Below are 55,115 nucleotides of genomic sequence, written 5' to 3'. Positions count from 1 at the left end.
CGGACCAGAATCGCGCCGTCTTGCAGGCTGTTGACGAAGTCTTTCTCGTCCAGTTCTTCGCCTGCCACCAGTTCCGGGTAGCGCGGCTCGGTCATGAACTGGCCGAACCAGGTCAGCAGCATGCGCTCGTCGCTCATGTGCTCGGCCAGCAGGCCTTTCAGACGGTCGAGCGCGTCACCTTGAATCTGGTGCGGGTCGCTGACCGGCTGGGCGTCGGCGTCGGTGTAACGCTCTTCGTCCGTCAGGTACTGGCTCAGGAAGTCGGTGAAGTGAGTCAATACTTCGGCGGCGCTTGGTGCGCGGAAGCCCACCGAGTAGGTCATGCAGTCATCTTCGGCAATGCCGAAATGCGCCAGGCGTGGCGGCAGGTAGAGCATATCGCCCGGTTCCAGCACCCATTCGGCGCTTTCTTCGAATTCGGCGAGGATGCGCAAGTCTGCGTGTTGCAGCAACGGGCTTTCGGAGTTGCACATCTGGCCGATTTTCCAGTTGCGCTTGCCCTGGGCTTGCAGCAGGAACACATCATAGTTGTCGAAGTGTGGGCCTACGCTACCGCCTGGTGCAGCAAAGCTGATCATCACGTCGTCGATGCGCCAGCTTGGCAGGAAGCGGAACTGCTCCAGCAACTCGGCAACTTCCGGTACGAACTGGTCGACGGCCTGCACCAACAGGGTCCACTCGCGCTCGGGCAGGGTGCTGAATGCGTCTTCGGCGAATGGGCCGCGGCGCAGTTCCCAAGGGCGCTCGCCGTGCTCGATCACCAAGCGCGATTCGACTTCTTCTTCCAGGGCTAAGCCTGCCAGTTCGTCGGCGTCGATCGGGCTTTCGAAATCAGGGATGGCCTGGCGGATCAGCAGCGGTTTTTTCTGCCAGTAGTCGCGCAGGAATTCCCGTGCCGTGATGCCGCCCAGAAGTTGAAGAGGGATGTCAGGATTCATGTGTAACCTATTGAAAGAAAGCACTTTTAAGACTGGAATAAAAACGCCCGGCGCGGCCGGGCGTCTCAAAGGGTCTTGCGATGATCAGATGCGCTTGGCTTGCTCTACAGCGTTGCCGATGTAGTTGGCCGGGGTGAGCAGTTTCAGCTCGGCCTTGGCCGCGGCTGGCATATCCAGGCCGTCGATGAAAGTCTGCAGTGCGTCAGAGGTGATGCCTTTGCCGCGCGTCAATTCTTTCAGCTTCTCGTAAGGGTTTTCGATGTTGTAGCGGCGCATCACGGTCTGGATCGGCTCGGCCAACACTTCCCAGCAAGCATCCAGGTCAGCGGCGATCTTCTGCTCGTTAAGCTCAAGCTTGCTGATGCCTTTGAGGCTGGCTTCGTACGCGATCACGCTGTGAGCGAAGCCCACGCCGAGGTTGCGCAGCACGGTGGAGTCGGTCAGGTCGCGCTGCCAGCGGGAGATCGGCAACTTGCTGGCCAGGTGCTGGAACAGGGCGTTGGCGATGCCGAGGTTGCCTTCGGAGTTTTCGAAGTCGATCGGGTTGACCTTGTGCGGCATGGTCGACGAACCGATTTCACCGGCAATGGTGCGCTGCTTGAAGTAGCCCAGGGAGATGTAGCCCCAGATATCGCGATCGAAGTCGATCAGGATGGTGTTGAAGCGCGCAATGGCGTCGAACAGCTCGGCGATGTAGTCGTGCGGTTCGATCTGCGTGGTGTATGGGTTGAAGCCCAGGCCCAGCTCGTCTTCGATGAAGGCGCGGGCGTTTTCTTCCCAGTCGATCTCAGGGTAGGCGGAGAGGTGGGCGTTGTAGTTGCCCACGGCGCCGTTGATCTTGCCCAGCAGCGGTACGGCGGCGACTTGAGCGATCTGGCGCTCCAGGCGGTACACCACGTTGGCCAGTTCTTTACCCAGGGTGGTCGGCGACGCCGGCTGGCCGTGGGTGCGCGACAGCATCGGCACGTCGGCGAAGCGGATGGCCAGTTCGCGGATGGCGTTGGCGGTCTGGCGCATCAGTGGCAGCATCACGTCATCACGGCCTTCGCGCAGCATCAGGGCGTGGGACAGGTTGTTGATGTCCTCGCTGGTGCAGGCAAAGTGGATGAACTCGCTGACCTGGGCCAGTTCCGGCAGCTTGGCGGCTTGCTCTTTGAGCAGGTATTCGATGGCTTTTACGTCGTGGTTGGTGGTGCGCTCGATCTCTTTGACACGCTCGGCGTGCTCCAGAGAGAAGTTTTCCGCCAGGGTGTTCAATACAGCGTTGGCTTGCGCGGAGAACGCCGGCACTTCGCTGATGGCGGGGTGAGCGGCCAGGCGCTGGAGCCAGCGCACTTCAACCAGAACACGAGCACGGATCAAGCCGTATTCGCTGAAAATAGGGCGCAGGGCCTGGGTTTTGCCGGCGTAGCGGCCGTCAACAGGGGAAACCGCAGTGAGCGAAGAGAGCTGCATGGGGTGTTCTCGGACAGTCGGGCAACGAAATGGGGCGCGTATCATACATGAAAAAATCCGCCGGTCCGTCGCCAACTGACCGGCGTATTACGCGTAACGCTTGAAAAATTGCGGTTGCTGCGACTTATTCGTTGCGCATCAACGGGTAAAGCTCTTTGAGCAATTTGCGTCGGCTGATCACCAGTTGCCAGCGATGACCGCCCAACTGTCGCCACAACCGCGCCGAACGAATACCGGCCAGGAGCAGGGCGCGGATTTTCGAGGCGTTGTTCGGTTGTTGCAGGTTGCGCATGTCGCCGTGGACCTGGATCCGCTGGCGCAAGGTGCTCAGGGTGTCCTGGTACAACGCACCACAGGCCGCGATCACGTTTTCGTGGGCGGGGCCGAAGTGTTCCACCTGGGACTGAATCTGTGGCAGGCGCTTGCCGATGACTTCCAGCATGTCTTCGCGCTTGGCCAGTTGGCGCTCCAGACCGAGCATCGACAGGGCGTAGCGCAACGGCTCGCGCTGCAAGGTACTGGGGTCGCGTTCCAGGGCGCCGATCAGCGCACGGTAGCCTTCACGCAGCGCGATATCGTCGCCGCCGTAGACTTCGAGGGTGTCCTTGGGGTCGCGGATCAGCAGGCTGCCAAGCATGCAGGTCAGGCCCGCCTCGGTGACCTGGCCGGTCTTGGCGATCTTGTCCACCAGGACGGCGGCGAGGAAAACCCCGCCGAGTGCGGTCAATTGCTCCTGGGTCGGGCTCATGCCGTGTGGCTCCAGGCCTGCGCGACTTCAATCACGCCGCCGCCCAGGCAGATTTCGCCGTCGTAGAACACCACGGACTGGCCGGGGGTGACTGCGCGTTGCGGGTCATCAAAGGTGGCGCGATAGCCGGTAGCGGTCTTTTCCAGCGTGCACGGCTGGTCGCTCTGGCGGTAGCGCACCTTGGCCGTCAAGCGGCGTGGGGTGCTCAGGTCGATCGGATTGACCCAATAGATTTCCGAAGCCAGCAAGGCGCCGGAGAACAGCAGCGGGTGCTCGTTGCCCTGGCCGACGATCAGCTCGTTGTTTTCCAGGTCCTTGACCAGCACGTACCACGGTTCTTCACCGGCGTCTTTCAAACCGCCAATGCCCAGGCCCTGGCGCTGGCCGATGGTGTGGTACATCAGGCCATGGTGGCGGCCGATGACTTCGCCTTCGGTGGTCTTGATCTCGCCCGGTTGTGCCGGCAGGTATTGCTTGAGGAAGTCGCTGAAACGGCGCTCGCCGATAAAGCAGATCCCGGTGGAATCCTTCTTCTTGGCCGTGGCCAGGCCGTGTTTCTCGGCGATCTTGCGCACTTCGGGTTTTTCCAGCTCGCCCACCGGGAACAGGGTTTTGGCGATCTGTTCACCGCCGACGGCGTGCAGGAAGTAGCTCTGGTCCTTGTTCGGATCCAGACCTTTGAGCAGTTCGGTGCGACCATCGATGTCGCGACGGCGCACGTAGTGGCCAGTGGCAATCAGGTCGGCGCCGAGGATCATGGCGTAGTCGAGGAACGCCTTGAACTTGATTTCGCGGTTACACAGGATGTCTGGGTTAGGCGTGCGACCGGCCTTGTATTCAGCCAGGAAGTGCTCGAACACGTTGTCCCAGTACTCGGCGGCGAAGTTGGCGGTGTGCAACTTGATGCCGATTTTGTCACACACGGCCTGGGCGTCCGCCAGGTCGTCCATGGCGGTGCAATATTCCGTTCCGTCGTCTTCTTCCCAGTTCTTCATGAACAGGCCTTCCACCTCATAACCCTGCTCCATGAGCAGAACGGCGGAAACGGAAGAATCCACGCCGCCGGACATGCCGACGATGACGCGCTTCTTTTGTGTGTCAGAAGGGGCTGGATCACGCATAGGGTTTCAACGGGTGTCTTGAAAAAGGACGCGATTCTATCAGGCTCAAGCCTTCAAGGCTAAAGAGAAGGGCGGATCAATTCGAGACTGTGGCGAATGCCGGCCAGATAATCATCGATACAGCGGATGATCAGCTCGCTGCGCCAATCGTTGCGAAGGCTCATTAGCTCGTCGCGAGTCAGCCAGCGGGCGCGCACGATGCCTTCATCGAGTTGATAGTCCGGGTGGTGTTTCAGTGCCTTGGCGATAAAGCAGACCCGTTGGTAGGTCACGCCATTGCTGGGTGCGGTGTACAGGTAGATGCCGACGATGCCGGTGGCTTCGACGTCCCAGCCGGTTTCTTCGAGGGTTTCGCGTACAGCGGCTTCGGTCAGGGTTTCGTTCGGATCCAGATGGCCGGCGGGCTGGTTCAGAACGGCACGGCCGCCTTTGAGTTCTTCGACCATCAGGAAGCGGCCGTTGTCTTCGATGATGGTGGCGACGGTGATATGGGGTTGCCAGGTCATTCAATACCTCGGATCGACACGGTCATTGTAGGAGCCGGCAAGCCAGCTTCTACAGGTGATGGGGTGGTACAAACAGAAACCCCGGCACGGGGCCGGGGCTTCTTTGCATCCTTACAACCTTACACCAGCGCAGCAATCGCCGCGTTGAGGGTGTTGCTTGGGCGCATGGCCTTGCTGGTCAGCTCAGGGTTCGGCGAGTAGTAACCGCCGATGTCCACTGGCTTGCCTTGTACTGCGTTGAGCTCGGCAACGATGGTTGCTTCGTTCGCGGTCAAGGTCTCGGCCAGTTTGCTGAAGCTCGCCTGCAGGGCAGTGTCTTCAGTCTGGGCGGCCAGGGCTTGAGCCCAGTACAGCGCCAGGTAGAAGTGGCTGCCGCGGTTGTCGATGTTGCCGACTTTGCGCGATGGCGACTTGTTGTTGTCGAGGAACTGGCCGGTGGCTTGGTCCAGGGTCTTGGACAGTACCAAGGCTTTCGGGTTGTTGTAGTTCACACCCAAATGCTCAAGGGACGCGGCCAGGGCCAGGAACTCGCCCAGGGAATCCCAGCGCAGGAAGTTCTCTTCCACCAGTTGCTGCACGTGCTTCGGAGCCGAACCGCCGGCGCCGGTTTCGAACAGGCCGCCACCGTTCATCAGCGGCACGATCGACAGCATCTTGGCGCTGGTGCCCAGTTCCATGATCGGGAACAGGTCGGTCAGGTAGTCACGCAGCACGTTACCGGTCACCGAGATGGTGTCCAGGCCCTTGCGGGTGCGCTCCAGGGTGAACTTCATCGCGTCGACAGGCGACATGATGCGAATGTCCAGGCCTTCGGTGTTGTGGTCTTTCAGGTAAGCCTGAACTTTCTCGACCACGACGCCGTCGTGCGCACGCTTAGGGTCCAGCCAGAAAATGGCCGGGGTGTTGCTGGCGCGGGCACGGTTGACGGCCAGTTTGACCCAGTCCTGGATCGGCGCGTCTTTGGTCTGGCACATGCGGAAGATGTCGCCGGCTTCAACAGCCTGTTCCATCAGCACGGTGCCCTTGCTGTCGGTGACGCGAACTACGCCGTCAGCCTTGATCTGGAAGGTCTTGTCGTGGGAGCCGTACTCTTCGGCTTTCTTCGCCATCAGGCCAACGTTTGGCACGCTGCCCATGGTGGTTGGGTCGAAAGCGCCATTGGCCTTGCAGTCTTCGATGACCGCTTGGTAGATGGTGGCGTAGCAGCGATCCGGGATCACGGCCTTGGTGTCGTGCAGTTGGCCGTCGGTGCCCCACATTTTGCCGGAGTCACGAATCATGGCCGGCATCGAGGCGTCGACGATCACGTCGCTCGGCACGTGCAGGTTGGTGATGCCTTTGTCGGAGTTGACCATCGCAAGCGATGGGCGAGCGGCGTAGACCGCTTTAATGTCAGCTTCGATCTGCGCTTGTTGCTCGGCAGGCAAAGCCTTGATGCGAGCGTACAGGTCGCCGATGCCGTTGTTCAGGTTGAAGCCGATCTGTGCCAGCACGTCGGCGTGCTTGGTCAGGGCGTCTTTATAGAACTCGGCGACGATCTGGCCGAACATGATCGGGTCGGAGACCTTCATCATGGTGGCTTTCAGGTGAACCGACAGCAGCACGCCTTGTTTCTTGGCGTCTTCGATTTCAGCGGCGATGAACGCGCGCAGGGCTTTCTTGCTCAGCACGGCGGTATCGATGATTTCGCCAGCTTGTACCGAGGTCTTTTCTTTCAGGACGGTCGCGGTGCCGTCTTGAGCGATCAGTTCGATCTTCACAGCGTCGGCTGCTTCGATCTGTACGGCTTTTTCGCTGCCGTAGAAGTCGCCGTTGCTCATGTGAGCGATGTGCGACTTGGAGTCAGCAGCCCAGGCGCCCATTTTGTGCGGGTGCTTGCGTGCGTAGTTCTTGACCGACAGCGGTGCGCGGCGGTCGGAGTTGCCTTCGCGCAGTACCGGGTTCACGGCGCTGCCCTTGACCTTGTCGTAACGTGCACGGGTTTCTTTTTCCGCGTCGGTGGTTACGGTTTCCGGGTAGTCCGGCAGGGCGTAGCCCAGGGCCTGCAGTTCCTTGATCGCAGCTTGCAGCTGAGGTGTCGAGGCGCTGATGTTAGGCAGCTTGATGATGTTGGCTTCAGGCGTAACGGCCAGGGCGCCCAGTTCGGCGAGGTGGTCCGGTACGGCTTTGGCGCCCAATTGCTCGGGGAAGCTTGAGAGGATGCGCCCGGCAAGGGAGATGTCGCGGGTTTCCACAGCAATATCAGCTGAAGCGGTGAAGGCCTCTACGATAGGCAGCAGTGAATAGGTGGCGAGGGCTGGGGCTTCGTCAGTGAAGGTGTAGATGATCTTCGAGCGGGTGGGCATATTCGGATTAACTCTCTTCTTTGCTGAAAGCGTGCGCAGAAACTCGAGATGCGCCGGGTGGAGCGCGTTCGTTCAAAGTCATCCATGAGCGAAATGTCGAGGTTTCTTCGCGGTGATGTTGGGTTGCATCAGTCGAGCGTCAAGCGGGTGGACTATTGTAATAGTCCTGCTTTCTGGCGGAGGGCTTTGTTCTAGAGCGGTCCGCCGTCGTGACTCTTGGGTCAGCGGCGGCATTATACATAGGTCACTATGCTTACGCCGAGCCTTCATACAAAAGGTGTGTCGTCCATTGGTCTAAAGGTCGCAGGTGCCGGGTTGCGCCCAAAGGCGCACGATGTGCTCAAGATTGGCGAATTTGCCTTTGCTTTCAGGCTTGTAGGCGACTAAATATGCTGTTTTCGATGCAAATGAGCATGGCGTGAGGTTTCAGTCGCCATTTATCTGGAGTAGGCTCGAACGCAGCCAGATGTTCAATCCATAGATGGAGTTCAGCATGGGATACAAGAAGATTCAGGTTCCGGCAGTCGGCGACAAAATCACCGTCAATGCAGACCATTCTCTCAATGTTCCTGACAAACCGATCATCCCTTATATAGAAGGCGACGGTATTGGTGTCGACATCAGCCCGGTGATGATCAAGGTGGTCGATGCAGCTGTTGAAAAGGCCTACGGCGGCAAGCGCAAAATCTCGTGGATGGAGGTTTATGCCGGCGAGAAGGCTACTCAAGTCTACGACCAGGACACCTGGCTGCCCCAGGAAACCCTGGATGCGGTCAAGGATTACGTGGTGTCCATCAAGGGCCCGCTGACCACGCCTGTCGGTGGCGGTATCCGATCGTTGAACGTGGCGCTGCGTCAACAGCTCGACCTTTATGTATGCCTGCGTCCGGTGCGCTGGTTTGAAGGCGTGCCCAGCCCGGTCAAGAAGCCTGGCGATGTGGACATGACCATCTTCCGTGAGAACTCTGAAGATATTTACGCCGGGATCGAGTGGAAAGCCGGTTCGCCGGAAGCGATCAAGGTGATCAAATTCCTGAAAGAAGAGATGGGTGTTACCAAGATCCGCTTCGATCAGAACTGCGGGATTGGCGTGAAGCCGGTTTCCAAAGAGGGCACCGAGCGTCTGGTGCGTAAAGCCCTGCAATATGTAGTGGATAACGACCGCGATTCGCTGACTATCGTGCACAAAGGCAACATCATGAAGTTTACCGAGGGCGCCTTTAAAGAGTGGGCCTACGGTATTGCCGAGAAAGAGTTTGGTGCGACGCTGCTCGACGGTGGCCCGTGGATGCAGTTCAAGAACCCGAAGACTGGCAAGAATGTGGTGGTCAAGGACGCCATTGCTGACGCCATGCTCCAGCAAATTCTCCTGCGTCCGGCTGAATATGATGTGATCGCGACCCTTAACCTGAACGGTGACTATCTTTCCGATGCCCTGGCGGCGGAAGTCGGTGGTATCGGTATTGCGCCTGGGGCCAATTTGTCTGACACCGTGGCTATGTTCGAAGCTACCCATGGTACTGCACCGAAGTACGCGGGCAAGGACCAGGTAAACCCAGGGTCACTGATTCTTTCGGCAGAAATGATGCTGCGGCATATGGGGTGGACTGAGGCGGCCGATCTGATCATCAAAGGCACCAATGGCGCCATTTCGGCCAAGACCGTGACCTATGACTTCGAGCGTTTGATGGAGGGCGCGAAGTTGGTGTCGTCTTCGGGCTTTGGTGATGCACTGATTTCGCATATGTAAAAGATGGGCAAGAAAAAACCGGCCGTCTCGAGTTGATTGAGGCGGCCGGTTTTTTTGTGCGCTTGCTCAGTGGCTGATTAGGCCAGTTGCTCTTTTGATTTTTGAGCGAGGCCTTCTTTAGTTGTATCGATGGTGACTGGCGCACTGATATTCACCGCGTGCATGCCCTTGGGTCCTTGAACAATCTCAAAGGAGACCGGCTGGCCAGCTTTTAGTGTTTTGTAGCCTTCCATTTTGATCGCTGTGTAATGCGCAAAAAGGTCTTCTTCCTTGTCGTCTTCGTTGATGAAGCCGTAACCCTTGGCATTGTTGAACCATTTGACCTTACCGCTAGCCATGCCCATATCCCTCTGCACCAGACTCCATCACTGGAGTATCATCCAGTTTATCCGTCCTAACCCGAATAAATAAGGTTGACTGCGCGGACCTTTTTTACCCACTGTGGGCTCTATTGGTTGTAACACCGATTCGCCGATAGTCAAGGCGACCGATCGGTCAGAGTTGAAATTCTGACAGGTCGCCCCCACCACTGTATTTGAACCACTGACGAACCTTTCTTTCCATGCATGCAAACAGCCAGATTCGACTAACATTCAATCAGGATCGTCCGGATCAGGAACACGATGACGACGGTTCTGCAGGCGTTGCTGTTCAGGAGGCCAAGCCTGCCCTACAGGCGCCGCCGATGTACAAGGTGGTTTTGTTTAATGATGACTACACACCGATGGATTTCGTCGTCGAAGTGCTCGAGGTGTTTTTTAACCTGAACCGCGAGTTGGCGACCAAGGTAATGCTGGCCGTTCACACAGAAGGACGGGCAGTATGTGGAGTGTTTACCCGCGACATCGCCGAGACAAAGGCCATGCAGGTCAACCAGTACGCCAGGGAAAGCCAGCATCCGCTACTCTGTGAAATCGAGAAGGACGGTTAACGCCGACCACTTGGGTATGAGGTGAAGCTATGTTAAACCGCGAGCTCGAAGTCACCCTCAATCTTGCCTTCAAGGAGGCCCGTTCGAAACGTCATGAATTCATGACCGTCGAACACCTGCTGCTGGCACTTTTGGATAACGAAGCTGCCGCCACCGTTCTGCGTGCGTGCGGCGCCAACCTCGACAAGCTCAAGCATGATCTGCAGGAGTTTATCGACTCCACCACGCCACTGATCCCCGTGCATGACGAGGACCGTGAAACCCAGCCAACCCTGGGCTTTCAACGGGTATTGCAGCGTGCTGTTTTCCATGTACAGAGCTCCGGTAAGCGTGAAGTCACGGGCGCCAACGTGCTTGTGGCGATCTTCAGCGAACAGGAAAGCCAGGCGGTGTTCCTGCTGAAACAGCAGAGCGTTGCCCGTATTGATGTCGTCAACTACATCGCCCACGGTATCTCCAAAGTGCCTGGGCACGGCGATCATTCCGAAGGTGAGCAGGATATGCAGGACGACGAGGGCGGTGAGTCTTCTTCTTCAAGCAACCCGCTGGATGCGTATGCCAGCAACCTCAATGAGTTGGCGCGCCAGGGGCGGATCGATCCGCTGGTTGGGCGCGAGCTTGAGGTCGAGCGCGTAGCGCAGATTCTGGCGCGTCGTCGCAAGAACAACCCGTTGCTGGTGGGTGAGGCGGGCGTGGGTAAAACCGCGATTGCTGAAGGCCTGGCCAAGCGCATTGTTGATAACCAGGTGCCTGACCTGCTGGCCAACAGCGTCGTCTACTCCCTTGATCTGGGCGCGCTGCTCGCCGGGACCAAGTACCGTGGCGATTTCGAGAAACGCTTCAAGGCGCTGCTCGGTGAGCTGAAAAAACGCCCGCAGGCGATTCTGTTTATTGACGAGATCCACACCATCATTGGTGCTGGCGCGGCATCCGGTGGGGTGATGGACGCCTCCAACTTGCTCAAGCCGCTGCTGTCGTCGGGTGATATCCGATGCATCGGTTCGACCACGTTCCAGGAATTCCGCGGCATCTTCGAGAAAGACCGCGCCTTGGCGCGTCGTTTCCAGAAAGTCGACGTGTCGGAGCCTTCGGTTGAAGACACCATTGGCATTCTGCGTGGCCTCAAGGGGCGTTTCGAAGCGCACCATGGCATCGAATACACCGATGAGGCGCTACGTGCAGCTGCTGAGTTGGCGTCGCGCTATATCAATGACCGGCACATGCCGGACAAGGCTATTGACGTGATCGACGAGGCGGGTGCTTACCAGCGCCTGCAGCCGGTTGAGAAGCGCGTGAAGCGCATCGACGTGCCTCAGGTCGAGGATATCGTGGCGAAGATCGCGCGAATTCCACCTAAGCACGTCAACAGTTCCGATAAGGAGCTGCTGCGTAATCTGGAGCGCGACCTGAAACTGACCGTGTTTGGTCAGGATGCGGCCATCGATGCGCTGTCCACCGCAATCAAGCTGTCGCGTGCGGGCCTTAAGTCGCCGGACAAGCCCGTCGGTTCGTTCCTGTTCGCAGGCCCGACCGGTGTCGGCAAGACCGAAGCGGCACGCCAGTTGGCCAAGGCCATGGGCATTGAGCTGGTGCGTTTCGACATGTCCGAGTACATGGAGCGTCACACTGTGTCGCGCCTGATCGGTGCGCCTCCGGGCTATGTCGGTTTCGACCAGGGCGGCCTGTTGACCGAAGCGATCACCAAGCAGCCGCACTGTGTATTGCTGCTCGATGAAATCGAGAAGGCTCACCCGGAAGTCTTCAACCTGCTGCTGCAGGTCATGGATCACGGGACCCTGACCGACAACAACGGGCGCAAGGCGGACTTCCGCAACGTGATTGTAATCATGACCACTAACGCGGGTGCTGAAACAGCTGCGCGGGCTTCGATCGGCTTTACTCATCAGGATCACTCTTCCGATGCGATGGAAGTGATCAAGAAGAGCTTTACGCCGGAGTTCCGCAACCGTCTGGACACCATTATCCAGTTTGGTCGCCTCAGCCATGAGGTTATCAAAAGCGTGGTGGACAAGTTCCTTACCGAGCTTCAGGCGCAGCTGGAAGACAAGCGCGTGCAGTTGGAAGTGACAGATGCGGCGCGCAGTTGGCTGGCGGAAGGTGGCTACGACACGGCAATGGGCGCTCGCCCAATGGCGCGTCTGATCCAGGACAAGATCAAGCGGCCGCTGGCTGAGGAGATCCTGTTTGGCGAACTTTCCGATCATGGTGGCGTGGTGCATATCGATCTGAAGGATGGCGAGCTGACCTTCGAGTTCGAAACCACGGCTGAAATGGCCTGATAGCTGACCGCAACAATGCAAAAGGCGCCCAAAGGCGCCTTTTTGCTGTCTCTGGACTTTGGAATGCTGTTCTCGGAACAATAGAGATCCCACAGGAATCCAGGTGGGGTTATAAGCTGCGCGCACACAAAAACGCCCGGCATAACCGGGCGTTTTGTATTGACTTGATTAACGAGCGCGGTAAGTGATGCGCCCTTTGCTCAAGTCATAGGGCGTCAGCTCGACGCGCACTTTGTCACCGGTAAGAATACGAATGTAGTTCTTGCGCATCTTGCCGGAGATATGCGCGGTTACGACGTGCCCATTTTCCAACTCCACACGAAACATGGTGTTGGGCAGGGTGTCGACGACAGTGCCTTCCATTTCGAAGCTGTCTTCTTTCGACATGCAGTAAAGCCCTCGGTATCCAGTGAATGGCCCGGTGCAACTGCGCCAGGCAAAAGCGGCGTGCATTGTGCCCGAAAAAGGGTGTTTAAGCCAAGGGGTTCTAGTTAAGCGTGACCCATCTTTGATTAATCAGCAGTTCAATGGGCCGATATTGGGTCTTGTAGCTCATCTTTTTGCAGTTCTTGATCCAGTAGCCAAGGTACACCGCTTCCAGTTCCAGGCGCAGGGCTTCGCCAATTTGCCAGAGGATTGCAAAGCGACCGAGGCTGCGGCGTTCTTCGGCCGGCTCATAGAAGGTGTAGACCGCCGACAGGCCGTTGGGCAGGAGGTCGGTTACGGCGACGGCCAGCAGGCGTCCATCGAGGCGAAACTCATAGAAGCGCGAGAAGGGCAGGTCGCGCACCAGGAATGTCGAAAACTGGTCGCGGCTGGGTGGGAACATATCGCCGTCGGCATGACGTTGTTCTATGTAGCGTTGGTAAAGATCGAAATATTCTTCGCTGAAGTGCGGCTTGGTCGCGGTGATCGTCAGGTCGGCATTGCGCTTGAGGATGCGCTTTTGGTTGCGGTCCGGCAAAAATTGCGCGACCGGGATGCGCGCCGGGACGCAAGCATTGCAGTTCTGGCAATGGGGGCGATAAAGGTGATCGCCGCTGCGCCGAAAACCCATCTCCGAAAGATCGGCATACACATGCACGTCCATTGGCTGGCTGGGGTCGAGGAACAGCGTCGTGGCCTGCTCGTCGGGCAGATAGCTGCAAGAGTGGGCTTGAGTGGCATAAAACTTCAAGCGCGCCAGCTCGGTCATGATCAACCCTCGGGATAAGCTTTGAAATAAGTGTAAGCCAGGTGCGAGAAAGTCGCTTAGGAAACCCACGGTCCAGAGCTGGGTTGGTCCAAATGATTGCGCAGAAAATCAGCAAAGTCGCTGCGTGGTATGGCGCGGGCGCCAAGGCTATGTAAATGATCATTGGGCATCTGGCAGTCGATCAGTACAAAACCCCAGGCCTGCAGCTGCCTGGTCAGTGTGGCAAAGCCGAATTTCGAGGCGTTATCGGCACGGCTGAACATGGACTCGCCAAAGAACAGTTGGCCCATCGCCAGGCCGTACAGGCCTCCCACCAGCTCTCCTTTGTCCCATACCTCCACGGAGTGCGCGTAGCCGCGTTGGTGCAGCTCCAGGTAGGCGCTTTGTATGCCTTCGGTGATCCAGGTGCCGTCGGCGTAGCTGCGTGGTGCCGCGCAGGCTTGGATGACTGCCGCGAAATCCTGGTCAAAGGTCACGGTATAGCGCTGCTGGCGCAACAGTTTGCCCAGGCTGCGGGAGACGTGCAGTTCGTCGGGGAATATCACTGTGCGCGGGTCCGGTGACCACCAGAGGATTGGCTGGCCTTCTGAAAACCACGGGAAGCAGCCGTGGCGGTAGGCCTGGATCAATCGCTCAGCCGACAAGTCGCCACCGGCGGCAAGCAGGCCATTGGGTTCACGCATGGCTTTGGCCAGTGGCGGAAAAGTCAGGGAATCGCGTTGTAACCAGGTCAGCATGGCATCCAGGCTTACGGAAAGGGAGGGACGTGGCAGGTATGACGCCTGCCGCAAGAGTGGTGATTATTGTCGACACAGCGCTGTGGGGCCAGCCCGAATAGGGTGTCGGCCAGGATTAGCGTTAACGGGTGTTTCTGCAACTCTGTGCCGGAGTCGCGGTCGTAATCGGGTCTGGGTCGTGCAGGCCATTTGCCAAGCTTGCCTGGATTAGTAAAAACAGCTCATAAGCCTTTGTCAGCAAAGACAATGCATGCTCAAATTGAACATGTCATGACACATAAATTGTCTATGCTGCTGGGTGAAGGGCAAGTGCGTGGCATCGTGCGCGCAAACCCGTACAATGCGGCCATTGTGGCGTTATCGCCATTTCACCTATCCATCACCGGGTGTTAAAAGTAGATTCAGCAACATTCGTTCATTTTTCAGCTGCTCGGATTGGGCAGTTATTGCAGTCATTCAACAGATGGACGCGCTAAAGGCGCAGGAATAGACCCGTTTTGAAGAAATCCGCCGCAACACCTAAAGCAGCAGTCGTTCCGGCCTGGCGCCAGCACCTGCACTACCGACTCAAGGAAGGTGCGCTGATCGCTATCGGCGCCCTGTGCCTGTTCCTGATGATGGCCTTGCTCACCTATGGCAAGGACGACCCGGGCTGGAGCCACAACAGCAAGATCGAAGATGTGCAGAACTTCGGCGGGCCTGCCGGTTCCTACAGCGCCGATATCCTGTTTATGGTGCTGGGTTACTTCGCTTACATCTTCCCGTTGCTGCTGGCGATCAAGACCTGGCAGATCTTCCGCCAGCGTCACGAGCCGTGGCAGTGGAGTGGCTGGCTGTTCTCCTGGCGCCTGATTGGCCTGGTGTTCCTGGTGTTGTCCGGCGCGGCCCTGGCCCATATCCATTTCCACGCACCTACCGGCCTACCTGCGGGCGCAGGTGGGGCGTTGGGCGAAAGCCTCGGCGACCTGGCGCGCAGGACTCTGAATATCCAGGGCAGCACGCTGATGTTTATCGCGTTGTTCCTGTTCGGCCTCACGGTGTTCACCGACCTGTCGTGGTTCAAAGTGATGGACGTGACCGGCAAGATCACCCTCGACCTGCTTGAGTTGTTCCAAGGCGCCGCCAATCGCTGGTGGTCGGCCCGGGTTGATCGCAAGCGTATGGTTGCGCAGTTGCGCGAGGTGGACACCCGCGTCAATGAGGTGGTGGCCCCAAGCACGCCGGATCGACGTGAGCAGGCCAAGGTCAAGGAACGTCTGATCGAACGCGAGCAGGCCTTGAGCAAACACATGTCGGACCGCGAGAAGCAGGTGCCGCCGGTGATTGCCCCGGCGCCGACCAAGGCGCCCGAGCCGAGTGCCCGTGTGCAAAAAGAGAAACAGGCGCCTTTGTTTGTCGACAGCGCCGTCGAAGGCACCTTGCCGCCGATCTCGATTCTCGACCCGGCCGAAAAGAAACAACTCAACTATTCCCCGGAGTCACTGGCGGCCATCGGCCACTTGCTGGAAATCAAACTCAAGGAATTCGGCGTTGAAGTCACGGTGGATTCGATCCACCCCGGCCCGGTTATTACCCGATACGAAATTCAACCGGCCGCCGGCGTCAAGGTCAGCCGCATTTCCAACCTGGCCAAAGATTTGGCTCGCTCCCTGGCCGTGACCAGCGTGCGCGTGGTGGAAGTGATCCCGGGCAAGACCACCGTGGGTATCGAGATCCCCAACGAAGACCGCCAGATTGTGCGTTTCTCCGAGGTGCTGTCGACGCCGGAATATGACAACTTCAAATCGCCGGTCACCTTGGCCCTCGGCCATGACATCGGCGGCAAGCCGGTGATCACAGACCTTGCGAAAATGCCTCACCTGCTGGTTGCCGGTACCACCGGTTCCGGTAAGTCGGTGGGTGTGAACGCGATGATCCTGTCGATCCTGTTCAAGTCTGGCCCGGATGACGCCAAGCTGATCATGATTGACCCGAAGATGCTCGAGCTGTCGATCTACGAAGGTATTCCGCACCTGCTGTGCCCGGTCGTGACCGACATGAAAGACGCCGCCAACGCGCTGCGCTGGAGCGTTGCGGAGATGGAGCGCCGCTACAAGCTGATGGCGAAGATGGGGGTACGAAACCTCTCGGGCTTCAACGCCAAGGTCAAGGAAGCCCAGGACGCCGGCACACCGCTGGCCGACCCGCTGTACAAGCGCGAAAGTATTCACGACGAAGCACCGCTGCTGACCAAGTTGCCAACCATCGTGGTGGTGGTCGACGAATTTGCCGACATGATGATGATCGTCGGCAAGAAGGTTGAAGAACTGATCGCGCGTATCGCCCAGAAGGCCCGTGCTGCGGGTATTCACTTGATCCTCGCGACCCAGCGTCCGTCGGTGGACGTAATCACCGGTCTGATCAAGGCCAACATCCCGACGCGTATGGCGTTCCAGGTATCCAGCAAAATCGACTCGCGGACCATCATCGACCAGGGCGGCGCCGAACAACTGCTGGGCCACGGTGACATGCTCTACATGCCGCCAGGCACCAGCCTGCCGATTCGGGTGCATGGTGCGTTCGTTTCTGATGATGAAGTACACCGTGTGGTCGAGGCCTGGAAACTGCGCGGCGCACCGGAATACAACGACGACATCCTCGCCGGTGTTGAGGAGGCCGGCAGCGGCTTCGACGGCGGCAGCGGTGGCGACGATGATGCCGAAACCGACGCGCTGTACGACGAAGCCGTGGCATTCGTGCTTGAAAGCCGCCGCGCCTCGATTTCTGCGGTGCAACGCAAGCTGAAAATTGGCTACAACCGTGCCGCCCGCATGATCGAATCCATGGAAAACGCTGGCGTCGTGACTGCAATGAACACCAACGGCTCGCGTGAAGTCATTGCCCCTGGGCAAATGCGCGACTGATCACGTGCCGCGTGGCAGCACGCGGCACGCCCTAACGACTTATATGAGGACTCCCATGCGTCTTATCCGCATGCTGTTGTTGCCGGCACTGGCCCTGACCGCTGTTTCGGCTCACGCCGATCCTGCTTCGGTCGCGAGCCTGACCAACCTGCTGGACAAATCCAAGACGTTGACCGCGCGCTTTTCCCAACTGACCCTGGATGCCGGTGGCACTCAGTTGCAGCAAACCGAAGGTGAAATGGCCGTGCAGCGCCCAGGGCTGTTTTACTGGCATACGGAAGGGAAGGCCGAGCAGACCATTGTCTCCGACGGCCAGAAAGTCACGCTGTGGGATCCGGACCTGGAACAGGCGACCATCAAGAAGCTCGATCCGCGCCTGAACCAGACCCCAGCGTTGCTGTTGTCGGGTGATGTGTCGAAAATCAATGACAGTTTCGAGATCACCTCCAAGCAAACCAGCAACGTGATTGAGTTCACGCTCAAACCGAAGTCCAAGGATACGCTGTTTGACAGCTTGAACCTGTCGTTCGGCAACGGTGTGATCAACAACATGCGCCTGATCGACAGCGTCGGCCAGCGCACCGATATCCTTTTCTCCGGGGTCAAGGCCAACGAGCCGGTGCCGGCATCCAAGTTCAAGTTCGTCATCCCCAAGGGTGCCGACGTGATCCAGGAATAAACTGTTTAGAGGTTTCAAACGCTGCCCATGGATCTGTTTCGAAGTGACCCGATTGCTCAACCCCTGGCCGCGCGCTTGCGTTCGACCAATTTGGATGAGTACGTCGGTCAGGAACACCTGCTCGCTCGCGGCAAGCCCCTGCGCGAAGCCCTGGAGCAGGGCGCCCTGCACTCGATGATTTTCTGGGGACCGCCTGGGGTGGGTAAAACCACCCTGGCGCGACTGCTGGCGAAAGTCTCGGATGCGCACTTCGAAACGGTTTCGGCAGTACTGGCCGGGGTCAAAGAGATCCGTCAGGCGGTGGAGGTTGCCAAGCAGCAGGCCGGGCAATACGGCAAGCGCACCATCCTGTTTGTTGATGAAGTGCATCGCTTCAACAAGTCGCAGCAGGATGCGTTCCTGCCCTATGTCGAAGACGGTACGCTGATCTTTATCGGCGCCACCACCGAAAACCCTTCGTTTGAATTGAACAACGCATTGCTTTCGCGGGCGCGGGTCTATGTGCTCAAGAGCCTGGACGAGGCTGCGATGCGCAAACTGTTGCATCGCGCTTTGACCGAAGACAAGGGCTTGGGCAAGCGCCAGCTGAGTCTCAGCGACGAAGGCTTCAAGATTTTAATGAGCGCCGCCGATGGCGACGGACGCCGTTTTCTCAACCTGCTGGAGAATGCGTCCGACCTGGCTGAAGACAATAGCGAGATCGGTGTCGACCTGCTGCAAAGCTTGCTCGGCGACACTCGCCGCCGCTTCGATAAAGGCGGCGAAGCCTTCTACGATCAGATTTCCGCGTTGCATAAATCCGTGCGTGGCTCCAACCCCGACGGCGCGCTGTACTGGTTTGCGCGGATGATCGATGGCGGTTGTGATCCGTTGTACCTCGCGCGCCGTGTGGTGCGTATGGCCAGCGAAGACATCGGCAATGCCGACCCGCGCGCCCTGAGCTTGTGCCTCGCTGCGTGGGAAGTGCAGGAGCGCCTCGGTAGTCCGGAGGGCGAGCTGGCGGTGGCCCAAGCGATTACGTATTTAGCCTGCGCCCCCAAAAGCAACGCCGTGTATATGGGCTTCAAGTCCGCACTGCGCGCGGCTGCCGAGCATGGTTCGCTGGAAGTTCCGCTGCACCTGCGCAACGCGCCGACCAAGCTGATGAAACAACTGGGCTATGGCGACGAATACCGCTACGCCCATGACGAGCCGGACGCCTACGCCGCAGGCGAAGACTACTTCCCCGACGAGCTTGAGCCGCAGCCGTTCTACCAACCGGTGCCCCGTGGCCTGGAGCTGAAGATCGGTGAAAAGCTCAATCACCTCGCGCAACTTGATCGGCTCAGCCCAAAACAGCGGAGAAAGTAGTGCTCAAGACGATTCTTGCCGTGTCCGTAGCCGGCATCGCTGGTACATTATTGCGTTTCGCCACCGGTACTTGGGTCAACGCCAATTGGCCGAGGCATTTTTATGCGGCGACGTTAGCGGTCAACCTGGTGGGCTGCCTGATCATCGGCTTGTTGTACGGCTGGTTCCTGTTGCGCCCGGAAGTGCCGATTGAGATTCGTGCCGGCTTGATTGTCGGCTTTGTAGGCGGTCTGACGACCTTTTCATCCTTTTCACTGGATACGCTGCGCCTGCTGGAAAGCGGGCAGGCCCTGGTAGCCTTCGGGTACTTGGGTATCAGCGTGTTCGGCGGGCTGCTCGCCACTTGGGCTGGCCTGTCCTTGACCAAACTTTGATAAACGAGAGACCGACATGCTCGATTCCAAACTGTTACGTAGCAACCTTCAGGACGTAGCGGACCGCCTGGCATCCCGTGGCTTTGCCTTGGATGTCTCGCGCATCGAAGCGCTGGAAGAACAGCGCAAGACCGTCCAGACCCGCACCGAAGCACTGCAGGCTGAGCGTAATGCGCGTTCCAAATCCATCGGTCAGGCCAAGCAGCGCGGCGAAGACATCGCGCCGTTGATGGCGGACGTCGAGCGCATGGGCACCGAGCTGTCCGACGGCAAGGTCGAGCTGGAAGGTATCCAGTCCGAGTTGGATTCGATCCTGCTGGGTATCCCTAACGTGCCGCACGAATCGGTGCCGATTGGCGAAGACGAAGACGGCAACGTCGAAGTGCGTCGCTGGGGTACACCCAAAGCCTTTGATTTTGAGGTTAAGGACCATGTTGCCCTGGGTGAGTTGACCGGTGGCCTGGATTTCGAAACCGCTGCCAAAATGTCCGGTGCGCGCTTCTCCTTGCTGCGTGGCCCGGTCGCGCGTCTGCATCGCGCCCTGGCCCAGTTCATGATCAACTTGCACACCGCCGAACACGGCTACGAAGAAGCCTACACGCCATATCTGGTGCAAGCGCCGGCGCTGATGGGCACCAGCCAGTTGCCTAAATTCGAAGAAGATCTGTTCAAGATCAGCCGCGATGGCGAAGCCGATCTGTACCTGATCCCGACTGCCGAAGTGTCGCTGACCAACATCGTGGCCGGCGAGATCCTCGACGCCAAGCAACTGCCGTTGAAGTTTGTGGCTCACAGCCCATGCTTCCGCAGCGAAGCCGGCGCATCGGGTCGTGACACCCGTGGCATGATCCGCCAGCACCAGTTCGACAAAGTCGAGATGGTACAGATCGTCGAGCCTTCGACTTCGATGGAAGCCCTGGAAGGCCTGACTGCCAACGCCGAGCGCGTCCTGCAACTGCTTGAATTGCCGTACCGCGTTCTGGCGCTGTGCACTGGCGACATGGGTTTCAGCGCCGTGAAGACCTACGACCTCGAAGTGTGGGTGCCGAGCCAGGACAAGTACCGCGAGATTTCGTCGTGCTCCAACTGTGGTGATTTCCAGGCCCGTCGCATGCAGGCGCGTTTCCGTAACCCGGAAACCGGCAAGCCGGAGCTGGTACACACCCTCAACGGTTCCGGTCTGGCTGTAGGCCGTACCCTGGTGGCCGTGCTGGAAAACTACCAGCAGGCCGACGGTTCGATCCGTGTACCTGAGGTGCTCAAGCCGTACATGGCGGGCGTTGAGGTCATCGGCTAAATGGAATTTCTGCCGCTGTTTCATAACCTGCGCGGCAGTCGTGTGTTGGTCGTCGGTGGCGGGGAGATTGCCTTGCGCAAATCCCGGCTGCTGGCCGACGCCGGTGCGTTGCTGCGGGTGGTTGCTCCCCAGATTGAAGACCAGTTGCGTGAACTGGTACTGGGCAGTGGCGGGGAACTGATTTTGCGCGGTTATCAGGAGGCTGATCTTGACGGTTGCACCCTGATTATCGCAGCGACGGACGACGAGCCGCTGAACGCGCAAGTGTCCAGTGACGCGAAACACCGTTGCGTACCGGTCAATGTGGTGGATGCGCCGGCCTTGTGCAGCGTGATCTTCCCGGCGATTGTCGACCGCTCGCCGTTGGTGATTGCTGTCTCCAGCGGCGGCGATGCGCCGGTGCTGGCGCGTCTGATCCGAGCCAAGCTGGAAACCTGGATTCCCTCGACTTACGGTCAACTGGCCGGGCTGGCGGCGCGTTTTCGTGCCCAGGTCAAAGGTTTGTACCCGGATGTGCAACAGCGCCGCGCGTTCTGGGAAGACGTTTTTCAAGGTCCGATTGCTGATCGCCAATTGGCCGGGCAGGGTGCTGAAGCCGAGCGTCTGTTGATCGAAAAGGTCAACGGCGCGCCGCCTGATGCGCCCGGCGAAGTTTACCTGGTGGGCGCAGGGCCGGGTGATCCGGACCTGTTGACCTTCCGTGCCTTGCGCCTGATGCAACAAGCCGACGTGGTGCTGTATGACCGCCTGGTAGCGCCTGCGATTCTCGAACTGTGCCGCCGCGACGCCGAGCGCGTGTACGTCGGCAAGCGTCGCGCTGATCACGCTGTGCCGCAAGACCAGATCAATCAGCAACTGGTGGACTTGGCCAAGCAAGGCAAGCGGGTGCTGCGCCTCAAGGGTGGCGATCCGTTCATCTTTGGCCGTGGTGGCGAAGAGATCGAGGAGTTGGCGGCCCATGGCATTCCGTTCCAGGTGGTGCCGGGAATTACGGCCGCCAGTGGTTGCGCGGCGTATGCCGGGATTCCGCTGACTCACCGCGACTACGCGCAGTCAGTGCGTTTTATCACCGGGCATTTGAAGGACGGGACGTCGGACCTGCCTTGGCATGACCTGGTGGGACCCTCTCAGACCCTGGTGTTTTACATGGGGTTGATTGGTTTGCCGATTATCTGCGAACAGTTGATCAAGCATGGACGCTCGGCGGATACCCCGGCGGCGTTGATCCAGCAGGGCACCACGTCCAACCAGCGCGTGTTTACCGGCACCCTGGCGGACTTGCCACGCATGGTGGCGGAGCATGAAGTGCATGCGCCGACACTGGTGATCGTCGGTGAAGTGGTGGTGTTGCGTGAGAAGCTGAAGTGGTTCGAAGGCGCCCAGGCACAGGTCTAATGATCGTTCCCACGCAGAGCGTGGGAACGATCATCATCAGTTCCAGACATCCTTACCGCTTAACTTTTCTCGATCGTGCAGGCCATCAAATTTCTGCAACGGCCCTTTCGGCACTATCCCCGTCGGATTAATCGTCCGGTGACTCGCATAGTAATGCCCTTTGATGTGCTCAAAATCCACCGTCTCCGCCACACCCGGCCACTGATACATCTCCCTTAGCCAGTTCGACAAATTCGGATAATCCGCAATCCTGCGCAAATTGCATTTGAAGTGGCTGTAATACACCGCATCAAAGCGAATCAGCGTGGTGAACAGGCGTACATCCGCCTCGGTCAGGTATTCGCCGGCCAGGTAGCGATGGTCGCCCAAGTGCTGTTCCAAGTGATCCAGCTCGGCAAACACATCATCAAACGCACTTTCATATGCCTGTTGCGAAGTGGCGAAGCCTGCGCGGTACACGCCGTTGTTCACGGCGGGGTAGATGCGTTCGTTCAGCGCGTCGATGCTGGGGCGAAGGGCCTCGGGGTAGAAATCCAGGGTGTTACCCGTCAGCTCGTTAAACGCGCTGTTGAACATGCGGATGATCTCCGCCGATTCATTGCTCACAATACGGTTGAGTTTCTTGTCCCACAGCACCGGCACGGTGACGCGGCCCGTGTAGTCAGCGGTGTCGGCGGTATAGCGTTGGTGCATGTAGGCAAAGCCGTCGAGCTTATCGCCGGTTGAGCCGTGGGCCTTGTCGAAGGTCCAGCCGTTTTCCAGCATCAACCAACTGACCACGGACACGTCGATCAAGCTTTCCAGGCCCTTGAGCTTGCGCAGGATCAGGGTGCGATGCGCCCAGGGGCAGGCGAGGGACACATAGAGGTGGTAGCGACCGGCTTCGGCTTTAAAGCCACCGTCACCGCTGGGGCCAGGCTCGCCATCGGCGGTCACCCAGTTGCGGCGTTGCGCTTGTTCGCGCTGGAAAGCGCCGTCTGCGCTACTTGCGTACCACTGGTCTTTCCAGTGTCCTTCGATCAGCAAACCCATGACTGGCTCCTCAACTTATAAGCGTTGGAGCCCAGTCTAAAGGGATCAGTTCGAACTAAAAGCGCAAAGACTGCGGGTAACTAATCGATTAAATCGATTTGTTCCGCGCATCCCAGTATTGCTGGGCCAATTTGAAGGCCTGTTCCCGTGGATGGCCGAGGCCGCGCAGGGCCAGGGCCATGGTGGCGATCAGCGCCAGTTGCGGGTAACTGTCCTCGACCTCGCCACGCCACAGCGCTTTCAAATGCTCGGGCTCCAGGGTGGCGGGTTTGACGTGGCGCTGGGCGGAGAGGGCGGGCCACTCTTCGTCCCAGCTCTGGCCGCTGGTGGTGCCGTAGAGGTGGCTGAGGGTGTCGGGGTTGATCTCGACCTCGCCGCCGTCGCCCTTCACCACAATGACATTGTCACCCAGCAGGCCGCTGGCATCGCGGTGTACGCCTTGGTAACCCGGGTGGAAAATGCTTTGCAGGCCACAACGGGCATTCAGCGGGTTGAGCAGGCGCGCCAGGGAATGGATCGGCGAGCGCAGGCCCAGGGTATTGCGCAAATCGATCATGCGCTGCAGTTGCGGCGCCCAATCGCCCAGCGGAATAAACGCCAGGTTGCCTTGCTCAAAAGCAGTCTCGACCTGCTGCCAATTGCGGCACAGTGGGATCTGTAAACCTTCCAGCAATTGCTCGGTATACAGCCGGCCCGCCGTGTGGGCGCCACCGCCATGCATCAGGATGCGCACACCATTTTGCGCCAGGCACTTGGCCGCCAGCAGGTACCACGGCAGGTGGCGTTTCTTGCCGGCGTAGGTCGGCCAGTCGACGTCCACGTTCAGCGTCGGGGCGTTGAGGCGTTCGCGCACCGCTTCGGTGAAACCGGCGAGTTCTTCCGGGCTTTCTTCCTTGTGGCGCAACAGCATCAGGAAGGCGCCGAGTTGGGTGTCTTCGACTTTTTCGTCGAGCAGCATGCCCATGGCTTCACGGGCTTCCTCACGGGTGAGGTTGCGCGCGCCGCGCTTGCCTTTGCCCAGGATGCGCACGAACTGCGCAAACGGGTGCTCGGCAGGAGTTTCAAGGGTCAGCGGGGCAAAGTCGGTCATAAGCAATTCGTCGGCCTGGGCAGGCCCGCCAGCTTGGCGGCGAGTTTGGCGGGAGTGCCGTTGAACAGTTTGTTGAGGTGCAGGCTGTTGCCCTTTTCCGGGCCCAGCTTCAAGGCGGTGTATTTGATCAGCGGGCGCGTGGCGGGGGACAGCTGGAATTCGGCGTAGAACCCGCGCAGCAGCTCGAGGATTTCCCAGTGGTCCGGGGTCAACTCCAGGGCTTCGGCGGTGGCCAGGGCGTTAGCGACGTCGCTGGACCATTGGTTCAGGTCAACGAGGTAGCCGTCCTTGTCCAATTCGAGGGTGCGCTCGCCTACGGTCAGGGTGTTCATAGCCAGGTGTTGACCTTGTCGTAGTCGATCGACAATTGCACAAAGCCTGGATAGTCCACGCTGTCGGCCCAATCCGGCAGGGGCAGATTGCGCGCCTGCATATCTTCGGCTAGCACAAAGACCTTCACGCCCTTGGTTAGCAGGGCCGGGTTGTGCAGCCCATAGGCACCATCGCCGCACAGCAGGATGGCGTCATTGGCGCCGCAAACGCGCAGGCAGCTGGCGAAGCGGCTGTCGGTAAACGGGGAGTGGGACACCACATGTAAAGTTGACATCAGAGGGTTATCACCTGGTCGTAACGGTCAATCAGCGTGGAGATTTCTTCGCTGCCCAGTACCTCGGCGCTGGCGGGCGACGCAAGGCCGCGCACGGCCAGGCTGTGGCTGCAGGCGAACACCTCGTCGATGCCGAACAGGCTCAGCGCCTGCAAGTTGGCGCTGAGATCTTTTTGCTGCACGGCCTTGGCGTCCTGGTTCGGCGCCAGTTGGAACACGCCGTCATCCATGAACAACAAACCGATCGGCAGATCAAAGGCGCCACCGGCCAGCACGATATCCAGCGCTTCGCGCGCGCTCGGGCCAGACCACGGTGCCTGGCGGCTGATCACCAATAAGGATTTGGACATGTCACGGCCCTCCAAAACAGATCAGGCGGTCGGCGCTCTGGGCGGCGTCGTGTAGCTGCCCCAACCCCGACAACGCCCAAGGCGCATCCAGGTTTACCGCGCTGCGTCGATAGCGCGTGGCTTCTTCGCCATTCAGCACGCCACGGCGCAAGGCGGCGGCGATACACACCACGCCGTCGAGCTGATGGGCGCTGACAAACTCACGCCATTGGCGAGCGATGTCTTGCTCGTCCTGCGGCGCAACGATGTTATTGGAGGCGCTGTGCACGCCGTCCTGATAAAAAAACAACCGCACAATCTCATGCCCGCCAGCCAGCGCCGCCTGGGCGAACAGCAAGGCGCGGCGCGAGGAGGGCGCGTGGGCGGCGGAAAACAGCGCAATCGCGAACTTCATGGAACACTCTGCAAGCAAACGTGGGCCAATGATAAAGCCGCCGCCGCGAAAAAGCCCGCCGTGATCAAAACGGTCACTGTCGATGATCGTTCTGACGATTGCCGGTAGGCGTAAGGCTGCCTAGTCTGTGGGCATTCGAATCGGAAACGGAGTCCTTATGTCAGGTCCCTTGGCATCCCTCAAAGTGCTGGATTTTTCCACCTTGCTGCCTGGCCCGTTCGCCTCCTTGATGTTGGCAGACATGGGCGCCGAGGTGCTGCGTGTCGAATCACCCACGCGCATGGACCTGCTGCGGGTGTTGCCGCCCCATGACCGGGGGACATCGGCGAGCCATGCCTACCTCAATCGCAATAAGCGCAGTTTGGCGTTGGATCTGAAACAAGCCGAGGCATTGGAGATCGTGCGCGAACTGGTTAAGGACTACGACATCGTCCTTGAGCAATTCCGCCCCGGAGTGATGGATCGCCTGGGCCTGGGGTATGACGCTTTGAAGGCGATCAACCCCCAGTTGATTTATGTGTCGATCACCGGCTATGGCCAGACCGGCCCCTATAAGGATCGTGCCGGGCACGACATCAACTACCTGGCGCTGGCGGGTGTGGCCAGCCATACCGGGCGCCAGGACAGCGGGCCGCTGCCATTGGGCGTGCAGTTGGCGGACGTTGGTGGTGGCTCGTTGCATGCGGTGGTGGGTTTGCTCGCGGCGGTTATCGCGCGCCAGCAGAGCGGGGTGGGTCAATACCTGGATGTGAGCATGACCGATTGCTCATTCAGTCTGAACGCCATGGCGGGTGCTGGTTATCTGGCGTGTGGCGTGGAACCTGAGTGGGAAAACCACGTGCTCAATGGCGGCAGTTTCTACGACTACTATCGCACCCGTGATGGACGCTGGATGTCAGTCGGCAGTTTGGAGCCCGCATTTATGCAGCAATTGTGTGCGGCGTTGGGGCGGCCGGAACTGGCGGCACAGAGGCTGTCGCCGAAACCCGAACAGCAAAAAAACCTCAAGCTGGCGCTGCAGGTTGAGTTTGAGAAGCGCAGCTTTGACGAGCTCTGCGAGCTGTTTGCCGGGGTTGATGCGTGCGTTGAGCCTGTTTTGAGCCTCAGTGAAGCTGTTGAACATCCGCAGTTAAAGGCGCGTGAACTGGTCAGCCAGGTGCCGAGGGGCGATGGTTCGACACAGGCGCAACTTGCCTGCCCACTGAAGTTTTCCGAAGGCTTGCCGGCACCTCGGCATATTGGTGCCGCCATTGGTGCGCACAGTGATGAAGTGCTGGCCGAGTTGGGGATGAGTGCTCAGCGGATAGCAGAGTTGCGGCGGGCCAAGATAGTTGGATAGTGCCAGATAGGGCTCCATCGCAGGCAAGCCAGCTCCCACATTTGATAGGCGGCGCGGTCAACATGTGGGAGTCGGGCTTGCCCGTGGTGAGGCCCTCACTCCACCCGAGTTTCACCGGTAAACACCAGCGTATGCCGACAACGCCGACACAAATAACGCCGCCCCTGATTCACCAACCCATGGCGCTGCGACGAAAACGGGAAATCGCTGTCCGCGCACGGGCAACGGTAAATGTAGCGAGTGACCTGGCGACGCTTGATTTCATAGGTGTGACAACGATCCGGCGGCAGTTCGTAAACCCCGCGCATGATCAACTGCCATTCCTCACCATGGGGCTGGATGCGTTCGCCAAACAATTGGTGGGCGATCAGGTGCGCCACTTCATGGGCCACGGTCTGTTTCAGGAAATGTTGGCTGTTTTCACGGTACAACTGTGGGTTGAAACGCAGCAGGTTCTCGTGCAAATGCGCGACACCGGCTTTCTGGCCCCGCAGCTTGAGGCTGACCTGGGGGCGTTTGAAGCTTCGTTTGAAAAAGGATTCGGCTTGTAGGAAACAATCTTCGACGCGGGTATTGAGTTGCTCGGGCATGCTGTACATATCTCCAGAGACGCCCAGTATGCCGCAAAGCTGGGTGTTTCCGAATCTGTCAGGCGCCGAATGGTCATGCATAACGCACAAAGCCACCTTACGGTGGCCTTGCCCACGGTTTTAAGTGACTCAGTTGGTGTAGATCGGCCCTACGCCCAGGCCCCAGACGATCACGGTAAACGCCATGATTGCCACCAGCACGACAAGGCCCACGGCGAGCACCGAGCTGGAAAACAGGAAGCCTTCGTCCGGATCAATGCTCATGAAGGTTGGCAGCCCCACGTACAGCAAGTACACCGTGTAACAGATGGCGGCTGTGCCTACGACCATCCCCAGCCACATATGCGGATAGAGCGCCGCCAGCCCACCGAGGAACAGCGGTGTGGCGGTGTAGGTGGCAAATGCCACGCAGCGCGCCATGCTGGGGTTGGAGTCATAAGTGCGCGCCATCCAGTGAATGAATGCGCCCATCACCGCTACGCCGCCGAGCATGGCCGCATACGACATGATGGTCATCCACAATGCACTTTCCTGGGTCAACATGACCGGGGCGCGACTGCCGATGACCCAGCCGACCCGGGTGGTGCCGATAAAGGCGGATACGGCGGGGATCGCCGCGAGAATCAGGGTGTGAGTGAGGTACATGTGGCCGATGCTTTCTTCTTTATCGCCACGAATTTCCCGCCATTCCTGGTCGGGATGGGTAAAAAGCCCCACGACGTGATGGATCATGCCAGTCACTCCTGTCGTTATTACCATCGCCCCCCATCGGAGCGCCCACGGGCCATATGGCCTCAAAGGTCCTGGATAGTTGTGCGACCTCAAGTCGCAGTATAGGAACTGATGACCGGAAAAACTGTAGGGCTTTAGAGCGAATTGCGCTGTAAACACTGGGGCTAATCGCGCTGAGGTCTGTAGATGGCAATGCAGCCAGATTTGGAACTCGGCCGTCCTTACCGGTAAAATATCCGGCTTTTCGTCAAACACCTTTAGCGGATCCAAGCGCCATGGGCACTCTTACGGTCAACCAGAACAAACTGCAAAAACGCCTGCGTCGCCTGGCCGGTGAAGCGGTCGCCGATTTCAACATGATCGAGGACGGCGACAAGGTCATGGTCTGCCTCTCCGGCGGTAAAGACAGCTACACCCTGCTCGACGTGCTGCTGCACCTGCAAAAGGTCGCGCCGATCAAGTTCGAGATCGTTGCCGTCAACATGGACCAGAAACAACCGGGCTTCCCCGAAGACGTGCTGCCGGCCTACCTCAAGGCCTTGGGCGTGGAATACCACATCGTCGAGAAAGACACCTATTCGGTGGTCAAGGAGCTGATTCCGGAAGGCAAGACCACCTGCTCGCTGTGCTCGCGCCTGCGTCGCGGCACGCTCTACACCTTTGCCGATGAGATCGGTGCGACCAAGATGGCTTTGGGTCATCACCGCGACGATATCGTCGAGACCTTTTTCCTCAATATGTTCTTCAATGGCTCCCTCAAGGCGATGCCGCCCAAGCTGCGTGCCGATGATGGGCGCAACGTGGTGATCCGCCCGCTGGCGTATTGCAACGAGAAGGACATCCAGGCTTACTCCGACCTCAAGCAATTCCCGATCATCCCGTGCAACCTGTGTGGCTCCCAGGAAAACCTGCAGCGCCAGGTGGTCAAGGAGATGTTGCTGGAGTGGGAGCGCAAGACGCCTGGCCGTACCGAAAGCATCTTCCGCAGCTTGCAGAACGTGCAGCCTTCGCAATTGGCCGACCGCAACCTGTTCGACTTCACCAGCCTGCGTATCGACGAGAGCGCCGCCTCGCGCTTCGTCAATGTTGTGAACCTCTGAGCCCTTTCAACGCTCTGACACACGGCGCTTGCGGGCGCCGTTTTCAATTCAATCCTCAGGAGAGGGCATGCGCGATTACAAGTGGCTGCACGAATATTGTCTGAACCGTTTCGGTTCGGCGGCAGAGCTGGATGCCCACCTGCCTGTGCCCAAGACCCCGGCGCAATTACACAAGATTACGGATGATCGCTACCTGTCGACCCTGGCATTGCGGGTATTTCGCGCCGGGCTCAAACACAGCGTGGTCGACGCCAAGTGGCCGGCATTCGAGCAGGTATTCTTTGGCTTCGACCCGGAGAAGGTCGTACTGATGGGCGCCGAGCACCTGGAGCGCCTGATGCAGGACCCACGCATCATTCGTCATCTGGGTAAGCTCAAGAGCGTGCCGCGCAATGCGCAGATGATTCTGGATATCGAGCAGGAAAAGGGCAGCTTCGGCGCTTTCATCGCTGACTGGCCGGTGACTGATATCGTTGGGCTATGGAAGTACCTGAGCAAACATGGCCACCAGTTGGGCGGGCTGTCGGCGCCACGTTTCCTGCGCATGGTCGGCAAGGATACATTTGTGCCGAGTGATGACGTGGTGGCGGCATTGAACGCGCAGAAGATCATCGACAAGGTGCCGACCAGCCTGCGGGACCTGGCAACGGTGCAGGGCGTGTTCAACCAATGGCATGCCGAGAGTGGGCGGCCGATGTGTCAGCTGTCGATGATGTTGGCTTACACCGTCAATCACTGATCAGCGCTTACTGTGGCGAGCGAGCTTGTTGTGGCAAGCCCGCTCGCCACAAGGTTACTCAGCCAACCGTCGATTCAACTGATGCCGCCAGCGCACATACAGCAACGCCGTGCAAAACACCGCCAGGCTCACCAGCATCTCCAGCACCCCGAACCACTGCCGGTTCGGGTCATACGCCGCCAGCGCGCCCTTGATGAAATACAGATTCACCACAAAGCACATCCACGAATGCCCGCGGGCGCTGCCGAGGAGCATCCCCGGCGCCAGTACCAGCAACGGCACCAGTTCGATCAGCAGGATCACCCACGGACGAGCGCCGTGCAGATCAGCGACGAACAGGTAATACACGCACAGTAAGCTCACCAGGCCAAAAAACGCCAACAGACTCAGCGCGCGTGCAACCTTGACCCGTGGCTCCAGCCACGCCTGGGGCGGCAGGACTTTAGGCTTCCTGGCCACGGCCACCCTCCAGCAGGATGGCGGTGTTCGCCAGGCGCAGACCCAAGGCCCGGCACAGAGCGATTTCATGTTGGTCCAGCATGCGCTTGCCATCAGGGCCGGAATGGTGGCTGGCGCCATACGGTGTGCCACCGCCTTTAGTGTCGAGCAGCGCTTGCTCGCTGTAGGGCAGGCCGGTGATCAACATGCCGTGGTGCAGCAGCGGCAGCAGCATCGACATCAACGTGGTTTCCTGGCCGCCGTGCAGGCTGGCGGTGGAGGTGAACACCCCGGCCGGCTTGCCGACAAGGGCGCCAGTGAGCCACAGGTTGCTGGTGCCGTCGAGGAAGTACTTGAGCGGCGCGGCCATGTTGCCGAAACGGGTCGGGCTGCCCAGGGCCAGGCCTGAGCAGTTTTTCAAATCGTCCAGGCTGGCGTACAACGCGCCTTCGTCCGGAATGCTTGGCGCCACGGCCTCGCACTCGGTGGAGATTGCGGGCACGGTGCGCAGTCGCGCTTCCAATCCGGCCTGCTCGATGCCCCGGGCAATTTGCCGGGCCATTTCGCTCACCGAGCCATTGCGGCTGTAATACAGCACCAGCACATACGGCGCACTCACGGCAGGATCTCCAGCACGTTTTCCGGTGGGCGGCCGATAATGGCTTTGTTGGCGGTTTCCAGGATCGGGCGTTCCATCAACTTCGGATGCTCGGCGATGGCGGCGATCAATTGCGCTTCGCTGAGGCTTTCGTCGGCCAGGTTAAGGGTCTTGTATTCGTCTTCGCCAGTGCGCAGCAGTTGGCGGGCGCTGATGCCGAGCTTGGCCAGCAGGGCCTTTAATTGCGCGGCGTTCAGCGGTGTTTCCAAGTAGCGCACCACCGTGGGCGCAAGGCCGCGGGCTTCGAGCAATTCGAGCGCACCGCGGGATTTCGAGCAGCGCGGGTTGTGATAAAGCGTCAGATCGGTCATGTGCGGGTCGCATCTTGCGTAAGGTGGCGAGTATTCTACCTGCGCTGCGACCCGTCCTTAAACCGTAAGAGGCGATAGGTCGCAGCCAACGTTCATTTTTTTGCGAAGGATTACCCCATGACTAGGCGACTGATCGGTGCATTGGCGATCATCACAACCCTGCTGCTCAGCGGCTGCGGTAACGATTACGGCGTTGACCAATATGGCAAGAAAGTGGCGGCCGAACGCTTGGACAAGCAGTGGGTGGTGGTCAATTACTGGGCGGAATGGTGTGGTCCGTGCCGCACGGAAATCCCCGAGCTCAATGCCTTGGCCGAACAGTTGAAAGGGCAGAAAGTGGGGGTGTTCGGGGTCAATTTCGACAATGTGCAGGGTGAAGAGCTCAAGACCGCCAGCGAGAAACTGGGGATCAAGTTCACCGTCCTGGCGCAGAATCCGGAAGAGATCTTCGATATTCCACGCAGCGAGGCGCTGCCGGTGACTTACATCATCGATGACAAGGGCAAGGTGCGTGAGCAGTTGATGGGGGAGCAGACGGCGGAAGGGGTGTTGGCCAAGCTCAAGGCCCTGCGCGGATAACCATGTGGGAGCTGGCTTGCCTGCGATGCAGCCCACACGGTGTATCAGTTACACCGCAACGATGCGATCGCAGGCAAGCCAGCTCCCACAGAAAAGCCGGCCCGGCCTGAGGCTGTATCAGCCCTCTTCAAGCCACAGCCGAATTGGCTTGCCTTCAGCCGGCCAGAAACGCGTCTGCTCGATTGGCGAGATGTCCCAGCGCTCAACGCCTTGCAGGGCCTGGAAGAAGCGATGTTCCTGCTCCATCAAGGCCTCGGCGCAGAGTTTGCGGGTGCTGCCGATCTTGCCGAAGCTGAGCTTTTCGCCCTCGACGGTGTATGGCGCAAACCAGTGGTTGCAGCCGCCGTTGCCGTAAGCGCGGCCATCAGCGCCCAAGGTGACGGTCAGGTGCGCGTAATCCATCAGTGGCCGCTCACCAATCCATTCCACCACGTAGCTGTGATCCTGCTCAAGCTTCACCCCATCCCCGGCGCAGCCCGTCAGGCCAATCCCGACGGCTGCGAGCAGAAAAAGGCCTTTCATTGCGCGGTCTGCTGGCATTTCGGGCAGCGGTGCTTGTCACCCGTGCTGGCCCAGCCCAACTCCTTGATGCGCGCATTGGCGGCTGGCTGCAGCGGCTCTTTGCTGAGCTTGGTTTCCACCGCGAATTCAAACTCCAGCACGCTTTCGCAGCTGTCGCAGTTGACCTTCCAGGTGTGAATCTCCAACTCGCCGAACTTCGGCCCTTGGGCCATGGCGACCCATTGGCCCGCCGGGCGGATGGAGTAGCGCGCGTCACCTTCGACGGTCAGGCGCATCGACAGGGTTTTACTGCCGCGCAGCGTGACGATCAGGACGTCGCCATGCTTGATCGAACCACCGTTGCCGGTGATTTGGTAACGGCCCGGCACCAGGGCGCGGCATTCGATCAGGGTGTGTTGCGGGCTCAGCAAGCTGAAGCGGAAATCGTGTTCGGCCATGGATCCTCCAAATAGGCGCGGCATCCTATCACGGGTGCCTGCTCATCATGAGCCTGGTATGTGACCGCTGATCATCCATCGACCAGGTTTTGAGGCTGGCCCTCGGCCCACGCGGCAATGTTAGCCAAGGTGGTGCCGGCGATCGCCGCCAGGGCCTCACGGGTGAGGAATGCCTGGTGGGCGGTGACGATTACGTTGGGGAAGGTCAGCAGGCGCGCGAGTACGTCGTCTTGCAAGGGCAGGTCCGAGCGGTCCTCGAAGAACAGTTGGGCTTCTTCCTCGTATACATCCAGCCCCAGGTAGCCGAGTTGGCCGCCCTTGAGTGCTTCGATCAGTGCCGGTGTGTCCACTAAACCTCCGCGTCCGGTGTTGATCAGCATCGCGCCGGGCTGCATATGGGCCAGGGAACGGGCGTTGATCAAATGTTTGCTGTCGGCGGTCAAAGGGCAGTGCAGGCTGATGATCTGCGCTTGGGCCAGCAGCTCGGGCAGGCTTACATAGCGCGCGCCGAGAGCCTGGACTTGCGGGTTCGGGAAGGGGTCATAGGCCAGCAACTGGCAGCCGAACCCGGCCATGATCTTGGCGAACGTGGCGCCGATCTGCCCGGTGCCGACTACGCCGACGGTCTTGCCCACCAAGTCGAAGCCGGTCAGCCCGTGCAGGCTGAAATCACCGTCGCGGGTACGGTTGTAGGCGCGATGCAGGCGGCGGTTGAGGGCTAGAATCAAGGCCACCGCATGTTCGGCCACCGCGTGTGGCGAGTAGGCCGGAACGCGCACGATGGTCAGGCCCAGGCGCTTGGCAGCAGCCAGGTCGACATGGTTGTAGCCGGCCGAGCGCAAGGCAATCAGGCGGGTGCCGCCTTTGGCCAGGTGTTCCAGCACGGGGGCGCTGAGGTCGTCGTTGATGAAGGCGCAAACCACTTCGTGGTGTTCGGCAAGGGCCACGGTGTCAAGATTGAGCCGGGCAGGTTGAAATTGCAGCTCCACACCTGCCGGTAGCGGCTCGCCGAGAAAACTGTCGCGATCGTAGGTTTGGCTGCTGAAAAGAATAACGCGCATCAAAGGGTTCCTTTTTGATGAGTTCAGGCGCTGACCCGCGCTTCACTGGCCAGTCGTGCAATCGCCATGTCCAACTCGTCCAGCGCGGCCATGGCTTTGGCGTCGTCTTGCTTGAGCAGGGTTTCAGCGCGTTGGCAGGCGGCGCGTAATTGCGGCACGCCGCAGTAGCGGGTGGCGCCGTGCAGGCGATGAACGCGCTCGATCAGGGCGTTGTGGTCGTTGGCTTCGCGGGCGACGGTAATGGCCTGGCGGTCGGCTTCCAGGGAGGCCAGCAGCATGGCGAGCATATCGGCGGCCAGATCGGTTTTGTTGGCGGCCAGGCGCAGGCCTTCCTCGTGGTCCAGTACCAGCAGTTGCACACCCGGGCCCAAGCCGTCGTTCGTGCGTTCCGGCCCTTGATTACGCAGGGCCAGGCCGGTCCATTTCAATACCACCTGGGCCAGTTGCCGCTCGCTGATGGGTTTGGTCAGGTAATCATCCATGCCGCTTTGTAACAGGGCACGTTTTTCGTTGGCCATGGCGTGGGCGGTGAGGGCGACCACGGGCAATGGCGTGCCGTGGCGCTCGCTTTCCCATTGGCGAATCGCCTCGGTACTTTGGCACCCGTCCATGCCAGGCATTTGTACGTCCATCAGCACCAGGTCGAAGGTTTCCTGCTTCACGGCGTCGATGGCCGCATAACCGCTTTCCACTGCCTGCACCCTGGCGCCCATGTCTTCGAGCAGGGTTTGTACCAGCAACAGGTTCGCCGGGTTGTCGTCTACACACAGTACACGCGGTGCACGGCTGGACAGCGGCTCCCCCGGTTCACTGCGCGAGGGGCGCGGGCTGATCAGATCGGCCAGGGCGCGGCGCAGTTTTCGCGTACAGGCAGGCTTAGCCTGCAATTGGCTGTTGGGGTTGGGGACCGATTGGTTGAACAGCGTCTGTTCGGTGGTCGGGCACAGCACCAGCACCTTGCAATCCAAGTGTTCAAGGTCCCACAGGTACTGGTTGAGGCGTTCGGGCGGAATATCATTGGCGGTGATGCCGAGTACTGCCAGGTCAATTGCCTGTTCGGTCTGATGCGCGCTGGTGATGCCATTGGTCAGGCTTTCCAGGGTGTTGAACGGCGTGACCGCCAGGCCGCAGTCTTCCAACTGGTGTTGTAAGGCCTGGCGTGCCAGTTCGTGGTTTTCCAGCACAGCCACGCGCCGGCCGAGCAGTGGCGGGGAGGGCAGGTCGTCGACATCGTCGCGGGTCTTGGGCAGGTTCAGGCTGATCCAGAATTCCGAGCCCTCGCCCGGCGTGCTGTCGACGCCGATTTCACCGCCCATCTGCTCGATCAACCGCTTGGAAATCACCAGTCCCAAGCCTGTACCGCCAGGCTGGCGTGACAGTGAATTGTCGGCCTGGCTGAAGGCTTGGAAGAGTGCACGCACATCCTGGTTGGACAGGCCGATGCCGGTGTCCTGCACGCTGATGCGCAGTTGTACGCTGTCTTCCTGTTCGTCCTCGACCATCGCCCGGGCTACGATGGTGCCTTCGCGGGTGAACTTGATCGCATTGCTGATCAGGTTGGTGAGGATCTGCTTGAGGCGCAGCGGGTCGCCCACCAGCGCCAGCGGGGTATCGCGGTACACCAGGCTGACCAGTTCGAGCTGCTTGGCATGGGCCGCGGGGGCGAGGATGGTCAGGGTGTCTTGCAACAGATCCCGCAGGTTGAAGGGCACGCTGTCGAGTACCAGCTTGCCGGCTTCGATTTTCGAGAAGTCGAGGATCTCGTTGATGATGCCCAGCAGGTTATCGGCGGATTTTTCGATGGTGCCCAGGTAGTCCAATTGACGTGGCGACAACTCGCTTTTTTGCAGCAGATGGGTAAAGCCGAGAATACCGTTGAGCGGGGTGCGGATTTCATGACTCATATTGGCCAGGAACTCCGACTTGATACGGCTGGCCTCCAAGGCCTCTTTACGCGCCAGGTCCAGTTCGATGTTCTGGATTTCGATGGTTTCCAGGTTCTGACGCACGTCTTCAGTGGCCTGGTCGATGCTGTGTTGCAGCTCTTCCTGGGCATTTTGCAGGGTTTCGGCCATGCGGTTGATGCCCGAGGCCAACTGGTCCAACTCCTGGCTGCCCAGCGGTGGCAAGCGAGTCTCCAGGTTGCCGTCCTTCAACTGCGCCACGGCTTGCTTGATCTGGCCAATCGGCGAATTAATCGTACGGCTGATACGCAGTGCCAGGGCGGCGGTGCAGATCAGGCCGATGGCAATCAGCAGCAGGCTGGCGAATAGGCTGCGATAGCCGCGCAGCAGCATGCCGTTGTGGGACAGTTCCACTTCGACCCAGCCCAGCAGGCGGTCAGCTTCATCGGGGATGAAGTCGCCCGCAAGGTTGCGATGGCGGCCAAATACCGGCAGCAGGTAGCGCGTGGCGTCGTTGCCGGTGCGCTGCAACAGGTGAGAACTGTTACCGACGGGCGGCTGGTTGAGCATGGTGGGCCCAGCGTGGGCCAGGGGCGTGCGGTCTGGCGCAAGGAACGACACGGCGCGTACGTCTGTCTGCTCCAGGGATTGGGTGGCGATGCGTTCCAGCAGGTCAGTGTTTTTGGTGCTGAGGGCAGGTGCCACCAACGGCGCCAATTGCTCGGCAATCATTTCGCCGCGCTGCAGCAACTGGGTCTGCAGTTCCGAAAGCTGCATCCAGGTGAAGTAGCCCCCCAACAACAGGGCCATCAGGCTGGTCGGTAATAAGGTCAGCAACAGTACGCGGCCTTTTATCCCCATTCTTCTAAGCACGCCACTCTCCTGCTACCACATTGTTGTCAATTATCCGCGCGGGCATCCGGCCCGCGCCACCTGCGCAGTGTAGCCATTTGCGCGGTCTGGAATCTCGCAAATTAATGACATACAGCAATCTTCGGCCCGTTGGGTTCCGGGTGGCGATTGCCTGTGGCGGCTTAATCTTGAATAATCAGTCATTGAGAATGACTTGCAGACGCTAATGAATCCCGCAGTAGTTGGCCTACCCAGTATCCTGACCATCGAAGATGACCCCGTGCTGGGTGCTTATGTCCACGAGCATCTGGGCCGCTGTGGCTTCCAGGTCACCTGGTGCCAGAACGGTCAACAGGGCTTGCAGATGGCTCGCGAACAGGCGTTCGATGTGGTGTTGATGGATATCCTGCTGCCAGGGCTGGATGGGTTGTCGATCCTGACGCATCTGCGCCAGAGCCATTCGATTCCGGTAATTCTGATGTCGGCCCTGGGTGCCGAAGCTGATCGCATCAGCGGTTTTCGCCTTGGTGCGGATGACTACCTGCCCAAACCGTTCAGCATGATCGAGCTGCGGGTACGCATCGAAGCCATCCTGCGTCGGGTGGCCCTGGATCGTCGCCCATTGGCAACCCTTTTACCGGCCCGCGACGATGCCCGCCCTCTGCGCTTTGACGATGAATTGTGTGATGTCTTCTACCAGGAGCACTGGGCCGGGCTGACCCGCAGTGAATACCGACTGCTGGAAACCTTGCACCGCAATGCGGACGAAGTCCTCAGCAAAGCGTTCCTTTATCAGCATGTGTTGCAACGCGGTTATGCCCCTCATGACCGTAGCCTCGATATGCATATCAGCCAGATTCGCCGCAAGCTCAAGGCCGTTGGCTACAGCGAGCGTGAAGTACGCACGGTGTGGGGCAAGGGCTATGTACTGAGTGGTCACGATGAAGGGCTTTGAGCGGTTGCCTGGCAAGCACTCGTTGTTCTGGAAGCTGGCCTGCCTGTTGATTGCCTTCTGTTTACTGATGATCTGGCTCAGTTGGTACTGGGGCCGGTACATGGAAGAACAGAACGCCTATGTGGCCGAAGAGTCCCGTGAGATTCTGCGCGGGTATGCGGCGGGCGCCGAACTCGCGTGGAAAACACAAGGCAACGCGGGCGTGGATGCATGGTTGCAACTGATGGCCAAGCGCGAAACCACCTGGATCGGTGTGATCGGCAATGACCTGCAATCCCTCAGCAGCGCACCTTTGAGCGACAAGGAAAGCCAGCGCCTGACTTTCCTGCGTGGCCTGGAGTGGCCGGTCAGTCGGCATGTCAAAGGCCTGCCGTGGCTGAAGATTCCGTTTCCTGTCGACCCTGACGCAGGTTCGTTGGTGATTGAGTTGCCGCAACGTTTTATGCCGGGACGTTACCAACTCTTCTGGCGAGTGGTGACCAATGGCGTCATTCCTGGTTTGTTTACCTTGTTGCTGTGTGTTGGCCTCTATCGGCTGCTGATCATGCCCCTTAATCAACTGCGTGAGCAGGCCAATGCCTGGCGTGCCGATCAGTTGAATACTCGAATGTCCCGCGAAGCTACCAGTCGCCAGGATGAGTTGGGTGAGTTGGGCCGGGCCTTTGACCATATGTCCGAGCGATTGCAGGGCACGGTGGTGTTGCAGCAACAGTTGCTGCGGGACATGTCCCATGAACTGCGCACACCCTTGAGTCGCTTGCGGGTGGCCTGTGACAGTGAGCAGGATTTGGCACAGTTGCGTGAGCGGCTAGGTCGTGAAGTCGACGCCATGCAGCGCCTGGTTGAAGACAGCCTGCAACTGGCCTGGCTGGATAGCGAGAGGGCGCCCTTGCCCAATGAGGATATTCAGCTCCAGGCCTTATGGGACATGCTGAGGGAAAATGCCTGTTTTGAAAGTGATTGGCCGGCGTCGCGCTTGCCCTGCCTGTTGGCGGCTGACTGCTGGGTGCGGGGCAACCTGAATGCACTGGCCCAGGCCCTGGAAAATATCCTGCGCAATGCCATAAGGCACTCTCCCGTTCACGGGACGGTGACGTTGGACGGGGGGCGTGAAGGTGATCATTGGCATATTTGGTTGGAAGACCAGGGCGGGGGCATTGCTGAGCAGGATCTGGAGCGTATCTTTGCGCCATTTACCCGTTTGGAGGGCTCACGGCCCGGCGATGGTGGTTTCGGCCTCGGTTTAAGCATCGCCCGCAATGCTGTGCAGCGCCAGGGCGGTCGTTTGTGGGCGGAAAATACCGAGCAGGGCTTGCGGGTTCACCTGCGACTGCTGGCCCGCTAATCTTCAAGCGCGACGCAGTTTGCGTTTCTTCCACTGGTGCGCGACCCACCAGCGCCAATACCCCATGGTCAGGCAGTAGGCCAGCGCGCCCAATACCAACCCCAACACCACAGAACCCAGCAGGAATGGCTGCCACAGCGTGCTCAATTGGCCGCTGATCCACTCCCAGGTCAAGTTGTCGGGCAGGCTGCGCGGCGGCACATTCATCAACCAGGCGCCGGTCATATAGGTGCAGATGAAAACCACCGGCATCGTGATCGGGTTGGTCAGCCACACCAGGCTGACGGCGATGGGCATATTGGCGCGCACGGTGATCGACAGGATTGCCGCCAATAACATCTGTAATGGAATCGGGATAAACGCTGCGAACAAACCTACCGCCATGGCCCGCGCGACGGAGTGCCGGTTCAGGTGCCAGAGGTTGGGGTCGTGCAGCAACGTGCCGAGAAATCGTAAAGACTTGTGTTCCCTGATACTCGTGGGATCGGGCATGTACCGTTTGAATAAGCGCCGGGGCATAAGGGGTCCAGGTCAGTTCGAGGGGCAAGTATGCCCGCATTCTATAAACAGAAAATTCAGACTTTGTGACAAAACATCATAGGCCGCGCTGGGTGCCCGACTAAGACTGAGTGGATCACTTGAAAAGGATGATTCATGAGAACTGGGATGTTCGCACTCGGACTTGGATTACTTTCGCTGCGATTTTTACCCGCACTACCGCCTATCGGTTGGCTGCTGACCATGCCGGTACTGGCATTGATGCTGTTGCCGTTTCGCACTTACCCGCTGGCGTTCTTCCTGCTGGGCTTGAGCTGGGCGTGCATCAGCGCACAGTGGGCGCTGGATGATCGCCTCAAGCCTGCGTTGGATGGGCAGACGCGCTGGCTGGAGGGACGGGTGATTGGCTTGCCGCAGCAGACGGCTACCGGTGTGCGTTTCGAACTGGCCGACAGCCGGTCGCGTCATGCTCAATTACCTAAGCGCATCCGGGTGTCCTGGCATGCTGGCCCGCCGGTGCTCAGCGGTGAACGTTGGCGCCTCGCGGTCAAGCTGAAGCGGCCGACGGGGTTGCTCAATTTTCACGGCTTTGACCATGAGGCCTGGCTGCTGGCCCAGCGCATAGGGGCTACTGGCTCGGTCAAAGATGGCGAGCGCCTGGCACCGCCCCGTAATGCCTGGCGCGATACTGTTCGGCAACGGCTGATGGCAGTGGATGCCCAAGGCCGTGAGGCTGGATTGGCCGCTCTGGTGCTGGGAGACGGCTCGGGGCTGACCGCTGAGGATTGGCGGGTATTGCAAGACACTGGCACCGTGCACCTGCTGGTCATTTCCGGCCAGCACATTGGCTTGCTGGCGGGCCTGATTTACGGATTGGTGGCTGGGTTGGCGCGTTACGGTTGTTGGCCCCGAACCTTACCGTGGCTGCCTTGGGCGTGTGGGCTCGCATTTGCTGTGGCGTTGGGCTACGGCCTGCTGGCCGGGTTCGGTGTGCCGGTGCAGCGCGCTTGCGTGATGGTCGGCCTGGTCCTGTTATGGCGTCTGCGCTTTCGACACCTGGGCGTCTGGTGGCCGTTGTTGCTGGCGCTCAATGGCGTGCTGGTGCTGGAGCCGTTGGCCAGTTTGCAGCCGGGGTTCTGGTTGTCGTTCGCGGCTGTTGCGGTGCTGGTCCTGGCGTTCAGCGGGCGTTTGGGGCCGTGGAGCATCTGGCAGGCATGGACCCGACCTCAGTGGTTGATTGCCATTGGCTTGTTTCCTGTCCTGCTGGTGCTCGGCTTGCCGATCAGTCTCAGTGCGCCAGTCGCCAATCTGTTTGCCGTGCCGTGGATCAGTCTGGTGGTGTTGCCTTTGGCACTGTTGGGGGCTGTGTTCTTGGCTGTGCCGTGGGTGGGCGAGGGCTTGTTGTGGTTGGCCGGTGGGGCGCTGGACGGGCTGTTCAAGGGGCTGGCGCTGCTGGCAGGCCAGCAGTCAGCCTGGATACCGACCGAGGTGCCCATGGTTTATTGGTGGGTGAGCCTGGTGGGCGCGGTCTTATTGCTGCTGCCCAAAGGTGTCCCGTTTCGGTTGCTGGGCTGGCCGATGCTGTTGTTGGCGATCTTTCCACCCAGGGCGCTGGTGCCTCATGGACAGGTGGAGGTGGTGCAATTGGACGTCGGCCAGGGGCAAGCGTTGATTCTGCGAACACGCCATCACACATTGCTCTACGACGCTGGGCCGCGCTCGGGGGAGTTTGATCTCGGCGCGCGCGTGGTACTGCCGTCGTTGAGGAAGCTTGGGGTAGGGGCGTTGGACATGATGGTGCTCAGCCACGCCCACGCGGACCATGCAGGCGGTGCGGCGGCTATTGCCCACGCGCTTGCGATCAGTCGAGTCATCGGCGGAGAAACCGAAGGTTTGCCGGCATTTCTCGACACTCAACCTTGCATCAGTGGTGAGCAATGGGAGTGGGATGGCGTGTTATTCAGTCTGTGGCAGTGGCCTGGCGCCACTAGCAGCAATCCGAAATCCTGTGTGTTGCAGGTGCAGGCCAATGGCGAGCGCCTGCTGCTAACCGGCGATATCGATCGTGCGGCCGAACAGGCTTTCCTCGCTTCGCCATTGGCGGTCCAGACCGATTGGCTGCAAGCGCCACACCATGGCAGTCGCAGCTCTTCTTCCGGGCCCTTTCTGCAGCGACTGGCACCCAAGTCGGTGCTGATTTCCCGTGGCCGTGGCAACGCATTCGGCCATCCTCATCCGCAGGTCATGGCGCGCTATCAGGCAGTGGGCAGTCAGGTGTATGACAGCGCCGAACAGGGGGCCATACGTCTGCAATTGGGCGCTTTCCAATCACCGGTTGTTGCTCGCAGTCAACGCCGTTTCTGGCGCGAAGCGTTACCGTAATTCAGCGTTACCAAAGACCAGGGCCCGCGAGGGGCGGGTCTGTGGCAGACGAGCCCCGCTACCGAACCTATATGGTAAAGTGGCGCACTTTTTCGAGGGGATATTCACTGTGTGGGAATTGGTCAAATCCGGCGGCTGGATGATGTTGCCGATCATCTTGAGCTCCATCGCCGCACTCGGCATCGTTGCCGAACGCCTGTGGACCCTGCGCGCCAGTCGTATCACGCCCGAGCATCTGTTGGGGCAAGTCTGGGGCTGGATCAAGAACAAACAGTTGGACAAGGAAAAACTCAAGGAACTGCGCGCCAATTCACCCCTGGGTGAAATCCTTGCGGCGGGCCTGGCCAACTCCAAGCATGGCCGCGAGATCATGAAAGAGTGCATTGAAGAGGCGGCCGCCCGGGTCATCCATGAAATGGAGCGCTATATCAATGCGCTCGGTACCATCGCGGCCATGGCGCCGTTGCTCGGTTTGCTGGGGACAGTGCTGGGCATGATCGACATCTTCAGCTCGTTCATGGGCTCGGGCATGACCACTAACGCCGCCGTGCTGGCGGGCGGTATCTCCAAGGCGTTGATCACCACGGCTGCTGGCTTGATGGTTGGTATTCCCTCGGTATTTTTCCACCGTTTCCTGCAACGCCGCATCGATGAGTTGGTGGTCGGTATGGAGCAGGAAGCCATCAAATTGGTGGAAGTGGTGCAGGGCGATCGTGATGTGGACTTCGTCGAGGGCCGAGCGTGAAATTTCGCCGCAAGCAACGGGAAAATGTTGATATCAACCTCGCGTCGCTGATCGACGTGGTGTTTATCCTGCTGCTGTTTTTTGTCGTCACCACCACCTTCACTCGGCAAACCCAACTGCGTGTCGACTTGCCGGAGGCGGTGAGCGGTTCGCCGTCCGAGGATCAGGAGGTCAAGCAACTGGATATCGCCATCAGCGCCGATGGGGTGTTTTCGGTCAATAACCAACTGCTGGAGAAAAACGATCTCAGCAGCCTGATGGCCGCTCTGCAGAAAGAGTCCGGCGGCGATACCAAAATGCCGCTATCCATCAGTGCCGACGGCAAGACCCAGCATCAAGCTGTGATCACCGCGATGGACGCGGCCGGCAAGCTTGGCTTTAGCCATTTGCGCATGACCACCGTCGAGGCGGCGACCCAACCCTGATGACCATGTCCGATCGTTTGCTCAAGGCCTGGTATGAGGGGCATCCCGCCCTCAAACTCTTGCAGCCTCTGGAGTCTTTGTATCGCCGAGTGGTGCAGCGCAAGCGCGCGCGCTTCCTGGCGGGCGAGGGCGAGATCTATCAATCACCGGTGCCGGTGGTGGTGGTCGGCAACATCACCGTAGGCGGCACGGGCAAGACGCCATTGATCCTGTGGCTGATCGAGCACTGTCGTCGCAGTGGCTTGCGTGTAGGCGTGGTCAGTCGCGGGTACGGTGCCAAGCCGCCGCAATTGCCGTGGCGGGTCGAGGCCAGCGATAGCGCTGAGGTGGCCGGCGATGAGCCGTTGCTGATCGTGCAGCGTTGTGGCGTACCGCTGATGATTGATCCTGACCGCAGTCGCGCGGTCAAAGCGCTGCTGGCCAGCGAGACCCTCGACCTGATCCTTTCCGACGACGGGTTGCAACATTACCGCCTGGCCCGTGACCTTGAACTGGTGCTGATCGACGCCGCTCGCGGCCTGGGCAACCGCCGTTGCCTGCCTGCCGGGCCTCTACGCGAGCCGGTGGAGCGTCTGCTGAGCGTCGATGCGTTGCTCTACAACGGAGCCGGGGCTGATCGCGAAGATGGTTTTGGCTTTCGCCTGCTACCCACGGCGTTGATCAACTTGAAAACCGGCGAGCGCCAGCCGGTCGATCATTTTCCGGCTGGCCAGCAGGTGCATGCGGTCGCCGGTATTGGTAACCCGCAACGTTTCTTCAATACCCTTGAAACGCTACACTGGCAGCCGATACCCCATGCTTTTGCCGACCACGCGCCCTACAGCGCTGAGGTCTTGAATTTTATGCCGTCATTACCGCTGGTCATGACCGAAAAGGACGCGGTGAAGTGCCGCGCCTTTGCCAGTCCCGACTGGTGGTACCTTGCGGTGGATGCGGTGCCGTCGCCGGCGTTTGTCGCCTGGTTCGACACGCAACTGATGCGTCTGTTGCCTGCCCGACTTTTGCCTTAAATCGCTTCTTTCCAGGAAACACTCATGGACACCAAACTGCTCGACATCCTCGCTTGCCCGATCTGCAAAGGCCCGCTCAAGCTCAGCGCCGACAAAACCGAGTTGATCAGCAAAGGCGCCGGTCTGGCCTACCCGATCCGTGATGGCATCCCGGTGATGTTGGAAAGCGAAGCCCGTACCCTGACCACCGATGAGCGTCTGGATAAATGACCACCGCCTTTACCGTTGTCATTCCCTCCCGCTACGCATCCACCCGCCTGCCGGGCAAGCCCCTGCAGTTGATCGGCAGCAAGCCGATGATCCAGTTGGTGTGGGAACAGGCCTGTAAAAGCAGCGCTGACCGGGTGGTGGTAGCTACCGACGATCCGCGCATTATTGAAGCCTGCAAAGGTTTTGGCGCCGAGGCGGTACTGACCCGCGAAGACCATAACTCCGGCACCGACCGCCTGGCTGAAGTCGCCACGCAGTTGGGTTTGGCGCCTGATGCGATCGTGGTCAATGTGCAAGGCGACGAGCCGTTGATCCCGCCGAGCGTGATCGACCAGGTCGCCGCTAACCTGGCTGCCCATGGCGAAGCGCGCATGGCGACGCTGGCCGAGCCCATTGAAGACATCGACACCTTGCTCAACCCGAATGTGGTGAAAGTGGTCAGTGACATCAATGGCCTGGCGCTGACGTTCAGCCGCTCGACCCTACCTTGGGCACGAGACGCCTTCGCCAAGAGCCCCGACGTACTGCCGGAGGGCGTGCCATACCGCCGTCACATCGGCATCTACGCCTATCGCGCCGGTTTCCTGCATGACTTCGTCAGTTGGGGCCCGTGCTGGTTGGAAAACACCGAATCGTTGGAACAACTGCGTGCCTTGTGGCACGGCGTGCGCATTCATGTGGGCGATGCCCTGGAAGCACCGCCAGCCGGCGTTGACACCCCGGAAGACCTTGAACGCGTCCGTCGCCTGCTGGGGGCCTGATGGAGGTTCTGTTCGTCTGTCTGGGCAATATCTGCCGCTCTCCAACCGCCGAGGGCGTACTGCGCCATAAATTGCGCGAAGAGGGGCTGGCAGGCCTGGTCGAGGTGGCATCTGCAGGTACTGGCGAATGGCATGTCGGGAACCCGCCGGATCAGCGTAGCCAGCGTGCAGCGTTGGTGCGTGGTTATGACTTGTCGGCACAACGTGCCCAGCAGGTTTCTCGCGCCGACTTTGCGCGCTATGACCTTATCCTGGCCATGGACCACAGCAACCTGCGTAACCTCAAGGCCATGCAGCCGGGTCAGAGCAAGGCGGACCTGGACTTGTTCCTGCGCCGCTATGACTCGGAAGTGGACGAAGTGCCAGACCCTTACTACGAAGGCGAGCAGGGCTTTGAGCGGGTCCTTGATCTGATCGAGCGAGCCTGTGATTTATTAGTGATCGAATTGAAGGGGCGGTTATGACCTTGCAAGTGCTTGCGCAGGTATCGCTCAAGCCGTTCAACAGCTTTGGTATTGACGTGCGCGCCCAGTTGTTTGCTGAAGCGCACAGCGACGCCGATGTCCGTGAAGCCCTGGCCTACGCTGTCGCGCAAGCGCTGCCGCTGCTGGTGATCGGCGGTGGCAGCAATTTACTGCTGACCCAGGATATTCCGGCTTTGGTGTTGCGTATGGCGACCCAGGGCATTCGGGTATTGCAAGATGACGGCCTGAACGTGGTGGTCGAGGCTGAAGCGGGCGAGGCTTGGCATCCGTTTGTCCTGTGGACCCTGGAAAATGGTTTCTGTGGCCTGGAAAATCTTAGCCTGATCCCCGGTACTGTTGGCGCTGCGCCGATGCAGAACATCGGTGCCTACGGTGTGGAAGTCAAGGATGTGTTTGCGGGCCTGACCGCCTTGGATCGCCAGACCGGTGAGCTTCGGGATTTCAGCCTGGAAGAGTGCAAGTTCGCCTACCGTGACAGTCTGTTCAAACACGAAGTAGGGCGCTGGTTGATTCTGCGGGTGCGCTTTGTCTTAAGCCGGGCCAGCCACCTGAAACTCGACTACGGGCCGGTGCAACAGCGCCTGGCCGGGCAGGGAATCACCGAGGCGACGCCCAGCGATGTCAGCCGTGCTATCTGTAGCATCCGCCGTGAAAAACTGCCGGACCCCGCAGAGCTTGGTAATGCTGGGAGCTTCTTCAAGAACCCGCTGGTGTCCCAGGTGTTGGCAGCCGAGCTACAAGCGCTGTATCCGGACTTGGTGGCTTACCCGCAGTCTGACGGGCAGATGAAGCTCGCCGCCGGTTGGCTGATCGATAAGGCTGGCTGGAAGGGCTTTCGTGACGGCGATGCGGGCGTGCACAAAATGCAGGCGCTGGTGCTGGTCAACTATGGCGCTGCCACAGGGCACGACATTGCGAACCTGGCGCTACGTATCCAGCAGGATATCGCTGCACGCTTCAAGGTCGATCTGGAAATGGAGCCCAACCAGTACTGAGCCTTGCAACAACAGCGTGAAAACAAAAATGCCCCGTATCTTTCGATACGGGGCATTTTTTATGGCGCTAACACTCAGTCATCACGGCTCATGATGCCGAAGATCTGCAACAGGCTGATAAACAGGTTGTAGATCGATACATACAGGCTAATGGTCGCCATGATGTAGTTACGCTCACCGCCATGGATGATGGCGCTGGTCTGGAACAGGATGCACACGGAGGAGAACAGCACAAAACCTGCGCTGATCGCCAACTGCAGGCCGCTGATCTGGAAGAACATGCCCGCTACCACTGCCGCCAGCAACACGAAGAAGCCTGCGGTAATGAAACCACCCAGGAAGCTCATGTCCTTGCGGCTGATCAGCACATAGGCCGACAGACCACCAAACACCAAGGCAGTCATGGCAAATGCCGAGCTGACCACTTCCGCACCGCCAGCCATACCGAGGTAACGGTTAAGGATCGGGCCGAGGATAAAACCCATGAAACCGGTCAAGGCAAACGCCGACACCAGGCCCCAGGCCGAGTCACGCAGCTTGTTGGTCAGGAAGAACAGACCGTAGAAGCCAATCAACACGACAAAGATATTCGGGTAGCCAACGCGCATCTGCTGCGCCACATACGCCATCACGCCGCTGAATGCGAGGGTAAGGGCGAGCAAGCCGTACGTATTGCGCAACACGCGGCTGACTTCAAGCTGCTCAGCCTGCGCGTTACCATTCACTGCGTAATTCTGTTCGCGCATGGCGACACTCCTTCAGTTTTGAAACGTTCAGTCGCAAAGATCATAACAGACGCTCTGTAACAAGCGATGGCGAGAGTTTGACAGTGTGTTTCATTCGGGTATTATGGCGCCCGCTGAGACAGGATGGGCTACTATAATCCTGTGATGCAAAAGGGAAATTGGCAGAGTGGTTGAATGCACCGGTCTTGAAAACCGGCGGACGTTAATAGCGTCTCCAGGGTTCGAATCCCTGGTTTCCCGCCAAGATTCAAACGAAAGCCCCGCAATAGCGGGGCTTTTGTGTTTTTGGGGTTTGGGCAGGAAAAGGCGGTTTTTGGCAGGCGTTCCATAATTGTTGTGGAAGTGTCCCATAACTTTTCTATTTTGACGGCTTCGCAGTGGCGCCAATCCTCCTGTAAACACGCTTGGTGATTTCCTGTTTGCTGTGCCCTGGCAGCAGGCTTGCGTCGCCAATGCCCCGCGCCGTGCTTTTTGCATCTGCCTCTCGGTGCTGAAGTCTCTTGCGCCGGAAGGCGCTGCCAGATGGCCAAGTAGTTTTCTTTAACTGTTCTAGTAGGTGCTCCAATGCAGAATTCTCCTCCTGAAGGATTACCAATCTATCGGATTCTGACAGGCAAAGATGATGCCTCCTTCTGTCACCGAGTATCCGAAGCCCTTGCGCTGGGCTATCAGCTTTATGGTTCGCCGGCTGCAACATTCAACGGCGAGTACGTCGTGGTGGCACAGGCTGTCGTTTGGAGCCCTGGCAAGTAGGCCTGCTGATATTCAAAAAAACCGCCTTGCGGTGGGCTTTTTGCATCTGGAAATGCTGGAAATCAATAAACCAATGGAGTGGTTACGCATGAAAATTAGCAATACTCAATGGTCAGTCCGCTTGAGGTGAAGATCATTGTAGGGACCGCCATTCAAGCGCTGATGTCGCTCAGTATTGACAGGTGAGCGACATCTTCGCATTGCTTGTCTATTGCACTACATCCCAAGCAACTTTACGGAAATCAAGTTTCTTGTAGTCCTCTCGGACTGGAGAATAGACTTCAAGTATCTCGCATGTCTCGAGGGCGATGGCCTCATGGGCGACGTTGGATTGAACGATGGCACACTGACCATCGGTCAATACATAGGGGACATTGTCGACCAGTAGCTTCAATTTACCTTTGATAATGATCGGACAGGCTTCTTGTTCATGTTGGTGGCGCGGAATTATCGCGCCTTTTTCCAGGAACCAGAATGCGATAGTACAGTGTTCGGTGTGAATGAAACGCGCGCGCGCGGTGCCTTCAGAGTTGATGTTGTGTTCTGTCAACTCTTGAATAGTTATCTTGCCCATGATGGTCACTTACTCCATTAAGTTCCAGAGACGGATGGTTCGATAAAAAACGGTGTTGCGTGAGTGCATTGCCGATCAGATTTTCAGGTGAATGCTGAACCCCATGGGTACCGGGCCGAAGTTCTTGGCGATATGCAGATTGTTGGCGCGTGCTGCCACTATTGTAGTAATGCAAGCGTCGATACTTCCTTGAGCACACTGAAGGGCTGCCTCACTATTTGATGTGCATAGAACGAGTTCAGCAGAAATGCCGAAATCGTCAACCTGGGACAGCAAACTGGTGGGGGCGGGATGGGATCCGATGCGGTTAATGGTTTGACTTTGGTTATTGGCGAAAACCATGTCGTGAGTATTCATCAAATGGTGGTCGACTAGCTGTAAGCGGTCGAGATGGCGAAACACTATCTCGTGCAGTTGTGGGTATACGATGCACCCCATCAAGACGCCAGGTTTTGATGAGCTCAGCAGATCATCCAGGGCATCTTCCAAGGTTTTACGAAGCTCTATTTGACCGCCCCAGTGCTGCTTCTCCATATACTGCGTGGCGGCTTTTTCACAATTTGTCCCGCTAGGGCCTAGCGTATATATATTCATACCCAACTCTTCCTTGTGTGGATGACGAATGATTTAAATCCGATTGCGTTCTTCTACAAGCTTGATCAAGCTTCGTGTGTCATGCCTGTCCTTGATGACGTCTAGAATCTCTCTTTCTACCTGTTCGATCTCTAATGCTAAGTGAAAAATATCTTTCAAATTTTCGGAAGGCAGGATGACTGTCCCATTAGCATCGGAAATGACAATATCTCTTGTTTTTACTGAACAGTCGTCGATCATGCAGCTTTCACCAACGGATTTGACCCGGTAGCTGCCTTGAGTGTCCACAGGGGTAAAATTAGTGGCGAGCACTGGCATCGTCAGGGCCTTGACTTCCGATACGTCGCGTACGGCACCACCCAGCACGACGCCTTCGAACCCAAGCTTGGCGAAATAACTACAACTTAACCCACCCGCGAGCGCCTCTTCTTTAATCATTCGACCACCGCCGGCAACATAAACCAGGCCCTCAGCATTTTTTATTTCTGGCACCAGGAAGTTTTTCACCTGGCTCCAAGTAGAGGGTTGAGGTGCGGAGATGTTACTGGTCTTTCTGACACGCTCCCACTCTACAGTGTAGGCCTCTCCCACACAGTAATGATCTTCAATGTTCATTGATTTTATGCTTCGACAAATAACACTTCCAATGCATTGGGCGTCCATAATGTCGGCAAACGTTGAGGTACTGATCTTGTGAGATTTTATGAGTTCAATGAAATTGGTTTCCACGTCAAAACTCCCTTTTTGATTAAAACATCCTTGTGTCGCTTATTTTGTCGTGAGCTAACGAAAGACAAGCGATTCGATATATTTCTATTGGGTTGTCTTTTGGAAGTCAAGCGCGTGCTGGCTGTTTTTTGATATGAAAAATTGGAATGGCTAATTTGATAGCTCTGAGAATAAGGTAAACGGGATTTATTTTTCGGCTTAAATAAAAATAAATGTTGTACATTTTAAATGTGTTTGTTCAGGTTTTATGAGGGTGCGGTTGTCTGGCGAGTGATTGTTTTTGGAGAAATTTAAATCGTAAGGTGTCGGAATACTTCAAATTAATTCTAGGCGGTAATGGTGTTTGTAATTTTGGCGCCGCCTCGGATTGCGCTTAGTTGCAGTCTGTCGAGATGATCTGCAATCAATTAACTATGATAAGGATCGCCAGGATTAACTTGATGAATCGTTCGTTCCTGTCTAGGGTGTACAAGGCGCTGTGCATGTTTTTAACCATTTATTTCAGGCGGTTTTCGCAACACAGTCAGGTTTAGAGCCCGACAGATCAGACGTCTGCCGGGCTTTAAAAGACGATTAAGGCATCAACACCGTGTCAATAACATGGATTACGCCGTTGGACTGCATGACATCCGCAATGCTGATACTTGCTTTGCCGCCTTTGGCGTCGACTACCCACAGTTTTCCGTCATGCAGCTTGATGGTCAGTGATTCGCCTTGGACGGTTTTCAACACAACAGTACCGCCGTTTTTCTTGGCGTCGGCCATCAGTTGCGCAGAGGTGTGAGTGCCGGCCACAACATGGTAAGTCAGAATTTTCGTCAGATCGGCTTTGTGCTCAGGCTTTACAAGGGTATCGACAGTACCGGCCGGCAGCTTGGCAAACGCCTCGTTTGTAGGCGCAAAGACGGTGAATGGACCTTTGCTGTTGAGGGTATCCACCAGGCCGGCTGCTTTAACTGCTGCAACCAGTGTCGTGTGGTCCTTGGAGTTGACTGCGTTTTCTACGATGGTCTTGCTGGGGTACATCGCAGCGCCACCCACCATCACAGTATCGGCGGCGAAGCTTAGTGTGGCAGTGGCGCAGAGAATCACGAAGCATGCGGCAGCGGCAATTTTTTTGTAAAGGGCGTGCATGATGTATCTCCTTGGCTCTTATGCCCTCCGAGTGAGGGTATTGAATCTACGAGCCAGGGAGCAAAGTGGATGCACCTCACCAATAAGTATTTTTCCTTCTGGGGCCACTTTTGCGGTTACCGGCATTCCATCCAGGCTGCCTGGTCACGTACTGTGTTCGTCCCTTATCCAGCCTACGCAACGGTGTTTTCATGTCAGATGAAGTGCGGCTTGTCGTCATTATCAATACCCAGCCAGGCAAAGGTTCGGAGCAGATAGCAGCGTTTGAGACGCTGGCCCCTCAGGTCCGGGCCGAACACGGGTGTCTGCAATATGATTTACATCCGGTTGCCGGCAACCCTGACAGTTTTGTCTTGATCGAAAAATGGGTATCAAAAAACGCGTTGGATGCCCACCACGTGGCAGCGCATATGGTGGAGGCTGCCAAGTACAATCCTTCTTTTCGCGCCGGGCCCGCTACCGTTTTGCTTCTAGAGGGTGCGGTATGTTCTTCATAAAGAGGGCGTACCGCCTGCTTTCAGAGCGGCACCCGTCTCAGTGAAGCGAAACCCGCCTGATAGCTTTTGCTTTAGGAAACCCACCAACGCACTCACCGACTTCGGCACATGCGGCGAGTACGGCCGAATCAAGTAAATTTCATCGGCAAACGCCCCTTTGAGCGTCCAGTCTTTGAGTACTTGTACCAGCTTGCCGTTGGCCAGCGCGGCATGAGCGCTGAAATCCGGGAGCAGGGCGATGCCCAGGTGGTTGAGCGCGGAATCGCGCAGGGCTTCGCTGTTGTTGGTGGCGAAGCTGCCGGCGATAGGCACTGTCAGGCGCTCTACCTTCTTGGTGCCACGCTCAAAGGTCCACGCGGGCTGGTCGGTGCCGCGCGGGTAGAAGAGGCAATTATGGGTGGTGAGGTCTGCGGGTTCGCGCGGCTCACCATGGCGTTGCAGGTAGTCCTGAGTGGCGACCAGCACCGAGGTGGTGTCGCACAGTTTCCACGCTACATGGGTTTCCGGCACTTGGAAGCCGTGCCTCACTGCCAGGTCGTAACCCTCGGCCGCCAGCGAACTCAAGGCATCCGACACATCCAGCTGGATGCGCACCTGCGGGTATTGCTGCAGGAATTCCGACAGGTGCGGCACCAACTGTTGTCGGGCAAACGCCACCGGCGCGGTCAGACGCACCAGGCCGCGAATTTCCCCGGCAGAGTCGCGCACCGACGAGAAACTACGGGCGATGTGTGCGTAGGCGCTGCGCACTTCCCGGGTCAATGACAGCCCTGCGTCGGTCAGCCGAACGCTGCGTGTGGTGCGGGTGACCAGTCGCGTGCCGGTAGCTTTCTCCAAGTCGGAAATTCGCTGGCTGACGGCGGACTTGCTCACACCCAGGCGCGCAGCCGCTGCGGTGTAGGTACCTTGTTCCTCCAGCACCGACAGCCAATGAATGTGGGTCCAAAGCCCCTCGATCTCAGCCTTTTCCATGGGTTTATTGTTCGCATATGAGGACAATCAGTTCTTGATTCTGCTCTGGTTTGGAACAAACCGAAAGCCTATCGTGTGTTCCAACGCTACCCACCTGGGATCTACTGCCATGACAACAACAATCGAGCACTACATCAACGACCAACGCGTGTCGCGCGATGATCGCTATCAGGACGTTTACAACCCGGCCACCGGCGAAATCACCGGGCGCGTTGCGCTGGCTAGCCGCCAGACCGTGTTCGAAGCCGTTGCCGCCGCGCAAGCCGCCTTCGCCGGGTGGGCCGATACTCCGCCGATTCGCCGTGCTCGCGTGCTGTTCGAATACCTGCACCTGTTGCGTGAACGCAAGGACGACCTGGCGCGCATCATCGTCGCCGAACACGGCAAGGTCTTCACCGATGCCCAGGGCGAAGTTGATCGTGGTATCGACATTCTCGAATTTGCCTGCGGCATCCCCAACTTGCTCAAAGGCGAACATTCCGACCAGGTCTCACGTGGGATGGACAACTGGACCATGCGCCAACCCTTGGGCGTGGTTGCGGGCGTCACACCGTTCAACTTTCCGGTGATGGTACCGATGTGGATGTACCCGATCGCCATCGCAGCGGGCAACACCTTTATCCTTAAGCCAAGCCCGACCGACCCGAGCGCCTCGCTGTTCATGGCCGAGTTGCTGCGTGAAGCCGGCTTGCCCAAAGGCGTGTTCAACGTGGTACAGGGCGACAAAGAGTCGGTGGACGCGTTGATCGAACACCCGGACGTCAAAGCCGTAAGCTTCGTCGGTTCCACGCCAATTGCCCAATACATCTACGAAACCGGTGCTCGTAACGGCAAGCGCGTACAAGGCCTGGGTGGTGCGAAAAACCACATGGTGGTGATGCCCGACGCGGACATCGATCGCACTGTCGACGCGTTGATGGGCGCGGCCTACGGCAGTGCCGGCGAGCGCTGCATGGCGATTTCGGTGGCGGTGCTGGTGGGCGACGTGGGTGACAAAGTTATCGCGGCCTTGAGTCAGCGCGCCCGTGAATTACGCATCACCGATGGTCGCGATTTGAAGGCCGAAATGGGCCCTATCGTGTCGCGAGCGGCGCTTGAGCGCATCAGCGGCTACATCGAGCAAGGCGTGCAAGCCGGCGCGCAGCTGCTACTCGATGGGCGTGACTACGTGCCAACCGAGGCAGGCCTGGAAAATGGCTTCTGGTTGGGCGCTACCTTGTTCGACCACGTGACCAAAGAGATGAGCATCTACCGCGAAGAGATCTTCGGCCCGGTGCTGGCCTGTGTGCGGGTGAATGATTTCGCCGAGGCGGTGAAGCTGGTCAACGATCACGAGTTCGGCAACGGTGTCAGTTGCTTTACCCGCGACGGCAACATCGCCCGTGAGTTCGCGCGGCGCATCGAAGTGGGCATGGTTGGCATCAACGTACCGATTCCGGTGCCGATGGCCTGGCATGGTTTTGGTGGCTGGAAGAAGAGTTTGTTTGGCGACATGCATGCCTATGGCACTGAAGGTGTGCGCTTCTACACCAAGCAGAAGTCGATCATGCAGCGCTGGTCGGAAAGCATCGAGCAGGGGGCGGAGTTTGCGATGCCTGTGTCGAAGTAGGGCCTTAGATACGCTGTAGGACCCAATGTGGGAGCTGGCTTGCCCGCGATGAGGGAGTATCAGTCAACCTGTTTGGCACTGATACACCGCAATCGCAGGCAAGCCTGCTCCCACATTTTTTTGCCCGCGATTAAGCAGTGGTCTTTATGGGTTTCAGGCACTCGATAGTAAAGGCGCGCAGACTAGCCACCGATCCCGAATCGGGTTACTTGCCGCCGGCAATCTGTTTCACCAACTCTGCATGCCCCTTCACATCATCTCCCCGTGAAATCGCCTGGATTACCAGCAAGTGATTACCGGAACCGCCCAGGAACGTGGAGTTCAAGGTTTTGCCGCCGCCCTGGGTGGCGGTGCTGTCGACTTGGCGCAGGCCGAGGCCCTTGAAGGTCAGTTTCTTCTCACCTTGCTTCTTGAAATCGGGCAGTGCGGCGCTCTGGTCCTTGACGAAGTCAGCCACGGCGCCATCGAGGAATTGCGGGTCATTGTCCTTGATAGTCGCCCCATCGTTGCGCACGGTTTCAGCGACGATCACCACACTTTTTGTGGTCGAGTTGGCGTACAGGGTGCCTTGAGTATCGGCGGTGCCGTCCTCGACTTTGCCGGATGGCAGGGCGTCGGCGGTATAGGCCTTGGGCAAGCTGAAGGTGAACTTGCCGCCCAGGGTCGAGATGGTCTGTGTGGTTGGCTGGGTTGCTGCGAACACGCTGCCGGCGGTGAGCGCAAAGGCCAGCAGGGCTGCGGTCTTGGTGAATGTGGCCATGAAGCGCTCCAGGGATGAACGAAATTGCGCCGTATTCTGTCAGAAAAATCGCAAGATCGTTCGCCCGCAGCCTTACACCTTGTCGGACTCCTCCTCGAGCCGGTCCATCTCAAACAACCTCGCCAGTTCCGTCCGTGCTTCCTGGGCGGTTTGCATCACTTTGCCGGCGTCGTCGTA

General features: G+C 58.7%; 60 protein-coding genes and 1 tRNA gene (2 of these 61 cut by a window edge). 27 read left to right on the top strand and 34 right to left on the bottom strand.

The annotated features are described in order from the left end of the window. From BFL40_RS28490 to BFL40_RS28465, 6 genes are all read right to left on the bottom strand, one after another. Nucleotides 1–938, bottom strand: the 5' portion of a protein-coding gene (locus tag BFL40_RS28490) for a ribosomal protein uL16 3-hydroxylase (protein WP_071487062.1). 229 nt of this gene lie to the left of the window's left edge; only the first 938 of its 1,167 coding nucleotides appear in the window; its start codon is at nt 936–938; its stop codon lies beyond the left edge, outside the window. A gap of 84 nt (nt 939–1,022) precedes the next feature. Next, nucleotides 1,023–2,393 carry an adenylosuccinate lyase gene (gene purB / locus BFL40_RS28485; protein WP_071487061.1) on the bottom strand — a complete coding sequence of 457 codons (1,371 nt, stop codon included), beginning with the start codon at nt 2,391–2,393 and terminating at the stop codon, nt 1,023–1,025. A 124-nt stretch (nt 2,394–2,517) separates the two neighbouring features. Further along, a complete protein-coding gene (hflD, locus tag BFL40_RS28480) occupies nt 2,518–3,141 on the bottom strand; it encodes a high frequency lysogenization protein HflD (protein ID WP_017737157.1) in 624 nt (207 codons plus the stop codon). Continuing rightward, on the bottom strand, nt 3,138–4,262 hold the full coding sequence (gene mnmA, locus BFL40_RS28475) for a tRNA 2-thiouridine(34) synthase MnmA (RefSeq protein ID WP_071487060.1): 1,125 nt from the start codon (nt 4,260–4,262) through the stop codon (nt 3,138–3,140). The genes hflD and mnmA overlap by 4 nt, the downstream gene beginning before the upstream one ends. 59 nt (nt 4,263–4,321) lie before the next feature. Beyond that, nucleotides 4,322–4,768, bottom strand: coding sequence for an NUDIX hydrolase (locus tag BFL40_RS28470; protein ID WP_071487059.1), 447 nt, complete (start codon nt 4,766–4,768; stop codon nt 4,322–4,324). Nucleotides 4,769–4,887: 119 nt separating this feature from the next. Next, nucleotides 4,888–7,113, bottom strand: a complete 2,226-nt coding sequence (locus BFL40_RS28465) for an NADP-dependent isocitrate dehydrogenase (protein WP_071487058.1) — start codon at nt 7,111–7,113, stop codon at nt 4,888–4,890. A gap of 493 nt (nt 7,114–7,606) precedes the next feature. On the opposite strand from BFL40_RS28465, the gene icd reads away from it, so the two are divergent. Next, nucleotides 7,607–8,863 carry an NADP-dependent isocitrate dehydrogenase gene (gene icd, locus BFL40_RS28460; RefSeq protein WP_071487057.1) on the top strand — a complete coding sequence of 419 codons (1,257 nt, stop codon included), beginning with the start codon at nt 7,607–7,609 and terminating at the stop codon, nt 8,861–8,863. Nucleotides 8,864–8,940: 77 nt separating this feature from the next. On the opposite strand, the gene cspD is transcribed toward icd, so the two are convergent. Next, nucleotides 8,941–9,207, bottom strand: a complete 267-nt coding sequence (gene cspD / locus BFL40_RS28455; protein ID WP_071487056.1) for a cold shock domain-containing protein CspD — start codon at nt 9,205–9,207, stop codon at nt 8,941–8,943. A 218-nt stretch (nt 9,208–9,425) separates the two neighbouring features. Here cspD and clpS point away from each other — a divergent pair, with 218 nt between their 5' ends. Together clpS and clpA are read left to right on the top strand one after the other, a co-directional pair. Further along, nucleotides 9,426–9,794, top strand: a complete 369-nt coding sequence (gene clpS, locus BFL40_RS28450) for an ATP-dependent Clp protease adapter ClpS (RefSeq protein ID WP_017737163.1) — start codon at nt 9,426–9,428, stop codon at nt 9,792–9,794. A 29-nt stretch (nt 9,795–9,823) separates the two neighbouring features. Further along, nucleotides 9,824–12,094 carry an ATP-dependent Clp protease ATP-binding subunit ClpA gene (gene clpA, locus BFL40_RS28445; RefSeq protein ID WP_071487055.1) on the top strand — a complete coding sequence of 757 codons (2,271 nt, stop codon included), beginning with the start codon at nt 9,824–9,826 and terminating at the stop codon, nt 12,092–12,094. Between the two features lie 168 nt (nt 12,095–12,262). On the opposite strand, the gene infA is transcribed toward clpA, so the two are convergent. The 3 genes from infA to aat form a co-directional block, all read right to left on the bottom strand. Then, a complete protein-coding gene (infA, locus tag BFL40_RS28440) occupies nt 12,263–12,481 on the bottom strand; it encodes a translation initiation factor IF-1 (protein WP_002553999.1) in 219 nt (72 codons plus the stop codon). 100 nt (nt 12,482–12,581) lie between these two features. Then, nucleotides 12,582–13,289 (bottom strand): arginyltransferase, encoded by a 708-nt coding sequence (locus BFL40_RS28435; RefSeq protein WP_071487054.1) that lies wholly within the window; start codon nt 13,287–13,289, stop codon nt 12,582–12,584. A 56-nt stretch (nt 13,290–13,345) separates the two neighbouring features. Next, nucleotides 13,346–14,026, bottom strand: a complete 681-nt coding sequence (gene aat, locus BFL40_RS28430) for a leucyl/phenylalanyl-tRNA--protein transferase (RefSeq protein WP_071487053.1) — start codon at nt 14,024–14,026, stop codon at nt 13,346–13,348. A 497-nt stretch (nt 14,027–14,523) separates the two neighbouring features. On the opposite strand from aat, the gene BFL40_RS28425 reads away from it, so the two are divergent. Genes BFL40_RS28425 through cysG form a run of 6 tightly spaced genes read left to right on the top strand, consistent with a single transcriptional unit; the run spans nt 14,524 to nt 22,024 of the window. Beyond that, nucleotides 14,524–16,929, top strand: coding sequence for a DNA translocase FtsK (locus BFL40_RS28425; RefSeq protein WP_071487052.1), 2,406 nt, complete (start codon nt 14,524–14,526; stop codon nt 16,927–16,929). Between the two features lie 55 nt (nt 16,930–16,984). Beyond that, nucleotides 16,985–17,608 (top strand): outer membrane lipoprotein periplasmic chaperone LolA, encoded by a 624-nt coding sequence (lolA, locus tag BFL40_RS28420; RefSeq protein WP_071487051.1) that lies wholly within the window; start codon nt 16,985–16,987, stop codon nt 17,606–17,608. 27 nt (nt 17,609–17,635) lie between these two features. Continuing rightward, nucleotides 17,636–18,958, top strand: a complete 1,323-nt coding sequence (locus BFL40_RS28415) for a replication-associated recombination protein A (protein ID WP_071487050.1) — start codon at nt 17,636–17,638, stop codon at nt 18,956–18,958. Next, nucleotides 18,958–19,332: a fluoride efflux transporter CrcB gene (gene crcB / locus BFL40_RS28410; RefSeq protein WP_071487049.1), complete on the top strand. Its 375-nt coding sequence runs from the start codon at nt 18,958–18,960 to the stop codon at nt 19,330–19,332. Before BFL40_RS28415 ends, crcB begins: the two co-directional genes overlap by 1 nt. 16 nt (nt 19,333–19,348) lie before the next feature. After that, the gene (serS, locus tag BFL40_RS28405; protein ID WP_071487048.1) at nt 19,349–20,629 is read left to right on the top strand and encodes a serine--tRNA ligase; all 1,281 of its coding nucleotides are present in this window, start codon (nt 19,349–19,351) and stop codon (nt 20,627–20,629) included. After that, the gene (cysG, locus tag BFL40_RS28400) at nt 20,630–22,024 is read left to right on the top strand and encodes a siroheme synthase CysG (protein ID WP_071487047.1); all 1,395 of its coding nucleotides are present in this window, start codon (nt 20,630–20,632) and stop codon (nt 22,022–22,024) included. It begins immediately after the preceding gene. Nucleotides 22,025–22,060: 36 nt separating this feature from the next. On the opposite strand, the gene BFL40_RS28395 is transcribed toward cysG, so the two are convergent. The 6 genes from BFL40_RS28395 to tusD form a co-directional block, all read right to left on the bottom strand. Continuing rightward, complete coding sequence (locus BFL40_RS28395; RefSeq protein WP_071487046.1) at nt 22,061–23,056, bottom strand: glutathione S-transferase family protein; 996 nt, start codon at nt 23,054–23,056, stop codon at nt 22,061–22,063. Nucleotides 23,057–23,144: 88 nt separating this feature from the next. After that, entirely contained in the window at nt 23,145–24,128 is a 984-nt protein-coding gene (locus tag BFL40_RS28390) for a glycosyl transferase family protein (RefSeq protein WP_408003971.1), read from the bottom strand. 14 nt (nt 24,129–24,142) lie between these two features. Beyond that, the gene (locus tag BFL40_RS28385) at nt 24,143–24,478 is read right to left on the bottom strand and encodes a TusE/DsrC/DsvC family sulfur relay protein (RefSeq protein ID WP_071487044.1); all 336 of its coding nucleotides are present in this window, start codon (nt 24,476–24,478) and stop codon (nt 24,143–24,145) included. Next, a complete protein-coding gene (gene tusB / locus BFL40_RS28380; protein ID WP_071487043.1) occupies nt 24,475–24,753 on the bottom strand; it encodes a sulfurtransferase complex subunit TusB in 279 nt (92 codons plus the stop codon). Before tusB ends, BFL40_RS28385 begins: the two co-directional genes overlap by 4 nt. After that, nucleotides 24,753–25,103 (bottom strand): sulfurtransferase complex subunit TusC, encoded by a 351-nt coding sequence (gene tusC / locus BFL40_RS28375; protein WP_071487042.1) that lies wholly within the window; start codon nt 25,101–25,103, stop codon nt 24,753–24,755. Before tusC ends, tusB begins: the two co-directional genes overlap by 1 nt. Nucleotide 25,104: 1 nt before the next feature. Beyond that, nucleotides 25,105–25,497 (bottom strand): sulfurtransferase complex subunit TusD, encoded by a 393-nt coding sequence (gene tusD / locus BFL40_RS28370; RefSeq protein WP_071487041.1) that lies wholly within the window; start codon nt 25,495–25,497, stop codon nt 25,105–25,107. Between the two features lie 157 nt (nt 25,498–25,654). Between tusD and BFL40_RS28365 the strand changes: the two genes are divergently transcribed. After that, nucleotides 25,655–26,836: a CaiB/BaiF CoA transferase family protein gene (locus BFL40_RS28365; RefSeq protein ID WP_071487040.1), complete on the top strand. Its 1,182-nt coding sequence runs from the start codon at nt 25,655–25,657 to the stop codon at nt 26,834–26,836. 95 nt (nt 26,837–26,931) lie between these two features. Here BFL40_RS28365 and BFL40_RS28360 read toward each other — a convergent pair whose 3' ends face one another. Then, on the bottom strand, nt 26,932–27,426 hold the full coding sequence (locus BFL40_RS28360) for a SprT family zinc-dependent metalloprotease (RefSeq protein WP_071487237.1): 495 nt from the start codon (nt 27,424–27,426) through the stop codon (nt 26,932–26,934). Nucleotides 27,427–27,555: 129 nt separating this feature from the next. After that, nucleotides 27,556–28,158 carry a Yip1 family protein gene (locus BFL40_RS28355; protein WP_071487039.1) on the bottom strand — a complete coding sequence of 201 codons (603 nt, stop codon included), beginning with the start codon at nt 28,156–28,158 and terminating at the stop codon, nt 27,556–27,558. Nucleotides 28,159–28,433: 275 nt separating this feature from the next. On the opposite strand from BFL40_RS28355, the gene ttcA reads away from it, so the two are divergent. Then, nucleotides 28,434–29,258, top strand: coding sequence for a tRNA 2-thiocytidine(32) synthetase TtcA (gene ttcA, locus BFL40_RS28350; RefSeq protein WP_071487038.1), 825 nt, complete (start codon nt 28,434–28,436; stop codon nt 29,256–29,258). A gap of 67 nt (nt 29,259–29,325) precedes the next feature. After that, a complete protein-coding gene (locus BFL40_RS28345; RefSeq protein WP_071487037.1) occupies nt 29,326–29,997 on the top strand; it encodes a DNA-3-methyladenine glycosylase I in 672 nt (223 codons plus the stop codon). Between the two features lie 54 nt (nt 29,998–30,051). Here the strand turns inward: BFL40_RS28345 and BFL40_RS28340 are convergent, their stop codons facing one another. The 3 genes from BFL40_RS28340 to arsC are packed head-to-tail and all read right to left on the bottom strand — an operon-like array spanning nt 30,052 to nt 31,404. Continuing rightward, on the bottom strand, nt 30,052–30,456 hold the full coding sequence (locus tag BFL40_RS28340) for a DUF2069 domain-containing protein (protein ID WP_071487036.1): 405 nt from the start codon (nt 30,454–30,456) through the stop codon (nt 30,052–30,054). Further along, a complete protein-coding gene (gene wrbA / locus BFL40_RS28335) occupies nt 30,440–31,054 on the bottom strand; it encodes an NAD(P)H:quinone oxidoreductase (protein WP_071487035.1) in 615 nt (204 codons plus the stop codon). The genes BFL40_RS28340 and wrbA overlap by 17 nt, the downstream gene beginning before the upstream one ends. After that, a complete protein-coding gene (arsC, locus tag BFL40_RS28330) occupies nt 31,051–31,404 on the bottom strand; it encodes an arsenate reductase (glutaredoxin) (RefSeq protein WP_071487034.1) in 354 nt (117 codons plus the stop codon). The genes wrbA and arsC overlap by 4 nt, the downstream gene beginning before the upstream one ends. Before the next feature lie 117 nt (nt 31,405–31,521). Here arsC and BFL40_RS28325 point away from each other — a divergent pair, with 117 nt between their 5' ends. Then, complete coding sequence (locus tag BFL40_RS28325) at nt 31,522–31,983, top strand: TlpA family protein disulfide reductase (protein ID WP_071487033.1); 462 nt, start codon at nt 31,522–31,524, stop codon at nt 31,981–31,983. A 117-nt stretch (nt 31,984–32,100) separates the two neighbouring features. Here BFL40_RS28325 and BFL40_RS28320 read toward each other — a convergent pair whose 3' ends face one another. The 4 genes from BFL40_RS28320 to BFL40_RS28305 form a co-directional block, all read right to left on the bottom strand. Next, nucleotides 32,101–32,505, bottom strand: a complete 405-nt coding sequence (locus BFL40_RS28320) for an META domain-containing protein (RefSeq protein WP_071487032.1) — start codon at nt 32,503–32,505, stop codon at nt 32,101–32,103. Then, complete coding sequence (locus BFL40_RS28315) at nt 32,502–32,942, bottom strand: hypothetical protein (RefSeq protein WP_071487031.1); 441 nt, start codon at nt 32,940–32,942, stop codon at nt 32,502–32,504. The genes BFL40_RS28320 and BFL40_RS28315 overlap by 4 nt, the downstream gene beginning before the upstream one ends. A 71-nt stretch (nt 32,943–33,013) precedes the next feature. Further along, nucleotides 33,014–34,003: a 2-hydroxyacid dehydrogenase gene (locus tag BFL40_RS28310; protein ID WP_071487030.1), complete on the bottom strand. Its 990-nt coding sequence runs from the start codon at nt 34,001–34,003 to the stop codon at nt 33,014–33,016. A gap of 23 nt (nt 34,004–34,026) precedes the next feature. Further along, entirely contained in the window at nt 34,027–36,780 is a 2,754-nt protein-coding gene (locus BFL40_RS28305; protein WP_071487029.1) for a response regulator, read from the bottom strand. Nucleotides 36,781–36,985: 205 nt separating this feature from the next. Here BFL40_RS28305 and BFL40_RS28300 point away from each other — a divergent pair, with 205 nt between their 5' ends. Then, on the top strand, nt 36,986–37,714 hold the full coding sequence (locus BFL40_RS28300) for a response regulator transcription factor (protein WP_071487028.1): 729 nt from the start codon (nt 36,986–36,988) through the stop codon (nt 37,712–37,714). Next, a complete protein-coding gene (locus BFL40_RS28295) occupies nt 37,701–39,059 on the top strand; it encodes a sensor histidine kinase (protein WP_071487027.1) in 1,359 nt (452 codons plus the stop codon). Before BFL40_RS28300 ends, BFL40_RS28295 begins: the two co-directional genes overlap by 14 nt. A gap of 3 nt (nt 39,060–39,062) precedes the next feature. On the opposite strand, the gene BFL40_RS28290 is transcribed toward BFL40_RS28295, so the two are convergent. Next, nucleotides 39,063–39,578 (bottom strand): DUF2062 domain-containing protein, encoded by a 516-nt coding sequence (locus tag BFL40_RS28290; protein WP_071487026.1) that lies wholly within the window; start codon nt 39,576–39,578, stop codon nt 39,063–39,065. Between the two features lie 135 nt (nt 39,579–39,713). Here BFL40_RS28290 and BFL40_RS28285 point away from each other — a divergent pair, with 135 nt between their 5' ends. From BFL40_RS28285 to murB, 8 genes are all read left to right on the top strand, one after another. Beyond that, nucleotides 39,714–41,939, top strand: coding sequence for a DNA internalization-related competence protein ComEC/Rec2 (locus BFL40_RS28285; protein WP_071487025.1), 2,226 nt, complete (start codon nt 39,714–39,716; stop codon nt 41,937–41,939). Nucleotides 41,940–42,048: 109 nt separating this feature from the next. Beyond that, complete coding sequence (gene pocA, locus BFL40_RS28280) at nt 42,049–42,684, top strand: flagellar polar localization protein PocA (protein ID WP_016969293.1); 636 nt, start codon at nt 42,049–42,051, stop codon at nt 42,682–42,684. Beyond that, nucleotides 42,681–43,109, top strand: coding sequence for a flagellar polar localization protein PocB (gene pocB, locus BFL40_RS28275; protein ID WP_071487024.1), 429 nt, complete (start codon nt 42,681–42,683; stop codon nt 43,107–43,109). Before pocA ends, pocB begins: the two co-directional genes overlap by 4 nt. Next, on the top strand, nt 43,109–44,119 hold the full coding sequence (gene lpxK, locus BFL40_RS28270; protein WP_071487023.1) for a tetraacyldisaccharide 4'-kinase: 1,011 nt from the start codon (nt 43,109–43,111) through the stop codon (nt 44,117–44,119). Before pocB ends, lpxK begins: the two co-directional genes overlap by 1 nt. Before the next feature lie 24 nt (nt 44,120–44,143). Next, nucleotides 44,144–44,329 carry a Trm112 family protein gene (locus tag BFL40_RS28265; protein ID WP_003174668.1) on the top strand — a complete coding sequence of 62 codons (186 nt, stop codon included), beginning with the start codon at nt 44,144–44,146 and terminating at the stop codon, nt 44,327–44,329. Beyond that, a complete protein-coding gene (gene kdsB, locus BFL40_RS28260) occupies nt 44,326–45,090 on the top strand; it encodes a 3-deoxy-manno-octulosonate cytidylyltransferase (RefSeq protein ID WP_071487022.1) in 765 nt (254 codons plus the stop codon). The genes BFL40_RS28265 and kdsB overlap by 4 nt, the downstream gene beginning before the upstream one ends. After that, the gene (locus BFL40_RS28255) at nt 45,090–45,554 is read left to right on the top strand and encodes a low molecular weight protein-tyrosine-phosphatase (RefSeq protein ID WP_071487021.1); all 465 of its coding nucleotides are present in this window, start codon (nt 45,090–45,092) and stop codon (nt 45,552–45,554) included. The genes kdsB and BFL40_RS28255 overlap by 1 nt, the downstream gene beginning before the upstream one ends. After that, on the top strand, nt 45,551–46,570 hold the full coding sequence (murB, locus tag BFL40_RS28250; protein ID WP_071487020.1) for a UDP-N-acetylmuramate dehydrogenase: 1,020 nt from the start codon (nt 45,551–45,553) through the stop codon (nt 46,568–46,570). Before BFL40_RS28255 ends, murB begins: the two co-directional genes overlap by 4 nt. Before the next feature lie 74 nt (nt 46,571–46,644). Here murB and BFL40_RS28245 read toward each other — a convergent pair whose 3' ends face one another. Next, nucleotides 46,645–47,316, bottom strand: a complete 672-nt coding sequence (locus BFL40_RS28245; protein WP_053256786.1) for a Bax inhibitor-1/YccA family protein — start codon at nt 47,314–47,316, stop codon at nt 46,645–46,647. 152 nt (nt 47,317–47,468) lie between these two features. On the opposite strand from BFL40_RS28245, the gene BFL40_RS28240 reads away from it, so the two are divergent. Then, nucleotides 47,469–47,559, top strand: a tRNA-Ser gene (locus tag BFL40_RS28240). Nucleotides 47,560–47,880: 321 nt separating this feature from the next. Further along, a complete protein-coding gene (locus tag BFL40_RS33400) occupies nt 47,881–48,069 on the top strand; it encodes a DUF1737 domain-containing protein (RefSeq protein WP_074851546.1) in 189 nt (62 codons plus the stop codon). A 208-nt stretch (nt 48,070–48,277) separates the two neighbouring features. On the opposite strand, the gene BFL40_RS28230 is transcribed toward BFL40_RS33400, so the two are convergent. The 4 genes from BFL40_RS28230 to BFL40_RS28215 form a co-directional block, all read right to left on the bottom strand. After that, nucleotides 48,278–48,643: a cupin domain-containing protein gene (locus tag BFL40_RS28230; protein ID WP_071487018.1), complete on the bottom strand. Its 366-nt coding sequence runs from the start codon at nt 48,641–48,643 to the stop codon at nt 48,278–48,280. A 75-nt stretch (nt 48,644–48,718) separates the two neighbouring features. Then, on the bottom strand, nt 48,719–49,237 hold the full coding sequence (locus tag BFL40_RS28225; protein ID WP_071487017.1) for a type 2 periplasmic-binding domain-containing protein: 519 nt from the start codon (nt 49,235–49,237) through the stop codon (nt 48,719–48,721). Nucleotides 49,238–49,270: 33 nt separating this feature from the next. Beyond that, the gene (locus BFL40_RS28220; protein ID WP_071487016.1) at nt 49,271–49,966 is read right to left on the bottom strand and encodes an RraA family protein; all 696 of its coding nucleotides are present in this window, start codon (nt 49,964–49,966) and stop codon (nt 49,271–49,273) included. Nucleotides 49,967–50,539: 573 nt separating this feature from the next. Beyond that, on the bottom strand, nt 50,540–51,100 hold the full coding sequence (locus tag BFL40_RS28215) for a fasciclin domain-containing protein (protein WP_071487015.1): 561 nt from the start codon (nt 51,098–51,100) through the stop codon (nt 50,540–50,542). 191 nt (nt 51,101–51,291) lie between these two features. Between BFL40_RS28215 and BFL40_RS28210 the strand changes: the two genes are divergently transcribed. Further along, nucleotides 51,292–51,597: a putative quinol monooxygenase gene (locus BFL40_RS28210; RefSeq protein WP_071487014.1), complete on the top strand. Its 306-nt coding sequence runs from the start codon at nt 51,292–51,294 to the stop codon at nt 51,595–51,597. Here the strand turns inward: BFL40_RS28210 and BFL40_RS28205 are convergent. Continuing rightward, nucleotides 51,592–52,569 carry a LysR family transcriptional regulator gene (locus BFL40_RS28205; protein ID WP_071487013.1) on the bottom strand — a complete coding sequence of 326 codons (978 nt, stop codon included), beginning with the start codon at nt 52,567–52,569 and terminating at the stop codon, nt 51,592–51,594. The two genes, BFL40_RS28210 and BFL40_RS28205, sit on opposite strands and share 6 nt — an antisense overlap. 109 nt (nt 52,570–52,678) lie before the next feature. On the opposite strand from BFL40_RS28205, the gene BFL40_RS28200 reads away from it, so the two are divergent. Next, a complete protein-coding gene (locus tag BFL40_RS28200) occupies nt 52,679–54,178 on the top strand; it encodes a CoA-acylating methylmalonate-semialdehyde dehydrogenase (RefSeq protein ID WP_071487012.1) in 1,500 nt (499 codons plus the stop codon). 205 nt (nt 54,179–54,383) lie between these two features. Here BFL40_RS28200 and BFL40_RS28195 read toward each other — a convergent pair whose 3' ends face one another. Beyond that, the gene (locus tag BFL40_RS28195) at nt 54,384–54,938 is read right to left on the bottom strand and encodes a DcrB/PsbP domain-containing protein (protein ID WP_071487011.1); all 555 of its coding nucleotides are present in this window, start codon (nt 54,936–54,938) and stop codon (nt 54,384–54,386) included. Between the two features lie 72 nt (nt 54,939–55,010). Further along, nucleotides 55,011–55,115: the 3' end of a monovalent cation:proton antiporter-2 (CPA2) family protein gene (locus BFL40_RS28190; protein ID WP_071487010.1), read on the bottom strand. The gene runs 1,704 nt beyond the window's last position; 105 of the gene's 1,809 nt are visible here — the last part of the coding sequence; the start codon falls outside the window, past its right edge; the stop codon is at nt 55,011–55,013.

This window comes from Pseudomonas costantinii, assembly GCF_001870435.1.
GTDB lineage: Bacteria > Pseudomonadota > Gammaproteobacteria > Pseudomonadales > Pseudomonadaceae > Aquipseudomonas > Aquipseudomonas costantinii.
Note: the sequence above shows the minus strand (reverse complement) of the source record. Positions and strands in the feature narration are given on the sequence as shown.

Coding starts and splice junctions, on each gene's coding strand:
- purB (WP_071487061.1), bottom strand. CDS start 2,393: ATGCAGCTCTCTTCGCTCACTGCGGTTTCCCCTGTTGACGGCCGCTAC.
- hflD (WP_017737157.1), bottom strand. CDS start 3,141: ATGAGCCCGACCCAGGAGCAATTGACCGCACTCGGCGGGGTTTTCCTC.
- mnmA (WP_071487060.1), bottom strand. CDS start 4,262: ATGCGTGATCCAGCCCCTTCTGACACACAAAAGAAGCGCGTCATCGTC.
- BFL40_RS28470 (WP_071487059.1), bottom strand. CDS start 4,768: ATGACCTGGCAACCCCATATCACCGTCGCCACCATCATCGAAGACAAC.
- BFL40_RS28465 (WP_071487058.1), bottom strand. CDS start 7,113: ATGCCCACCCGCTCGAAGATCATCTACACCTTCACTGACGAAGCCCCA.
- icd (WP_071487057.1), top strand. CDS start 7,607: ATGGGATACAAGAAGATTCAGGTTCCGGCAGTCGGCGACAAAATCACC.
- cspD (WP_071487056.1), bottom strand. CDS start 9,207: ATGGGCATGGCTAGCGGTAAGGTCAAATGGTTCAACAATGCCAAGGGT.
- clpS (WP_017737163.1), top strand. CDS start 9,426: ATGCATGCAAACAGCCAGATTCGACTAACATTCAATCAGGATCGTCCG.
- clpA (WP_071487055.1), top strand. CDS start 9,824: ATGTTAAACCGCGAGCTCGAAGTCACCCTCAATCTTGCCTTCAAGGAG.
- infA (WP_002553999.1), bottom strand. CDS start 12,481: ATGTCGAAAGAAGACAGCTTCGAAATGGAAGGCACTGTCGTCGACACC.
- BFL40_RS28435 (WP_071487054.1), bottom strand. CDS start 13,289: ATGACCGAGCTGGCGCGCTTGAAGTTTTATGCCACTCAAGCCCACTCT.
- aat (WP_071487053.1), bottom strand. CDS start 14,026: ATGCTGACCTGGTTACAACGCGATTCCCTGACTTTTCCGCCACTGGCC.
- lolA (WP_071487051.1), top strand. CDS start 16,985: ATGCGTCTTATCCGCATGCTGTTGTTGCCGGCACTGGCCCTGACCGCT.
- BFL40_RS28415 (WP_071487050.1), top strand. CDS start 17,636: ATGGATCTGTTTCGAAGTGACCCGATTGCTCAACCCCTGGCCGCGCGC.
- serS (WP_071487048.1), top strand. CDS start 19,349: ATGCTCGATTCCAAACTGTTACGTAGCAACCTTCAGGACGTAGCGGAC.
- cysG (WP_071487047.1), top strand. CDS start 20,630: ATGGAATTTCTGCCGCTGTTTCATAACCTGCGCGGCAGTCGTGTGTTG.
- BFL40_RS28395 (WP_071487046.1), bottom strand. CDS start 23,056: ATGGGTTTGCTGATCGAAGGACACTGGAAAGACCAGTGGTACGCAAGT.
- BFL40_RS28385 (WP_071487044.1), bottom strand. CDS start 24,478: ATGAACACCCTGACCGTAGGCGAGCGCACCCTCGAATTGGACAAGGAC.
- tusB (WP_071487043.1), bottom strand. CDS start 24,753: ATGTCAACTTTACATGTGGTGTCCCACTCCCCGTTTACCGACAGCCGC.
- tusC (WP_071487042.1), bottom strand. CDS start 25,103: ATGTCCAAATCCTTATTGGTGATCAGCCGCCAGGCACCGTGGTCTGGC.
- tusD (WP_071487041.1), bottom strand. CDS start 25,497: ATGAAGTTCGCGATTGCGCTGTTTTCCGCCGCCCACGCGCCCTCCTCG.
- BFL40_RS28365 (WP_071487040.1), top strand. CDS start 25,655: ATGTCAGGTCCCTTGGCATCCCTCAAAGTGCTGGATTTTTCCACCTTG.
- BFL40_RS28360 (WP_071487237.1), bottom strand. CDS start 27,426: ATGCCCGAGCAACTCAATACCCGCGTCGAAGATTGTTTCCTACAAGCC.
- BFL40_RS28355 (WP_071487039.1), bottom strand. CDS start 28,158: ATGATCCATCACGTCGTGGGGCTTTTTACCCATCCCGACCAGGAATGG.
- ttcA (WP_071487038.1), top strand. CDS start 28,434: ATGGGCACTCTTACGGTCAACCAGAACAAACTGCAAAAACGCCTGCGT.
- BFL40_RS28345 (WP_071487037.1), top strand. CDS start 29,326: ATGCGCGATTACAAGTGGCTGCACGAATATTGTCTGAACCGTTTCGGT.
- arsC (WP_071487034.1), bottom strand. CDS start 31,404: ATGACCGATCTGACGCTTTATCACAACCCGCGCTGCTCGAAATCCCGC.
- BFL40_RS28325 (WP_071487033.1), top strand. CDS start 31,522: ATGACTAGGCGACTGATCGGTGCATTGGCGATCATCACAACCCTGCTG.
- BFL40_RS28320 (WP_071487032.1), bottom strand. CDS start 32,505: ATGAAAGGCCTTTTTCTGCTCGCAGCCGTCGGGATTGGCCTGACGGGC.
- BFL40_RS28315 (WP_071487031.1), bottom strand. CDS start 32,942: ATGGCCGAACACGATTTCCGCTTCAGCTTGCTGAGCCCGCAACACACC.
- BFL40_RS28310 (WP_071487030.1), bottom strand. CDS start 34,003: ATGCGCGTTATTCTTTTCAGCAGCCAAACCTACGATCGCGACAGTTTT.
- BFL40_RS28300 (WP_071487028.1), top strand. CDS start 36,986: ATGAATCCCGCAGTAGTTGGCCTACCCAGTATCCTGACCATCGAAGAT.
- BFL40_RS28295 (WP_071487027.1), top strand. CDS start 37,701: ATGAAGGGCTTTGAGCGGTTGCCTGGCAAGCACTCGTTGTTCTGGAAG.
- BFL40_RS28290 (WP_071487026.1), bottom strand. CDS start 39,578: ATGCCCCGGCGCTTATTCAAACGGTACATGCCCGATCCCACGAGTATC.
- BFL40_RS28285 (WP_071487025.1), top strand. CDS start 39,714: ATGAGAACTGGGATGTTCGCACTCGGACTTGGATTACTTTCGCTGCGA.
- lpxK (WP_071487023.1), top strand. CDS start 43,109: ATGACCATGTCCGATCGTTTGCTCAAGGCCTGGTATGAGGGGCATCCC.
- BFL40_RS28265 (WP_003174668.1), top strand. CDS start 44,144: ATGGACACCAAACTGCTCGACATCCTCGCTTGCCCGATCTGCAAAGGC.
- kdsB (WP_071487022.1), top strand. CDS start 44,326: ATGACCACCGCCTTTACCGTTGTCATTCCCTCCCGCTACGCATCCACC.
- BFL40_RS28255 (WP_071487021.1), top strand. CDS start 45,090: ATGGAGGTTCTGTTCGTCTGTCTGGGCAATATCTGCCGCTCTCCAACC.
- murB (WP_071487020.1), top strand. CDS start 45,551: ATGACCTTGCAAGTGCTTGCGCAGGTATCGCTCAAGCCGTTCAACAGC.
- BFL40_RS28245 (WP_053256786.1), bottom strand. CDS start 47,316: ATGCGCGAACAGAATTACGCAGTGAATGGTAACGCGCAGGCTGAGCAG.
- BFL40_RS33400 (WP_074851546.1), top strand. CDS start 47,881: ATGCAGAATTCTCCTCCTGAAGGATTACCAATCTATCGGATTCTGACA.
- BFL40_RS28230 (WP_071487018.1), bottom strand. CDS start 48,643: ATGGGCAAGATAACTATTCAAGAGTTGACAGAACACAACATCAACTCT.
- BFL40_RS28225 (WP_071487017.1), bottom strand. CDS start 49,237: ATGAATATATATACGCTAGGCCCTAGCGGGACAAATTGTGAAAAAGCC.
- BFL40_RS28215 (WP_071487015.1), bottom strand. CDS start 51,100: ATGCACGCCCTTTACAAAAAAATTGCCGCTGCCGCATGCTTCGTGATT.
- BFL40_RS28210 (WP_071487014.1), top strand. CDS start 51,292: ATGTCAGATGAAGTGCGGCTTGTCGTCATTATCAATACCCAGCCAGGC.
- BFL40_RS28205 (WP_071487013.1), bottom strand. CDS start 52,569: ATGGAAAAGGCTGAGATCGAGGGGCTTTGGACCCACATTCATTGGCTG.
- BFL40_RS28200 (WP_071487012.1), top strand. CDS start 52,679: ATGACAACAACAATCGAGCACTACATCAACGACCAACGCGTGTCGCGC.
- BFL40_RS28195 (WP_071487011.1), bottom strand. CDS start 54,938: ATGGCCACATTCACCAAGACCGCAGCCCTGCTGGCCTTTGCGCTCACC.